The following is a 55,300-nucleotide window of genomic DNA, read 5'->3' as shown; positions in this document are numbered from 1 at the left end:
CCCGCCAACCGGGAAGCCGGACACCATCGCCGCTGGACTCCTGGAGACATCGCCGTCCTGGAGGCGATGTGCCGCCTGACGGCACGCGGAGTACCGCCGGGGGAGGCCGCGCACGCCGCCCTGGCCGGGCGAGACGTCACCCGGGACAGCCCGCAGACTGCCCGACCCGGGCCGCAGACGAGCTCCCGGGGGAACGCACGCTCCGGCTACGGCCCAGGCGGTGGCCGGGCCCTGCAGGTCGGAACGGTGCGCCCTGAATGCCGGGGTCTGGCGCGGGCCGCGGTACGGCTGGACGCGGCGGAGGTCGCCAGGATTCTGCGGGAAGCGGTCGACTCGCTCGGAGTGATCGACGCGTGGACCGAGGTGATGATGCCTGCGCTGCGTGCTGCCGGCCGCAAGTGGGCAGCGGACGGCGAGCAGTACGTCGAGGTCGAGCACCTGCTGTCCTGGCACGTCTCCAGCGCTCTGAGGGGCGTGGCTGTCGGTGCGTTCACCGCTCGTCAGGTGAGCCCGGTCCTCCTGACCGCCACGCCCTTGGACCTGCACGCCCTTCCGCTGGAGGCCACGGCTGCGGCGCTGGCGGAGCGCTCGGTGCCTTTCCGGATGCTGGGGGCGGCCGTCCCGGCCAGGGCCCTCATGGACGCCGTCCACCGGATCGGCCCGGGGGCTGTGATGATCTGGTCCCAGGACCAGCGCACCGCGGACCGCGAGCTGGTGCGCCGGATCGGCGACAGCACGTGGGGTCCGCGCGGCTCCCGGAGGAGGGCTGTGGTGGTGGCTGCCGGTCCCGGGTGGGCCCGGTTCCAGCTTCCGGCGGGCGCCGCCCGCCCTGCCACTCTTGCCGGCGCCGTCGACCTCCTCGAACGGGCCGTCATGGCCTGACACCGCCATCGCGGCCCGGACCGACGCGTCGTCGGCCGCGAGGGCTGCCGTGCGCCCCACGACCGCCATGGGAACGCCTTCATGGACGCTGGTGCGCTGGCCGGGTTCGCCGTACGGCCCGGGGCACAGTGACGTCGCGGACCGCAGACATCGCCATGGCTCCCGGTGTACGCCATCTGCTGATCCTCCGCTTCTCCCAGGAAGCGGATCCGGGCCAATCCGAGCAGGACTCGGTTCCGAATACCTGGTGCAACAACAGTGCGGGCCGCTTCGGGTCCTGTCGGGAGGGGCTCTCGTGACCACGTTCCACACCATTTCCACAGTACGGGCCACAGCCGATGCGGGCGGCGCGCCGCGTCCGCGCACGGTCGCTGTGGTGGGAGCAGGCGTTGCCGGGCTCACGGCGGCCTACGAACTCTCCCGCGCCGGGGTCGAGGTCGACCTGTTCGAAGCCGACGGGCGGCTCGGCGGCCACGCCCACACCCAGGACACTACTGCTGGGGACGGGCAGGCACTGGCGCTGGACACGGGGTTCCTGGTTCACAACGAGCGGACCTACCCGCACCTGGTACGGCTCTTCTCGGAGCTCGGCATCCGAACCCGGGACAGCGAGATGAGCATGTCCGTGCGTTGCGACGGCTGCGGCCTGGAGTACGCGGGCGCAAGAGGACCGGTCGGCCTGCTCGCCGCGCCCGACGTCCTTGTCCGCGGACGGTACCTACGCATGCTCGCCGAGGTCCCGCGCTTCCACCGGCTCGCGCGCCGTCTGCTCGCCGACCCGGGGGCGGGTGACCCGAGCCTGCGCGACTTCCTCGCCGCGGAGGGCTTCTCGCCGTACTTCGTGAACCACTTCATGACCCCGGTGGTCTCCGCCGTGTGGTCCTGCGCCCCCGACCTGGCGGGTGACTACCCGGCCCGCTACCTGTTCGCGTTCCTCGACAACCACGGCATGCTCTCGGTGACCGGATCGCCGACCTGGCGGACCGTCGTCGGCGGCTCTCGTACCTACGTCGACAAGATCGCCGAGCGGCTCACCGCCGTCCACCGGTCCACTCCGGTCCGCGCGGTCGACCGGCACCCTGCCGGCGTCACCGTGGTCTCCGAGGACGGACGCCGCACCGAGGCCGACGCCGTCGTGATCGCCACTCACGCCGACCAGGCTCTGCGCCTGCTCGCCGACCCGACCGACGCCGAGCGCGAGGTCCTCGGCGCCTTCACCTACTCGCGCAACCCCACTGTGCTGCACCGTGACCCGACGGTCCTGCCCTCCGCCCGGGGAGCGCGCGGGTCGTGGAACTACCGGATGCCGCACTGCACCGCCCCCTCCGACCGGGTGCGGGTCAACTACCACCTCAACCGGCTGCTGCGCCTGGACACCGCCGAGGACTACGTGGTCACCCTCAACGAGGACCGGCAGCAGCCGGTCCCCGACCACCTGGTGGTCTCCCGCACCGTGTACGACCACCCCGTGTACACCGCGCGGTCGGTCGCTGCCCAGCGCCGGCTGCCCGAACTCACCACCACCCGGACCGTGTTCGCCGGCGCGTACCACGGCTGGGGCTTCCACGAGGACGGCTGCCGCTCCGGCGTCGAGGCGGCCCGCGCCCTGCTGGGGGTGAGCGCGCCGTGACCGCCCTGCCCGGACCGTGGGGCGCGCTCCTCTACGACACCGTCACCACGCACGTGCGCACGACACCCGGGCTTCGGTCGTTCCGCCACCGCGGGTACCTGTGGCTGGTGGACCTGGACCGCCTCCCCGCGGTACCACGGATTCTTCGGCCGCTGGCCCGGTTCCTGCCCCGCGATCACTCCCTGGACACGAGCGGCGATCCGCTGACACTGCGCCAGGACCTGGAACGCTATCTCACCGGCCACGGAGTGCGTCTCGGAGACGGCCGGGTGCTGATGCTGACCCAGGCCCGCTCGCTCGGGCACGTGTTCAACCCACTGACCGTCTACTGGTGCCGCGACGGGGCGGGCCGTCCGCTGTGCACGGTCGCCGAGGTCCACAACACCTACGGCGGCCGGCACCGCTACCTGCTGCCGCCCGATCCCGAAGGCCGCGCCGAGAGCGCCAAGGAGTTCTACGTCTCACCGTTCTTCCCCGTCGACGGCCGCTACACGATGGTGCTGCCCGAGCCCGGGAAGCGGCTGCGACTAACCGTCCACTTGCACCGCAAGGGCGGTCGCGCCTTCACGGCCACCGTCCACGGCACCGCCCGGCAGGCCGGGCCCGCCGTCCTGCTGCGGGCGGCGCTCCGGCACCCTTTCGCCACCTGGGCCGTCAGCCTGCACATCCGCTACCAGGGCATCCGCCTGTGGTTCAGCGGACTGCCCGTCCACCCCCGCCCGGTCCACAGCCCGTCCCGAGCCGCCGACAAGCCCGCTCCTACCGAAGAGGTGCCCGCCCCATGACGACCACGGTCCCCCCGGCAGCGACGCCGACACCCATCGTCGACCCGGCCCGCTGGCCGGACGTCGCCCGGGTACCGGGCGTACCGCTGCGCGCGGCCGCCGCCGAACGCCTGTTGCGCAGGGTCGCCTCGCGTCGCGGCCTGCGCGTCGAACTTCCCGACGGCCGCGATCTGCTGCCCGCGCCGTCCGGGGCGCCGGTGCTTCGCCTGCACCGCCCGCAGGCCTTCTTCCACCGGGTCGGCGAGAGCGGCCTGATCGGATTCGGCGAGGCCTACCAGGCCGGTGACTGGAACAGCCCCGACCTCGTCGCGCTGCTGACCGAGCTCGCGACCGCCCCCGAGACCCTCGTACCGACCGGCGCCCAGTGGCTTCGCCGCCTCTACGTCCAGCGGCCTCCCGACGAGGAACTGTCCACCGCGGCCAACGCGAGGCGCAACATCCACCGGCACTACGACCTGTCGAACGACCTGTTCGCACTCTTCCTCGACCCGACGATGACCTACTCCTCGGCGCTCTTCCCGACCGGCCCCGGCCGGGCGCCGCTCGCGACCTGGGACGGTCTGCCCGCCGCCCAGCACCGCAAGATCGACCGGCTGCTCGACCTGGCCGCCGTCGGCCCCGGCACGCGCCTCCTGGAGATCGGCACCGGCTGGGGCGAACTCGCCCTGCGAGCCGCCGCACGCGGCGCCCACGTCGTCAGCCTCACCCTCTCCGAGGAGCAGCTCGTCCTCGCCCGGCGCCGCATCGCCGACGCCGGGCAGTCGGACCGGGCCGAGGTCCGGCTCTGCGACTACCGCGCCGCCGAAGGCCTGTACGACGCCGTGGTCAGCGTCGAGATGATCGAAGCAGTCGGACGGCCCTTCTGGCCCGACTACTTCCGCACGCTCGACCGGGTCCTGGCGCCCGGCGGACGCGCCGCCCTCCAGGCGATCACCATGCCGCACGATCGGATGATCGCCAGCAGTCGCACCTACACCTGGATCCTCAAGTACATCTTCCCCGGCGGCCTCATTCCCTCCGTACGGGCCATGGAGGAGACTGCCGCACGCCACACCCGCCTGCGGCTCAATCGCGCCGACGCCTTCGGGCCGCACTACGCCGAGACCCTGCGCCTGTGGCGCGAACGCTTCACCGAACGTTCTCCTCAGATCGCTTCCCTCGGCTTCGACGACGTCTTCCAGCGCATGTGGGAGCTGTACCTCGCCTACTCCGAGGCCGGATTCCGCACCGGCTACCTCGACGTCCACCAGATCCTTCTCACCCGCGACGAGGTGACGCCATGAAAGCGGCGGCCCTGATCGACACGGCCCTCGGCCAGCTGCTGCCCGGCCCCCTGCCGTTCCGTCTCAAAGCCTGGGACGGCTCCGCCACCGGCCCCGAGGACGCCCCCGTCGTAGTGCTGCGCCATCCCAGGGCGGTGCGCCGGCTGCTGTGGCAGCCCGGTGAGCTCGGTCTGGCCGAGGCCTACGCGTTCGGTGAACTCGACGTCGAGGGCGACCTCAAGTCCGGGCTGACGCAGGTCCGCAGGGCCATGGCTGGGCGGCGCCCCGTCGTACCCGCGCCGAGGGCCTGGCCCGCCCTGCTGGCCACGGCGGCCCGGCTCGGCGCACTCGGCGTGCCGCCGGCACGACCGGCCGGACGCGCGGTGGTCGGCGGAGCGCTGCACAGCCGCGACCGCGACCGCGCCGTGATCAGCCACCACTACGACCTGTCCAACGACTTCTACGCTCTCCTCCTGGGCCCGGCCATGGCGTACTCGTGTGCTTACTACACCCGCGACCAGCAGGATCTCCAGTCCGCGCAGGACGCCAAGTTCGACCTGATCTGCCGCAAGCTCGCCCTCGAACCCGGGTCCCGCCTCCTCGACGTCGGCTGCGGCTGGGGCGCGCTCGCACGGCACGCCGCTCGTCGGTTCGGGGCCCGCGTCACCGCCGTCACCCTCTCCGAACGCCAGCACCGCTGGGCGAGCGACAGCATCGCCCGGGCCGGGGTGGCGGACCTGGTCGACGTCCAGCTGCGCGACTACCGGGACATCGAGCCCGCCGCCTACGACGCGATCAGCTGCGTCGAGATGGGCGAGCACGTCGGCAAGGACCAGTACCCGGCCTTCGCCGACCGGCTGCACGCCCTCCTGCGCCCGGGTGGGCGCCTGCTCGTCCAGCAGATGTCACGCGGCTCCACCGCACCGGGCGGCGGCGCGTTCATCGAGACCTACATCGCCCCCGACATGCACATGTGCCCTGTCGGGCAGACCACCGGCCTCATCGAGGACGCCGGCCTGGAAGTCGTGCACGTGGAAGCGATGCGCGAGCACTACGCCCGCACCATCGACGCCTGGCACGACACCCTGCGCGACCACCGGGCGGAGTTCCTCCGCCTGGTCGGGCGTCCCACCGTGCGGCTGTGGGAGCTCTACACGGCCGGCAGCTCGTTGGCGTTCGCCGAGGGGCGGATGGGCGTGGACCAGATCCTCGCCCGCCGTCCTGGCGGTCAGTCGTCCACCGTTCGGCCAGCCGACTGGTACGAGGACCTGCCGTGAACGCCACGGCCTTCGCCCTCAACCTCGCCGTCACTGCCGCGGTCTCCCTCGCCGTCCTTCTCGCCGCGTTCGCGGCGGGAGTGCTCGCCGGACGCCACCGCGGCGTCGACATCGCCTGGGGGCTCGCGTTCACCGCCGTGGCACTGAGCGGCTACATCATGTCCGACGGCCACGGCGACTCCGGGCGCCGACTGCTGGCCTCCGTGCTCGTCACCGTCTGGGGCCTTCGCCTGTCCGGGCACATCTGGTGGCGCTCCCGCGGTGCGCCCGAAGACCCCCGCTACGCCCGGATGCTCTCCCGCTCCCCCGAAGGCCCCGCCCGCACCCGGTACGCCCTGAGAATGGTCTACCTTCTCCAAGCCGCCCTCGTCTGGTTCGTCTCCCTGCCCGTCCAGGCCGCCCAGTACATGCCGTTCCCGCCCGGTGCGCTCGCCTGGGCGGGCACCGCGCTGTGGACGGTAGGACTGTTCTTCGAATCGGTCGGCGACTGGCAGCTCGCCCGCTTCAAGGCCGACACCTCCAACCGGGGCCGGATCATGGATCGCGGCCTGTGGCGCTACACCCGCCACCCCAACTATTTCGGCGACGCCTGCGTCTGGTGGGGCCTGTTCCTGCTCGCCGCCGACGCCCCCGTCGGCTGGGCCTTCGTCCTCAGCCCGCTGCTGATGACCTACCTGCTCGCCTTCGGCAGCGGCAAGCCGATGCTCGAACGCCGGCTCGGCGCGCAACGGTCAGGCTGGGCCGAATACGCCGCCCGAACCAGCGGCTTCATCCCCCTGCCACCACGCCGGCACCCGAACGTCCCGGCCGCACCACCTTCGAGGCCCCGGCCGTGATCGTCCCGATCGCCCTGTTCACCCAGAACCTGCGCCTGCACGACAACCCCGTGCCCGCACGCCGCCCGCACCGCCGCCGATCAGGTGGTGCCGGTGTCCGGTGACCGGAACACCGGGACCGGGATCACAGCTGTCCTTCGGAGCCCGCAGCCTCCTGGAGCTGCTGTCGGACGTTGCGAAGCTCGGCGGTCGCCCGCTTCAGGTAGTCGCGCAGCTTCTCTTCAGCCGCCATGGTCGTGCTCCTTCTACGGAATCGCCACAGCCGGACGGCGGCCTCGGACCGCCGTCCGGACCTCGTTCACGCCTGTCTGGTCGCCTGCGTCGCTTCCGGCGTGGCGGAGCCCGGAAGGAGCATGAGGCGACTGGCGGTCCGGTTGATGTCGATGGGCAGGGCGGCGCCCCGCAGGCAGTCGGCCAGGGGTCCGTCGGCGACGAGGTAGAACTTCGCGTCCCGGTCGCACAGGACGTCGACCAGGTTGGCGAAGCGCTGCGCCGAGTCCCTGCTGCCGGACGTCAGCTCCGGCAGCCCGGAGAGCACCCAGGTGCCGAACCGGTCGGCCAGGCCCAGGTAGTCGATGGTCGAGGTGCGTTCGTCGCACAGCTCGTGGAAGTCGAACCAGACGAGGTCGTCGCGCACGGCACGGGCCACCAGGTCCCGGCCGCCGATGTCGATCCGCTGCCGCTCGCCGTCGGTCGGCGGTTCGAGTCCGGCCTCGCGCAGCTGCTGCTCGGTGCCGGGCCAGATGTAGGCCCCGCGCTGGAACTGCGAACGGGCCTCTCCGGCGGTGCTCTCCGCGCGGTAGTCCTGCGGGCCCGCGACCTCCAGGACGTCCAGGTTGTCTTCGAGCAGTTTGATGGTCGGCTCGAACATGTGGTGGTAGACCGGGTTCGGCAGCAGGCCGTCGGGCGGGTAGTTCGAGGTGGTCACCAGGGTGACCTTCTGGTCGAACAGCGAGGCCAGGACGCGGCGCATCATCATGGCGTCGCCCGGGTCGTGCACGTGGAACTCGTCGAAGAACAGCAGCCGGCAGTCGCTCAGCAGCTCGGCGACGGCCAGGTCGCACGCGTTCCGCTCCTTGCGGTGCCGGGCGTAGACGGCGTGGAACTCGCGGAAGAACTCGTGGAAGTGCACCCGGCGCTTGTTCCGCACCGGCAACGCCTCGTAGAAGACTCCGGTCAGCCAGCTCTTGCCGCGCCCGACCGGCCCCCATACGTAGATGCCGCGCGGCTGCTTTCCGCCGAAGAAACGGCGGCGGCCGGACAACTCGGCGGCCAGTGCGGAAAGCCGCTCGGCCGCGGCGATCTGCGAGGCGTCGAGAACGAAACCAGCTTCCTCGGCTGCGCGCTCGAACTTCTCGATCAACTGACGCCCCCCCGGTTCCAGTCTGAGACAACGCCGACACCGGTGACGGTCACTCATCGGCGAGCGGTCGTGATCCTGCCAGAGTTCACGGCCCGCGACAATGCCCTAACGGGGAGTGATGATCATCACTCACGTCGGAAACCTCGCAGGTGGGACACTGTGCGCCATGAAAGAGCCCGATGGGCGACAGGTGGGTGTCGACGAGATCACTTCACTCGCACTGGTCGGTTACGGCCATTTCACGACCATGCGCGTCGAGGGCGGCTCAATACGCGGACCCGCACTGCAATTTCGCGCGGCTGGCCCGGGACTGCCGGGCCGTTTTCGGCACCGAACTGGACTTGGAGCACGTCCGTCAAGAACTGCTCCACGCACTCGATCTGACGGATAATGCGAACGCGGTCGTCGCCCGGATCACCGTTTTCGATCCGGATCCGATTCTCACTCACCCGGCCGGGCCGGCCGCCCCGCGGGTCCTCGTCACCACGCGCCCCGCCCCGGAACTTCCGCAGGGACCGCTGCGCGTCCGGCCCGTCAGGCACCTGCGCCAGGTGGCCGGGGTGAAGCACACCGGGCTCTTCGACAGCCTTCACCTGCGCCGCGCGGCCCAACTCGACGGCTTCGACGACGCGTTGTTCCACGGTGACGAGCTGGGGATCTCCGAGGGAGCCACCTGGAACGTGGGCTTCGTCGGAGGCAGCCGTCACAGGCCGAGGATCCGGACCGCCATCTCGCGCATCTCGACCTTGCGGATCTTGCCGGTGACGGTCATCGGGAACTCCTCGACCACGTGCACGTAGCGCGGGACCTTGAAGTGGGCCAGCCGCCCGGCGCAGTAGGCGGCCACGGCCTCGGCGGTGAGCGGCTCGGCGCCTTCGCGCATCCGGATCCAGGCCATCAGCTCCTCGCCGTACTTGGTGTCCGGGACGCCGATCACCTGCACGTCGAGGACGTCCGGATGGGTGTACAGGAACTCCTCGATCTCGCGCGGGTAGAGGTTCTCCCCGCCGCGGATCACCATGTCCTTGATCCGACCGGTGATCGCGAGGTAGCCGTCCTCGTCCATCACGGCGAGGTCTCCGGTGTGCATCCAGCGGGCCGCGTCGACGGCCTCGGCGGTGCGCTCGGGCTCCTCCCAGTAGCCGAGCATCACGGAGTAGCCGCGGGTGCACAGCTCGCCGGGTTCGCCGCGCGGGACGGTACGGCCGGTGGCCGGGTCGACGACCTTGACCTCCAGATGGGGGCCGACCCGGCCGACGGTGGCGACCCGGCGCTCCACCGGGTCGTCGGTGCGGGTCTGGGTGGAGACCGGCGAGGTCTCGGTCATGCCGTAGCAGATGGACACCTCGGCCATGCCCATCCGCTCGATGACCTCCTTCATCACCTCGGTCGGGCAGGGCGAGCCGGCCATGATGCCGGTGCGCAGGGCGGTGAGGTCGTAGCGGGCGAAGTCCGGGTCGGCGAGTTCGGCGATGAACATCGTCGGCACGCCGTACAGCGAGGTGCAGCGCTCGGCGGCGACCGCGGCCAGGGTGGCACCGGGCTCGAAGGAGGGCGCCGGGATGACCACGCAGGCGCCGTGCGAGGTGGCCGCGAGGTTGCCCATGACCATGCCGAAGCAGTGGTAGAAGGGCACCGGGACACAGATCCGGTCCTGCTCGGTGTAGTCCAGCAGCTCGCCCACGAAGTACCCGTTGTTGAGGATGTTGTGGTGCGAGAGAGTGGCGCCCTTGGGGAAGCCGGTGGTGCCCGAGGTGTACTGGATGTTGATCGGGTCGTCCGGGTCCAACTCGCCCTGGCGGGCGGCCAGCAGGGCGGGGTCGGCGGACCGGCCGGCCGCCAGGGCGTCCTCCCAGGCGGGGCTGCCGAGCAGCAGGACCCGCTCCAACTGAGGGCAGCGCGGCCGGACTTCCCCGATCATCCCGGCGTAGTCGGAGGTCTTGAAGCGCTCGGCGGCGACCAGCAGCCGGATCCCGGCCTGGTTCAGCACGTACTCCAGCTCGTGCGCCCGGTAGGCCGGGTTGACGGTGACCAGGATGGCGCCGAGCTTGGCGGTGGCGTACTGGGTGAGCGTCCACTCGGCGCAGTTGGGGGCCCAGATGCCGACCCGGTCGCCCTTGGCGATCCCCAGCCCCAGCAGGCCGAGGGCCAGCGCGTCGACGTCGGCGGCGAGTTGGGCGTACGTCCAGCGGCGGGCGGTGGGACGGTCGACCAGGGCGTCGCGGTCGGGGAAGGCGCGCACCGCGCGGTCCAGGTTCTCCCCGATGGTGTCGCCCAGCAGCGGGACGTCCGCGGTTCCGGAGGCGTAGCTGCGCTGGGCGGGCGGTGTCGGCACGGGCTGGCTCCTGGGTGCGGCGGTGCGGGACAGGGGTCCATGGTCGCGGCCCCGGGCCCGCGCCGCCACCCCCGAACGGGGGTACGGACACGGCGCCGGGGCCGCCCGTCGGGTTCGACGGACGGCCCCGGCGCGCGGGTCAGGCGTTGATGCAGGTGTTGCCGAAGGCCGGGTTCGCGATGCCGATCAGGTCGATCGAGTTCCCGCAGATGTTGATCGGGATGTGGATCGGGACCTGGATCACGTTGCCGGAGAGCACACCGGGCGAACCGATGGCGGCACCGTTGGCGGTCGCGTCGGCCGCCGCGGTACCTGCACCGGCGAGCACGGCCACCGCGGCGAGCGCGGTGGCGGCGAGGGTGGTGCGAATACGCATTGCGTCACTCCTTGAGAGGGAGGCGGAACTCCGTGTGACGATCACACTCGCACCGATGGAACGCGACGGCAGGCCGGGAGCGGCCGAATTGGTCATTCGGAGGGCGTGTCGCCCTCCCCCGCCCCGGGCGCCGCCCCGGGCCCGGCTCCGGCGACCCCGGCCACGCTCAGTGATTCCAGCAGCTCCCGGGCCGGTTCCAGCCCCGGCTCGGCCGCCACCGCGCGGTGCAGCAGCCCCAGCGCGAGCGGCCCGTCCCCGGCCGCCAGGGCGTCCAGCGCCCGGTTGTAGTCGATCCGAGCGGCGTAACGCAGCCGGAACAGCACGCTCAGGTCCTCGCGGCAGGACGGGCAGCCCAGCGACTGCCGGTCCGCCGGCACCTTGCAGAGCGGGCACTGCACCTCGGGCAGGGCCCCGGGCAGGCCCCCGGGCAGGGTCTCGGTGGTCATCGCGGACCGGCCTCCTCCGGACGGACCGGGCCGAGCGACTCGGCGGCCGGCTCGCTGCCCAGCTCCCGCTGCGCCTGCGCGTACAGGGCCAGCAGGTTCGACATGTGGGTGTTGACCGCCTCCATGTTGGGCGCCTCCACCGCCTCGTCCAGCCCGCGCAGCTCCGCCATGATCCGCTGGGCCAGGGCCGGCGAGATCATGTTCTGGCTGACGTAGACGTTGCACATGGTGAGCATCCGGAAGGTGTGGCCGAGCGCGTCGCACAGCTCGTCCGCCTTCTGGGCCGCGCGCATCGCGCCCTCCCAGTCGGCCGCCTCCCGGCGCAGCCGCAGCTCGGCGGCCACCGAGCGCAGCCGGTCGAGGTCGCTCGGGTCCAGGTGCTTCTCGCAGTAGTGGATGAACAGGCTCAGGTACGCCTCCGAGCCGCGCACCCAGCGCTGGGCCTTGAGCTGGCGCTGCGCCCTCTCCAGCGCCTCGTCCACCGACTGGCCGCGGGTCTGGCCGGCCGCCAGGTCGTCCAGGGCGTCCATCAGCCGCTGGGCCTCGCGCATCTCGGCCTCGGTCAGCTCACCGCCCCAGCGGTCGGTGAAGGACTCGATCTGCCGCTGCTGCTCCTCGACCTGCACCTTCAGCTCGGGGTCGAGGCTGACCCGCTCCAGCTTGACGGTCTTCTCGCCGCCGCCCTGGATCCGGACCGACAGCGTGATGGTGCGGTCCCGGTCCAGGCCGAAGGCGACCTCCACCCCGGTGCGGCCACCGAGGCCCTCGGGCAGGCGCAGGGTGAGGTGGCCGATCAGCTCGTTCTGCTGGGCGATCTCGTGCTCGCCCTCGTAGACCGCGATCTCCAGCCGCTGGCGGCCGCTGCCGGAGACCACGAACTCCCGGCTGACCGGCGAACTGGTCGGGTAGCTGGTGTTCTTGGGGATGATGACGGCCAGCCGGCCGTCGTTGAGCTCGATCCCCAGGTTCTTCGGGGTGATGTCGAAGGGGTTGGTGACCTGCATCAACTCCCCGCAGCCCGCGCAGACCTCACTGCCCGGCGGGTTGACCACCGAGCAGGAGCCGCAGCGCAGGCCGACGTCCTCGGCGGCGGTGGAGGCCACCCTGGTGTTGCCCGGGGCGGCCGAGTTGAGCGGCTCGCCGCACAACTCGCAGGCGGTGACGCCGGGGGCGGCCGGGGTGCCGCACTGCGGGCAGTTGTCGCTGCGCAGCGCGGTGGTGGTCTGCGACTGCCGGGGGATGGCCGCCCCCGACCCCCCAGCGCCCGAACCATCCATCGACTGACCGCACTTGGCGCACTCGGTGGCCGCGGCGTCCACCGGGACGTGGCAGGTCGGGCAGGACACCCGGTCGCCGCCGAGCAGGGAGGTCGCGCAGTTGGCGCAGTTGGAGGCCGAGAGGTCCCCGGGGGCCCGGCACTCGGGGCACTCCACCTCGCCGACCAGGGCGGACTGCACGGCCGCGCCGAGCGCGACGCACTGCATCGGGTTGACGCCGCGCTTGATCCGACGGGTGCCGAACACCTCGCCGAGCCGCCGCTCCACCAGCGGGATCGCGGTCGAGCCGCCGACCAGCACCACCTCGTCGATGTCCCCGACGGTCAGGTTGGCCTGCATGATCGCCTTGTGGGTCAGCTCGATCGTCCGCTCGATCTGGGCCTCGATCAGCTCCTCGAAGCGCGCCCGGTCGAACTCCGTCTCCAGCACCAGCTGTCCGGCGCCCAGACCGGGCAGGATGACCTCGGAGGCCTGCTGGTTGGAGAGCTCGATCTTCACCGTCTCGGCGGTGGAGGCGATCTTCGGACGGTCCCGCAGGTCCGGCTGGTAGTCGGAGCCGTACTCCTCGCGGATGTCCTCCAGGAGGGCGCTGGTGATCGCCCGGTCGAAGTCGTCGCCGCCGAGCAGGTTGTCGCCCTCGATGCCGAGCACCGAGACCGAACCGGGCACCAGCAGCAGGATGGAGATGTCGAAGGTGCCGCCGCCGAGGTCGTACACCAGGACGGTGCGGCCCTCATCGCCGGCGTCGGTGGTGAGCCCGTACGCCAGCGAGGCGGCGGTCGGCTCGTTGATGATCCGCAGCACGTGCAGGCCGGCCATCCGGCCCGCCTCCTGGGTAGCCGCGACCTGCCGCTCGCCGAAGTACGCGGGGACGGTGATGACGGCCCGGTGGAAGGGCTCGCCGATGCGCTGCTCGGCGTCCTCCTTGAGCCGGTGCAGGATGATCGCGGAGATCTCGATCGGGGTGTAGGAGCGACCGTTGAACCAGACGTTGACGTCGCCGTCGGTGCCCGCGGTGACCTTGTAGTCGATGTCCTTGAGCGCCGCCTGCACCTGCGGGTCCTTGAACTTGCGGCCCATGAAGCGCTTGACCGAGCGGATCACGTTGGCGCCGTCGATGGCGATCCGGCTGCGCGCGGTGGAGCCGACCAGCAGCTCGCCCTTGCGGCCGCTGCCGACCACGGAGGGTGTGGCCTCCTGGTTCTGCCGGTTGAAGATGATCTCCGGCGCGCCCCGGCGCAGGTGGGCCACCACGGAGTTGGTGGTGCCCAGGTCGATGCCGAGTGTGCGGTACATGTCGTTCCCCTCTTGCCCCTCGTGGTCCTGGCTACTTCTTGCGCTTGGCCCGCTTGGCCGGTCGGCCCGACGCCGCCGCCTTGGCCGCCCGCCGGGCCCGGGGCGGGACCGGCCTGGCCGGGGCCTCGCCCGCGATGGCCTCCGGCTCCTCCGCCTCCGCGGGCCCCGCAGCCTCCTCGGGCTGCTCCGCTTCGTCCGCCTTCGCCGCTTCCTCGGCCTCCGCCGGCTCCTCGGCCTCCGCCGACTCCTCGACCGACCCCTCAGCCGGCTCCGAGACCGGTTCCCAGGCGGGTTCCTCGACCCGCTCCGGTCCGGCGCCTTCCGGATGCCCGAGCACCGCGAGCCGCGGGTCCTCGGTCGGCGGCAGCGCGGACTCCGGTGCGGCGACCACCACTTGGGCCCGGCGCAGCACCTCCTGCTCCCAGAAGAAGCCGGTCACCACCGTCTGCACCACCGTCTCCGGCGCCACCCCCGGCCGCACCTCGGTGCCGACGATCTCGGTGAGCGCCGGGTCCGCCGCCAGCCCCTCCAGCCGCATCGGCCGCACCCCGGCCTTGGCAAGCCGGCCGAGCAGCCGCCGGCGGGTGGCCTCCAGCCCGGCGCCGCGGCCGTGGGCGACCAGCTCCCGGTCCAGCCCGAGGGCGGCCAGCGCGTCGTCCACCTCGACCAGGACGCCCAGCAGTTCACGCTGCGCGGCCCGGGCCTGCTGCTTCTGCTCGGTCAGCTTGTTGCCCAACAGTGATGCCCGGAAGAGCAGTTGGGTGAACTTGGCCTCCAGGTCGACGGACTCGACGCCCGGCGGGACCTCCAGCCGCCGGTGGCCGGTGAGAGGGGATGCGGTCGGTGCGTCGGTCATTCCGGGACCTCGATCTGCGGCAGCACGGACAGGTCGGCCGCGTAGCGGGCGGGGACGGGCGGTTCGGGATCGGCGCCACCGGGCGCGGGTTCGGCGAAGTCGGCGGCGGCCTCGGCCCGGTGGAGGGCGAGCAGGTCGGCGGCGGACGGCGGGCCTGGGCGCTCGACCACCAGCAGCGGTTCGGCCAGCGCGGGGGCCAGCAGTTCGGCGGCCTGGTCGACCGGCTCTGGCGGCAGCGGCTGCTGGAGGTCGACCTCCAGCCGCCGGTCCGGGTTGCGCAGCAGTGCGGCGGCGTCCTGGATCTGCTGGCGGCTGTAGCGGCCCGCCTTCAGCGCCTTCCCGACCGAGAGGTTGATCTCGCGCACCCCGGCCGTGAGCGGGATGCCCAGGACCTCGTACGGCGACGGTTCGTGCAGTGGCATGACGGGCGGTCTCTCTCCTCACGACTCGGACGGGGCAGTGGGATCGGCGCGGGCGGCACGCGGGCCCGGCGGGCGGCACGCGCACCGACTACGACGAGGACGGCGGCCCGGCGGTTGCCGGGCCGGCCGGTCAGCGGCGGCGGCCGAGGTTGTTGATGCGGCCCGCCAGGGCGCGCAGCTCGCGGTCGTGGGGATTGTGCTGGAGGGCCAGCTCGATCGCCCCCTGGGCCTCCAGGTAGTTGCCGGCGTTGGCCCGGGCGACGGCGAAGGAGCTGAGCACGATGCCGAGTTCGCTCTTGAGCTTGGCGGTGTCCTCCGGCGTGGCGGCCAGGTCGAGCGCCTCCCGCAGCAGGGTGATCGCCTCGGCGTAGAGGCGCTCCTCGTAGAACGAGATCGCCCGGCTGCGCCAGACGCTGACCATCAGACCGCGGATCTCGGGCGAGTTGTCGTAGGACTTGGCCTTCTGGAGCATGGCGGCCTGGGCCTGGAAGGTGCTGTTCTGCATGTGGTCGATGACGTGGTTGGCGAGCATCACCGAGATCCGGCGCATCGCCTCGGTGCCGGCCCGGGTGTAGTCGCCCTCCCAGTCCGGGTCGACGTCCAGGGCGCTGGCCATCCGCCGGATGGCGAGGTTGCTGTCGTCGGCGAAGGCGGCCGAGCGGGAGAGCTGGCGCAGGACGAAGGCCAGGCCGCGGCGGTTCTCCGGGTCGTCGTCGAGCTCGATCAGCTGCTGCCACAGCTCGACGGACTCCAGCAGTTCCTCGTCGGAGGCGTCGACGCGGCTGAGCTGGCCGGCCCGGTTGCCGAGGGCGGCGCACAGGAAGTGCCGGGCGGTCGGGTCGCCCGGGTTGAGGTCGAGGCTCTTGTCCAGCAGGGCGATGGCCCGCGGGTAGTCCTTCTCCTCGTTGTTGATCTTGCGGGCCCACTGGGCGTAGGTCGCGCCGAGGTCGCCCCGCACCTCCGGGTCGTCCGGGGCCAACTCGAAGGCCTGCTCCAGCAGATCGGCCGCACCCTGCTGATCGTCCACCGTGCTCTTCAGCAGCGCGCGGGCCGCCCGGACGCCGGACTCGGCGGCGATCCGGGCCACGTCGGCGGGCAGCACCACCCCGGGGACGGTCCGGGCCCGGGTGAGGCACGCCAGCGCCTCGGGCCAGTCCTGGTTGCGGTGGTGCTCGCGGGCCTGGCTGACCAGCGACGCGCCGAGCAGCGACTGCCAGGCCGCGCCCCGGGCGCTCTCGGCAACCGCGTCCAGCGCGGCGACGGCGGCCGCCTGCCGGCCCTGGAGGTGCAGGTACTGCTGCGGGCCGAGCGCGCCGAAGAGGCCGAGGGCCCGGCCGAGGGCGGGTGTGCCGGGGCCCGCCGCCCGCCGCCAGGCCCCGACGGCCTGCTGGTAGGCCTCGCCCCAGCCGGGGGTCTCCGGCGCGGCGCGCAGCAGCCCGTCCAGGGTGGGGCCGACCACCAGGCGGCGCGCGGGGCGGCCGGGCAAGGTGATCCGGACGTCCTCCTGGGCGAAGGCGTCCGCGGCGTGGGCCTCCATGCCCAGACGCAGCGTCCAGGCGGTGGTCTCGTCGCCGGTGCGCCCGGCGGCGCGGTCGACGGCGCGCAGGTCCTCGCGCAGCCGGTCGATGACCGCGGTGCGGGCGGCGGCCGTCCGCTGGGGTTCGGCCTCGCGGCCGGTGATCCGGGCGGTCTCGGCCCACAGCTCCTCGCCGTGCAGGGCGGCGACCAGACAGCCGAGCGTCCAGGCCCAGACCTGCTCGTCGGGGCCGTCCTGACCGTCCGGGCCAGCCGGGCCGGCCTTGCCGCCCTGGCCGTTCTGGCCGTCCGGACTGGTCTGGCCGTCCTGGCCGTCGGCGGCCGGTTCGGCGGAGGCCGAGGCGGCGAAGCGGTAGCCGGCCAGGCCGACGGCGTGCAGCAGCCGGGGGTGGGCCGGGTCCTTGAGCAGCAGTTCGCGGTAGCCCCGGAAGGCCTCGCCGGGCCGGCCCTCGACGGCGTGCTGGTGGGCCTCGTGCTCGCCGAGCAGCACCAGCGCGGCGGCCGCCTGGGGGTGGTCGGGGACGAGGCCGAGGGCCTGGCGCAGGTCGCCGGCCGCCCGTCCGGGCTGGTCTGCGGCGAGGGCGGCGCCGGCCCGGCGGACCAGGACGGCGGACCGGGCGGTGACGGCGTCGGCCGGCAGCTCGGCCAGGGCCTCGTCGAGGCGGCCGAGTTCGGCGCGCAGCAGGGCGAGGTCGAGCCGTACGGGGGCGGCGGCGGGGCTGCCGCCCAGCGCCTCGGCCCAGGCCGCCAGGACGGGTTCGGCCTGTTCGGGGGTGCCGGCCCGGCGGGCGCAGTCCAGGACGGCGCTCAGCGCGGGGCCGGCGCAGCGCATGCAGCGCGGGGAGCCGGCGTCCGCGGGGGCGTGCAGGTGCTCGGCGCAGGCCTCGCGACCGCAGCCGCCGCAGGCGCCGGCGGCGGGTCGGGCGCAGGCGGTGCAGTCCCCGACCGGGTCGGCGGCGGGAGCGGGGGCGGTGAGGAAGTGGCCGTACCACTCCAGCGCGGTGGCCCAGTTGCCGGCCCGTTCGGCGAGCAGGGCGCGCAGCCGGGCGAGCGCCGGGTCGCCGGTCGGGTCGGGGTCGAGCGGGCCGAGCAGGGCTATGGTCTGGACCGGACGGCCCGCCAGCAGGGCGACGGCGGCCAGGTGGTAGCGGTCGCGGAGCCCGGCGGCGGGGTCGAGCAGCGTGGTGAGCCGGTCGGTGGCGCCCTCGGCCAGGGCGAGAGCGGCGCGCAGCCGGGACTGCCGGTGGGTGAGCGCGCCGGGCAGGGTGTCGGCCAGGGCGAGCGCGGCGGTGGCCCGCTCGCGCGCATCGGCGCGGTCGCGTCCGGTGACCAGCAGGTGGGCGGCCTCGCGCAGCGCGGCCTCGCGCAGCGCGGCGCGGTAGCCGGCGGCGGTGGGGTGCTCGGCGGCGGCGCGCTGCCACAGTTCGCGGGCGGCGACCGGGTCGGTGGCCAGCCGGGTGCGGGCGAGCCGGTCGCGGACGAGGGCCTGGCGATCGTGGAGTTCGGGGTCGTCCAGGGGTTCCCAGCGCGCCAGGGCGCCGGCCGGGTCGTCGGTGCGGGCGAGGGCGAGGCCGTGGTGGTAGGCGGCGATCCGGCTCCAGCGGGAGCCGGGTTCGGTGTCGGCCTCGGCGCGCAGGACCGGCTCGGCCTCGGCGGCCTGGCCGGCGGCGGTGAGGGCGGCGCCGAGCCGGACCCGGGCGGGGCGCCAGTCGGGGGCCTGGCCGAGGCCGGCGCGGTAGTCGGCGGCGGCCTCGGCGTGCCGCTCGGCCCGCTCGTGGACCAGCGCGAGACCGAACCGGGCCGGGGCGTACGAGGGTTGGGCGGTGAGCGCGGCGGTGAACTGCTCCCGGGCCTGGTCGTCCGCGCCGAGCAGCAGGGCGAGCCGGCCGAGGGCGTAGCGCGGGCGCGGGTCGCCGGGGGTCTCGGTGGCGGCGGCCGCGAGGTCGGCCCAGGCGGCGTCGGTGGCGCCGAGCCGCTGCCGGGCGAGGCCGCGGAAGAGCAGGCTGTCGGTGCGCAGCGCCGGGCCGCGCCCCCAGAGTCCGGGGTCCCCGGGGCTGCGGCGCAGCGCCTCGTCGAAGGCGGCGACGGCCGGTTCGTCCCGGTGCAGGGTGAACAGCTGGGCGCCCCAGCGGAACCAGAGTTCGCCGCCGCCGTCGGGGGCCGCGGCGGCGAGCAGCGGCTCGGTCTCCTCGGCCCGGCCGGTGGCACGCAGCAGGGCGGCCCGGGCGAGCACCGGCCAGTCCTGGCCGGGCAGGGCGGCGAGGGCACCGGCGGTGGCTTGGTCGCGCCGTTCGGGGCTGCCGTCGCGGCACAGCTGCTGCAGCCACTGCCGGGCGCGGTCGGCGGTGTCGGCCTCCTCGCCGGGTTCGGCGCCGCCGGCGGTGGCCTGGAGCAGGGCGAGCAGCGGCCCGAGGTCGCCGTCCGGGGCCTGGAGGCGCTCCTCGGCGAGGCGGCGCAGGCTCCATCGGGGCAGTTGCCGGGCCGGGTCGGTGAGCAGCGGGAAGGCCTCGCGGTACAGGGCGAGGGTGGCCTGCTGGTCACCGGTGGGGATGGTGGCCTCGGCCTGGCCGAGCAGGGCGAGGCCGCGCTGGGCGCTCAGTTCCTCAGGCCCGGTGGCGAGTTGGCGGGCCAGTCGGGCGTAGCGGCGGCGGGCCTGGGGGGCCTTGCCGGCCGCGAGCCGCTCGGCGGCGGCGCCGAGGGCCTTGGCGACTCCGGCGGCGTCCAGGGTCGTTCGCCTGCGCACCAGGACGACGGCGGCCCCTCCGGCCAGTGCCACTATGACCAGCAGCACCGCGATCAGCAGCATGCACCGTCCCCCTGTTGCTCCACAGTCGTCCACCTCATGATCAACAGCCCCCGTGTGATCATGAGTTGACGTCGTTTCGTGATGTTGCTCGGGCGCCCAACAGAATAGGCCCTCCCCGGGGCGGCGGAACAGGAACCCGGACTATCCTGACTGCGCATCAGCAGCGGTCAGAAGCGTCGGGGGTCGTGTGTCCGAGTCACGTTGGGTGCCCGGGCTCCGCTTCGGGCCCGAGTTCGACCCCGAACAGTACGAACTCCTGGAGTTCCACCACCGGGGCGGCGAGGCCGAGGTGTGGCGGGCGGTGCGCACCGGACACAACGGGATCAAGGAGCTCGTCGCCGCCAAGATCATGCTGGAGCGGGACCCGTCCGAGGTGCGGCGCTGGCTCGGCCGCTGGGACGACGTCTCGCACAACGCCCACCGACTCGGCGTCACCGACCTGGTGGTGCCCAGCTTCCTGCTCGGCCCCTCCCCGCACCGGCCCGGCACGGCGCCCTCCGGCGGGCTGCTCGGCTACCAGATCTCACCCTGGGTCGACGGCGTGCCGCTGCACACCTGGGCCCGCGGGCAGCGCGGCGGTCCGGCCGCGCTCGCCGAGGTGCTGGCCCGGCTCTGCCGGATCGTCGACGAGCTGCACCGCAAGCGCTGGGTGCACCGCGACATCTCCCCCGCCAACGTGCTGGTCGACGCCCAGGGCCTGGTCAAACTGATCGACCTGACCTTCCTCGCCCCGCTCGACCACACCCTGACCGTCGCGGTGTTCACCCCCGGGCACGTACCGCCGGAGGCCGAGCAGGTCGGCGGCTTCCCGACCACCGCCAAGGACCTCTTCGCGGTCGGCACCCTCGCCCGCATCCTGCTGCTGCCCGACCACGGCCGGCTCGACCACCGGCTCGCCGCCGAACAGGCCCGCGCCGAACTGCTCGCGGCCGGCTACGGCGAGGAACTCGCCCGCTGGGCCTGCGAACCGCTCGCCCGCGACCCCGAGCGCCGCCCCGCCCCGCTCGGCCCCTGGGCCGCCCGCGGCCGCGAACTCCTGCGCTCCCACCGCCCGGTGGCGCGCACCGCGGGCCTGGCCGTGCTGCCCGACCGGGCCGGCCGGCCGCTGGTGGTCACCGGAGGCGCCGACGGCACCGCGCTGACCGGCCCCGGCCGCACCGGCCACCGGCTGCCCACCGGCCAGGGCCCCGGCCCCGTACGGGAGTTGGCCGCGGGCTGGGCCGGGCGCCAGGGCGAGCTGGTGGTCTGCGCCGAGGACCGCTCCGGAACCCTGTGGGTCGGTACCGGGGCCGGTTGGTGGGAGGCGGCCCGCGGGGTCAGCGGCCTGGCCGGGGCGGTCGGCGCGGCCGGCGAGCTGATCGTGTGGACGGCCGCCGCGGGCGCCCTCCGCTCCTACCGCTGGGCCCCCGGCCTCACCCTCACCGGCCAGGAGCACCCCGGCTGCCCCGCCGACCGGGTGCTCGCCGCCACCGAGGAACGGCCCGGCGCCTGGCTGCTGCTGGTCGAGCACCGCGAACGGGTGCTCAGCTGGCGGCCCGGCTCCGGCGAACCGCCCGTCCCGCTCGGCCCGCCCGGCACCCTGCGCGCCGGGGCCCTGGCCCGCGCCTCCGCCGGACCACAGGCCGCCACGCTGCGCGCGGACGGCTCCGCCCAGCTGCACACCCTCGGCCCCGCGAACCCCGGACCCGGTACCCAGATCGACGACGGGGAGCCCTCGCTCGGCATCGCCATGGTCGGCCACCGCGGCGGGCCCACCGTCGCCCTGGCCGGCGCGGGCGGCGTCCGGCTCCGACTGCCGCCCGGCGGGGCCTCCCGTCGCCCGCGCTGGTGGCGCCCCACCCTGCGCCCGGCCACCCGGGTCGCCCTCGCCATGGGGGACGACTGGCGGCTGTGCCTGGCGGCGGTGGTGGAGGGCGAGCTGCAGGTGTGGCAGGAGGACGCGGCCTACCGTTGGCAGGCGGTGGAGCTCCCGGAGGAGAGCTGAGGTCCTGTCCGGCCTAGCGCGTGGGTTCCGGGCACCCGTGGAGGAGTTCGGCGAAGGCCGCTGCTGCGGCGTCCTGCGGGAGGATGCGCTGCGCCCGGTCGCCCTCCGGGGTGCTGATCACATAGTGCTCGGCGAGGTACGAGAAGTCGTCCCAGGGCTCCCAGCGGTGGGCGCGCAGCAGGGTCCGGCCGCAGCGGGTGCAGCCGATCCACGGCACCAGCACCAGCTCGGCCAGCTCCGGCTCGCTCCAGCCCGTCACCACCTCGGCCTCGTCGCGCTCGCCGTCCAGCAGCCGCACCGGGGCGGGCGCGTCGTCGCCCGGGCAGCGCAGCAGGCCGGGGGTGAGCTTCTCGCGCTCGCCCCACTCCTCGGCGAGTACGGAGATCCGCGCCCGGTCCGCACCGCTGATCGGGATCTGGCGGGCGAGCAGGCCCTCGACCAGCAGACCCAGCCCGCACTCCTGCTCGCCGATTTCCCAGCAGTCCTTGACGCCCTGGGCGGCGTCCTCCGGCAGGAGGTCGGCGGTCCGGTACCAGAGGGCGGTGTTCTCGTCCATGGGTCGGACTCTACGTCCTCCCTGACGCCTCCCCGCAGGCCAGGGGCCTGCCGGCAGCAGGCGCCCCGGGCCATCGGCACGTACGTCTCAGCGAGCCGTACCAGACGAACGTACGTCTCACACGTTTGTGCAAGGCGGCGCGAGCTCGCCCGCCGGCGGGCTCACTCCCCCGGCAGCAGGTGCACCGGCCCGACCGCGCTGACGAACGTCTCGCCGCCGACCGGCCACGGGCGGTCCGCCGACACGACCAGGAGCTCCGGCAACTCGGCCGCCTCGGGGCGGAGTTCGACGCGGTGGTCGTGGCCCCGGAAGTCACTGCCGATGACCTTCGCCGGGACGGCTCCCGCCACCGGCGAGGCGGTGAGCCGGAGTTGGCCGGGGCGGAGCAGAGCGACGCCGTTGCGGACGGCCGGGTCCGGGCCCGCCAGCGGCAGGGCGCCGAACGGCGTCCGGGCCTCGACTCCCTCGATGTCGGCGGGAATCAGGTTCGCCTCGCCCAGGACACCGGCGACGGCGGCGTCGGCCGGGCGGTGGTACAGCTCGTCGGGGCTGCCGGCCTGGGCGATCCGGCCGTCGCGCAGTACGGCGATGGTGTCGGCGAACGACAGCGCCTCGTCCTGGTCGTGGGTGACCAGCACCGCGGTGGTGCCCGACTGCCGCAGGGTGGCGGCGACTTCGCGGCGCAGTTCGGCCCGCAGGGCGGCGTCCAGGGCGGCGAAGGGCTCGTCCAGGAGCAGGAGCCGGGGCCGGGGCGCCAACGCCCTCGCCAGGGCGACGCGTTGCTGCTGGCCGCCGGAGAGCTGGTGCGGGCGGCGCTCCCCCAGGCCCGGCAGGCCGACCAGGTCGAGAAGTTCCTCGACCCGGGCGCGCCGTTGGGCTCGCGGCAGCCCGAAGCCGATGTTGCCGGCGACGCTCAGGTGCGGGAACAGCGCGCCGTCCTGCGGGACGAGGCCGATGCCCCGGTGTTCGGCGGCGAGCCGGCTGCGGCCGTCGTCCAGGACGCGGTCGTGCAGCACGACCCGCCCGGCGGCGGCCGGGTGGAAGCCGGCCAGCACCCGCAGCAGGGTGGACTTGCCGCAGCCGGAGGGGCCGAGTACGCAGACGAGAGCGCCGTCCGGCACGGTCAGGTCGATGCCGTGCAGGACCGGGCTGCGCCCGTGCGCGGCGTGCAGGTCAACGACGGACAGACCGGTCATGAGGCACTCCCGAGGCTACGGCGGGTCAGCAGGAGGACGGACGGCACGGACAGCGCCACCATCAGCGCGGCGTACGGCGCCGCCGCCCCGTAGGCGAGGCCGCTGGTGTAGGTCCAGAACTGGGTGGCCAGCGTCTGGGTGCCGGTGGGGCGCAACAGCAGGGTGGCGGTCAGTTCGGTGGAGGCGGTGAGGCCGACCATGGCGACGGCGGCGCCGAGGCCGGGCAGCACCAGCGGCAGTGTGACCCGGCCGAGGACGGCGAGCGGCCGGGTACCGAGCGAGCGGGCCGCCTCCTCGACGCCGGGCGGCACCTGGGCGAGGGCCGCGCGTACGGCCGTCAGCGCCAGCGGGAAGAACAGCAGGACGTAGCCGAGGATCAGCATCGGCGGCTGCTGGTACAGGGGTCTGGCCCAGCGGACGGCGAAGAAGACCACCGCGAGGGCGACCGCGATGCCGGGCAGCGCCCGGGTGAGGTAGGCGATCCGCTCGACGGCGCGGGCCGGCCGGGTGCCGCGCCGCCAGCCGTACAGGGCGACCGGGACGGCGGCGGCGGTGGCGGCCAGGGCCGCGCCGAGCGCGTACCCGAGGGTGGCCAGGGTGGCGCCGAGCACGGAGGCGGAGGGCAGGGTGGTGGAGCTGCCCTTGATCAGCCAGTACGCCAGCGCGTACAGCGGCACCCCGAGGGAGACGCCGACCAGCGCGGCGAGGGCGCCGAGCGCCGGGACGGTCCAGCCGCGGAGCCGTACCGGCTGGGCGGGGCGGGCGAGCGCGCCGTGCCGGGTGACCCTGGCCCGGCGGCCGGCCCAGGCCTCCAGCGCGACCAGCAGCAGGGCGAGGCCGACCAGCACCAGGGTGAGCAGCGAGGCCGAGGCGGCGTCGAAGCCCAGCTTGTACTGGGTGAACACGGCGGTGGCGAAGGTGGTGTAGCGCAGCATCGCGAAGGCGCCGTACTCGCCGAGCAGGTAGAGCGAGACCAGCAGCACGCCGCCGGCCAGGGCGGGCCGGGTGAGCGGGAGGGTGACCCGCCACAGGGTGGCGAGGCGGCCGCGGCCCAGCGAGCGGGAGACCTCCTCGGCGGCGGCGTCGCCGTGCCGCAGGGCGGCCGCGACCGGGAGGAACACCAGCGGGTAGAGCGAGCAGGTCATCACCAGCGCGGCGCCCCAGTAGCCGTGGACGGAGCGGAACAGCGAGACCCAGGAGTAGCCGCGGACGAACTCCGGTACGGCGAGCGGCAGGGCGAGCGCTACGGTCCAGGCCCGGCGGCCGGGCAGGGTGGTGCGCTCGACCAGGTAGGCGGCGCCGAAGCCGAGGACGGCGGTGGCGAGGGTGACGGCGGCGGCCAGCGAGAGGGTGTGCCAGAGCAGGGTGGCGATCAGCGGGCGGCCGAGCAGGCGCCGGGTCTGGTCCCAACCGGCCTGGGCGGCTTGGGCGGTGACGAAGCCGAGCGGGGAGGCGACCACCGCGACGACGGCGACGGCGAGCGGGGCGAGCAGGCCGGTGGCCCGCCACCGCCGACGCGGTGACGGGCCCTCGAAACGCCGGGGGAAGGTCACTGGAGCAGTCCGGCGTCCTGGAGCAGGCCCAGCGCCTGCTTGCCGTCGCCGAGCGCGGCCGGGTCGGCGACGGTGCCGAGGCCGTCCAGGGCGGGCAGTTCGGGCTTCCCCTGCACGCCCGCGACGAGCGGGTACTCGTAGCTGGCCGAGTCGGCGATGACCGTCTGGGCGGGGGCGGAGGCGAGGTAGCCGAGGAAGGCCTGGGCGGCGGCCTGGTGCTTGCCGTGCTTGAGGACGCCGGCGCCGGAGACGTCGATCAGCGAGCCCGGGTCGCCCTTGGGGAAGTAGTGCAGGATCGCGTGGGTTCCGGCGGCCCCCTTCTCGTCGCGCATCCGGTAGAAGTAGTAGTGGTCGATGACGCCACCCTCGACCTCGCCGCTGTTGATCGCGGCGGAGAGGGTCTCGTTGCTGTCGTAGACCTTGGCGTTGCCCTTGAGGCCCTTGAGCCACTGCTTGGCGGCGTCCTCGCCCTTGGCCTTGAGGACCTGGGTGACGACCGGGGCGAAGTCGGTCTCGCTGGGGGCGATGCCCAGGCGGCCCTTCCACTCGGGCTTGGCCAGGTCGAGCACGGAGGCGGGCGGCGCGGTGTCGGCGGCCTTGCCGGTGCCGGCCAGGAAGGCGGAGCTGCGGGCGGAGACGCCGACCCAGTCGCCGTTGCCGGAACTGTCGGCGGCGGGGACGGACTTGAGGGTGTCGGGGGCGACCTTGGCGAGCAGTCCCTTGTCACCGAGGACGGTGAGCGCGGGCGGGTTCTCGGCGTAGAAGACGTCGGCCGGGGAGGCGTCGCCCTCCTGGAGGATCTGGTTGGCGAGCTCTGCCTCGTCGCCGGAGCGCAGTTCGACCTTGATGCCGGTGCGCTTGGTGAAGTCCTCGGTCAGCGCCTTGACGGTCTGCTCGTGCTGGCCGCTGTAGACGGTGATGGTCTGGCCGGCCAGGGCGGTGCCGGTGGCTTCGGGCGAGGCGGTGCCGCCGCCGGAGCTGCCGCAGGCGGTGAGCGCGAGGGCGCAGGCCGCGACGAGGGACAGGCCGGCGAGGGGGCGCACGGTACCGGGCATGGCGAGGGTCCTCCGGAAGGGCAGGGAGCGGCCGCCGTAACCCTCGGAAAGCGAGGACCGGCGGCCCGACGGCACGAGAACCTAAGGCAGGAAAGGCTTGCCTAACAAGTGTCGGAGCGTCACATCTCGATCCGGTCGCGGCAGGGTAGGGCTACGGTGAGCGAACCCCCAAGTAACCGCAAAACCGCCACCAAGCATCGGTCATGGCCGGCCAGGACGGACGAATCAGCGTTCGAACCGCGCCGCGCCAGCCATCACGGTGGGTAGCGGCCGCCGGTGGTGCGCGAGGGCCCCGGACATGCCGGAGCCCGCCCATGCCGGGGCCCCGGAACCGTTGTCGGTTCCGGGGCCCCGGCGCTCGCGATGGGTGGTGCTCAGCGGAAGCGGCGCAGCCGGAGGCTGTTGCCGACCACGAAGACCGAGGAGAAGGCCATCGCCGCCCCCGCGATCATCGGGTTGAGCAGCCCGGCCGCCGCCAGCGGCAGGGCGGCGACGTTGTAGCCGAACGCCCAGAACAGGTTGCTCTTGATGGTGCCGAGGGTCTTGCGGGAGAGCCGGATGGCGTCCGCCGCGGCCAGCAGGTCGCCGCGCACCAGGGTGAGGTCGCCGGCCTCGATCGCGGCGTCCGTCCCGGTGCCCATGGCCAAACCGAGGTCGGCCTGGGCGAGAGCGGCCGCGTCGTTGACGCCGTCGCCGACCATCGCCACGACCTTGCCCTCGGCCTGCAGCCGCTTGACGGTGTCGACCTTGTCCTGCGGCATGACCTCGGCGATCACGTGCTCCGGTGCGATGCCGACCTCGGCCGCGACCGCCTCGGCGACCAGCGTGTTGTCACCGGTCAGCAGCACCGGGGTCAGGCCCAGGGCGCGGAGCTTGGCGATGGCCTCGGCGCTGGTCGGCTTGACCGCGTCCGCCACCTCCAGCACCGCCCGCGCCTCGCCGTCCCAGCCGACCGCGATCGCGGTGCGGCCCGCCGACTCGGCCTTGCGCTTGGCTTCCGCCAGTACCTCCGGCAGGTACTGCGACCACTCGTTGAGCAGCGCCTCCCGGCCGGCCACCACCGCGTGGCCGTCCACCACGCCCTGGACGCCCAGGCCGGGCACGTTCTCGAAGCCCTCGACGGCGGGCAGTTCGCCCGCCTTGGCGGCGGCGTTGGCGATCGCCCGGGCGATCGGGTGCTCGGAGGCGTGCTCCACGGCGCCGGCCAGGCGCAGCACCTCGGCCTCGGTGGTCGTGTCGGTGGTGTGGACGGCGAGCAGGGTCATCTGGCCGGTGGTGACGGTGCCGGTCTTGTCCAGCACGATGGTGTCGACCTTGCGGGTGGACTCCAGCACCTCCGGGCCCTTGATCAGCACGCCCAGCTGGGCGCCGCGGCCGGTGCCGACCAGCAGGGCGGTCGGGGTGGCCAGGCCCAGGGCGCACGGGCAGGCGATGATCAGCACGGCCACGGCGGCGGTGAAGGCGGCCGTCCAGCCCTCGCCGGTGCCCAGCCAGTAGCCCAGGGTGGCCACCGCGAGGGTGATCACGATCGGGACGAAGACCGCGGAGATCCGGTCGGCGAGCCGCTGGGCGGCGGCCTTGCCGTTCTGGGCGTCCTCGACCAGCTTGGCCATCCGGGCGAGCTGGGTGTCCGCGCCGACCCGGGTGGCCTCGACCACCAGCCGACCGCCCGCGTTGACGGTCGCACCGGTGACGCCGTCGCCGACGCCGACCTCCACCGGCACCGACTCGCCGGTCAGCATCGAGGCGTCCACAGCGGAGGCGCCCTCGACCACCGTGCCGTCGGTGGCGATCTTCTCGCCGGGGCGGACCACGAAGCGGTCGCCCACCGCCAGTTCGGCGATCGGTATCCGCACCTCGGCTCCGCCGCGCACCACCGTCACGTCCTTGGCACCCAGCTCCAGTAGCGCCTTGAGGGCGGCTCCGGCGGTGCGCTTGGAGCGGGCCTCGAAGTAGCGCCCGGCCAGGATGAAGGCGGTGACCCCGGCCGCCGCCTCCAGGTAGATGTTGGAGGCACCGTCACTGCGGGCGATGGTGAACTCGAAGCCGTGCCGCATGCCCGGCATCCCGGCGTCGCCGAAGAACAGCGCCCACAGCGACCACAGGAACGCGGCGCCCGTACCGAGCGAGACCAGGGTGTCCATCGTCGCGGCGCCGTGCCGGGCGTTGGTCCAAGCCGCCCGGTGGAACGGCCAGGCGGCGTAGGTGACGACCGGAGCGGCGAGGGTCAGCGAGAGCCACTGCCAGTTGTCGAACTGCAGGGCCGGCACCATCGCCATCGCGATCACCGGGACGGCCAGGGCCACCGCGGTGAACAGGCGCTGGCGCAGCGGGGCCAGTTCGTCGGCCGGCTCGCCCGGTTCGGCGCCCTCGCCGACGGCGGCGGCCGGGGGCTTGGGCAGGGCGGCGGTGTAGCCGGTGGCCTCGACCGTGGCGATCAGGTCGGCAACCCCGACCTCGCCCTCGAAGGCGACCTTCGCCTTCTCGGTGGCGTAGTTGACGCTGGCCGAGACACCGTCCATCCGGTTGAGCTTCTTCTCGATGCGGGCGGCGCACGAGGCGCACGTCATTCCGCCGATCGAGAGTTCCACCTCCGTGGAGGCGGGTGCCTGCGTGGTCATCGTTGCTCCTCGTGACAGTTGTTCCGCCTGGTCTGCCCGGCCGGGCCGTCATACCCTGTAGGGGTATCGGGCGGTGCCAGGTCCATTTATACCCCCAGGGGGTACGAGAGACAAGCCCTGATAGATACCCCTGATGGGTATTTTTCCGCGACGGTGACCCGCTTGACTTGATACCCCTATGGGGTATTCACTCGTGGCACTCCCCGCCGGAACCCAGAGGAGGGCCGCATGGCCGGCTACCACAACGAGAAGGACCAGCTCCTGCGCAGACTGCGCCGCGTCGAGGGCCAGATCCGCGGCCTCCAGCGGATGGTCGACACCGACACCTACTGCATCGACACGCTGACCCAGGTCTCGGCCGCCACCAAGGCCCTCCAGTCCGTCGCCCTGAACCTGCTCGACTCCCACCTCGCCCACTGCGTCCAGGACGCCATCGCGGACGGCGGCGCCGAGGCCGACGCCAAGGTCGCCGAGGCCTCCCAGGCCATCGCCCGGCTCATGCGGGCCTGAACCCGCCCCCCCTTGATCGAGGAGAACCCCGCCATGAACACCGCCCTGCGCATCACCGCCTTCACCGCCGGCCTCGCCGCCGCCTTCGGCCTCGCCCTCGGCGTCGGCCACGCCACCGGCAGTGGCCCCGCGCCCGAGCCCGCCGCCCACGCCGCCCACGCCGGGCACACGGAGCACTCAGAGCACGACTCCGGCGGCGGGGCAACCGCCGAACACCTCCCCGGCGGCCTCCAGATCTCCGAGCGCGGCTACACCCTCAGCGTCGACACCCCCTTCGTCACCGCCGGCTCCCCCACCGACCTGCGGTTCCGCATCCTGGGCGCCGACGGCAAGCCCGTCACCGCCTACCAGCAGCAGCACGAGAAGGAACTCCACCTGATCGTCGCCCCGCGCGACCTCTCCACCTTCCAGCACCTGCACCCGACTCTCGCCGCCGACGGCACCTGGAGCGCGACCACCGCCGTCCCCGCCGCCGGCGAGTACCGGATCCTCGCTGACTTCACCCCGGCCGGCGCCGACGAGGGCCTCACCCTCGGCGCCGACCTCCACGCCGCCGGCGACCTGCGCCCGGCCCCGCTGCCCGACACCGGACGGACCGTCACCGTCGACGGCTACACCGTCACCCTCGGCGGCGACCTCACCCCCGGCCGCAGCAGCCACCTCACCCTGACCGTGGGCAAGGACGGCGCCCCTGTCACCGACCTCCAGCCCTACCTCGGCGCCTACGGCCACCTGGTCGCCCTGCGCGCCGGCGACCTCGCCTACCTCCACGTCCACCCGGACACCACCACCCCGGGCCCCGAGATCGGCTTCACCACCACCGCCCCCAGCGGCGGCAGTTACCGGCTCTTCCTCGACTTCCAGCACCAGGGCACCGTCCACACCGCCGCCTTCACCGTGTCGACGGACGCACTGGTCGACCACCGGCACTGAGCCTCAGCCGTACGGGCCGGGCGATCCCCCGCGGATCGCCCGGCCCGCCGCCGCCGCACCCGAAACCCGCTGGCCAGAGCGGGAGTTCCGCACCCCCTGGTGTCATGCAGAGGAGATCACCGACTTCCTCCGGGCCCGCCTCGACGAGGACGCCGCCCTCGCCCGCCGCTGCGACGACGGCGGTGCCCGGACGGAACTGGACGGCGGACTCGACGAGAGCGGCATCGCCGGTCTCTGGTCGTGCATCGCCGGCCTCGACAAGGTCGTGCCGCTGATCGATTCGAAGTACTGCGCGTCCTACTTCGCCAACCTCCGTACGCTGGCCGGGTTCACGGCGGCGCGCCACCTCCCGAGCGCCACCTGACCTCACTGCGACCGGCTGGCCAGCCAGCCGGTCGGGGGCTCGGCGCGGATCTCGGCAGCGCGGAAGGACATGTGCTTGCCCCGGCCGCCGAGCAGGACCCGCTTTCCCGCGAGGGTGGCCGTGGTCGTGGGCCAACCGGACCACGCGTCCACCTCGAAGTCCGTCACCCCCAGGCACACCAGCACGAACCCCACCGCGTTGTGGCCCCGCTCCTCCCACAGGCCCACGGCCCCGGCCGGGACGCCGAAGGCGAAGAATCTCAGAGTGACCGAGGTCTCGCGCTCGTCGATCAGAACGGAGGTCAGCTCATACGCACTCAGCGGTGGCGGCGGGCAGCCGAGTACGGCCCGGACCGTCTCGGGGCTGGTCAGCTCGGCGGACCAGTCCTGGTCACCACTCATAGAAGGCCTTCGCGGTCGTGGGAGGCAGTACCCGGTCCGGGTTCAGGCGCTGGTCGAGCCGGCTCTCGAACCACCTTCGGGCCGTGTAGGGATCCGCCGCACCGGACGACCGGTAGGCGTTGAGGTGCCCGGCCTTGAGAGCCGCGTGCGCGGTGAACTCCAGCGAGAACGCCGAGCCGCTCACCGCGACCGCGATCCGCCGCTCCCGGCCCTCGACGAACGGGGCGAGCTGCACATCGACCACGGTCCCGTCGGGAGTACCCCGCATCCGGAGGTCCTCCCCCACACCCGTGAACTCGATCTGCACCTCGAAGCGGTCGCACCCGGCCTCCACCCAACCCGCAGGCGCCAGGTCCGGAAAGCGCGGGAACTCGACCCGCAGCCTCACCCCGGCCCCGTACGGACTCAACTGCACCGATCTGAGCACCAGGTGCTCCAGGGGCGGCAGCTCGGAACGGCCGGAGTAGAGCGCGGTCAGCCGCTCGGAGCCGGTCAGGAGCTCCGACCACGTGCCGGCTGACATGACTGGCTCCCTCCGCTCCTGGTGCTTCGCCGGGACGATACACCAGTACTGCACGATGACCGTGTCACACCAGGGGTTGACCGCAGCAGGGGGAACCGTGCGGGCGGGGGAGCCGCTTTTCAGCGGATCCGGCTTCCTCGTGCGGACCCCTCAGTGGTGGCCGTCGTGGCCCGCGTGTTCGCTCGCGTCCGGAGAGCCGCCCATCATGCGGAGCATCGCGGCGCCGCCCGTACGGAAGAAGCGCAGCAGGAGGGCCGCCGCCAGGAGGAGGAAGGCGATGTTGAGCCAGGTGGTGTAGTTCCACTCGACGCCCGACATCGGGATCTCGGCGTCGCGTTGGTCCGGGATCAGGCCGAGGCCTCCGAAGAGGAACTCGACGACGTAGCCGGCGGCCACCATCGCCGTGTAGAAGGTGCCCAGGAGGAAGAGGGCCATCCGGCGGCCGTAGTACTTCCGGTAGATGTTGAGGATCGGCAGGATCAGCAGGTCCGCGAAGATGAACGCGACCACGCCGCCGAAACTGATGCCGCCGTTCCAGAGCACCACCGCCAGCGGCACGTTGCCGATCGAGCAGACGAAGGACGCCATCGCGACCAACGGCCCGACCAGCGGGCCCCACAGCTTTCCGGCCAGCGGGTGGTCGGCGAAGAAGAAGGCCTGCCAGAAGGAGTCGGGGACCCAGGCGGCGATGGCGCCGGCGATCAGCAGCCCGATCACCAGGTCCTTGAGGATGGCCGCCCACTCCATCACGAAGACGTGCGAGACCGAGGTGAGGCCGCGCGGGGAGAGCAGGCGGCGGGCGAACGGCCCGGATCCCGCCACCGACATGTCCATCGCCGCGTGGCCCTCCATCGAGCCCGCCCGCCCGTACGACGCCTGTTCGCGGGCTTCGGCCAGCAGCCGGTCCCGCAGGAACAGCCGGAACAGCAGCGCGAGCAGCAGGATCATCACCGGACCGCCCACGAACTCCGCCGCCGTGAACTGCCAGCCCAGCAACAGCGCCAGGATCACGCCGAGTTCGACCACCAGGTTGGTGGAGGCGATCTCGAAGGCCATCGCCGCCGTGAAGTTCGCGCCCTTGCGGAACAGCGAGCGGGCGAGCGCGACCGCCGCGTAGGAGCAGGACGAGGAGGCCGCTCCCAGCCCCGAGGCGACGGCGAGGGTGCGCGGCCGATCGTCGCCGAGCAGCCGGACGACGGTGGACTTGTGGACCACCGCCTGCACGACGGCGGAGAGCAGGAAGCCGAGGATCAGCGCCCAGGTGATCTCCCAGGTCATCGACCCGGCGACGGACAGCGCGTGCAGGATCGCGCGCATGGCAACCCACCTTCTCTCGGTCCCGGTCCGCGACAATGTACCCGTACGGGGTATTAGGGAACCGTGACGCACCGCCATCCGCCGCCGCGGCGCTGACGAGTCCCACCCTTCATGACGGGCCGTGCGCACTTGCCACGACGGGCCGTGGCCGCTCCACCGGCGGGGAGATTCCCACCCGGGGGCGCGCATCCGTCACACTCCCCCACCGTCCGCCCTGGCCGCACGTACGCCGGCCGGCGAGGAGCCCGACACCGCTCCACTTACCCTAGGGGGGTATGGTATCTTCATCATCGAAGCGGCCCCCGGGCCACTCCGGAAGGCGTCGCTCGCACGACCGACACCCGCACGACCGACACCCGTACCGACGACAGGAGCACACCATGAGCGAGACCACCGTCACCGTCGAGCCGGCCGCCACCGAGGGCTCCTGCTGCGGCTCGTGCGGCACCGGCGCCGCCGAGGCCCCCGCCACGGCCGCCGCCGAGCGCGCCGTGTTCCAGGTGAAGGGCATGACCTGCGGCCACTGCGTCAGCTCGGTGACCGCCGAGCTGAAGAAGGTCGCCGGCGTCACCGAGGTCGCGGTCGACCTCGCCACCGGGCAGGTCACCGTCGACAGCACCGCGCCGCTGACCGACGCCGACGTGGCCGCCGCCGTCGATGAGGCCGGCTACGACCTGATCGGCCGCCTCGGCGCCTGACCCACCGTCAGCCCGGACGGCGACTCCGGTACGGCGACTCCGGTACGGCGACTCCGGTGCGTCAACTCCCGTCCGCCGACGCCCGTCCGGGCCGACTCCCCTCCCACCGCGCCCCGGTAGAGTGAGAGGCCTCCTCACCGCACAGGAACCGGAGACGGCCATGGCCAGCTACAGCCCCCACAAGGACGACTTCCTCAAGCGGCTCCGTCGCATCGAGGGCCAGATCCGCGGCCTGCAGCGCATGGTCGAGCAGGACACCTACTGCATCGACGTCCTCACCCAGGTCTCCGCCGCCAGCCGCGCCCTCCAGTCCTTCGCCCTGCAACTCCTGGACGAGCACATCGAATGCTGCGTCCGCGACGCCATCGCCGAGGGCGGCCAGGACGCCAACGCCAAGGTCCGCGAGGCCAATCAGGCCATCGCCCGCCTGGTCCGCTCATAGGGTCAGGGCCACCGACGCACCCCGCAGCACCCCGCACCCCCGACGGCATCCGCCCGCCGGGGGTGCGGCGCGTTACGGGGTAGGGGTGTCCACCCCGCCCGCGCCCGCCACCGGCGCCCGCAGCAGCGGCAGGACCACCTCGTCCAGCACCTCGGCGACCACCCGGTCCGAGGGCACCTCTCCCGCGATCATGAAGGCGTCGCGCAGCAGGTCGAGCGGCAGCGCCACGACCCGCGGGGTGAGCCGGGCCGGGTCGACCTCGCCCCGGTCGACGGCCCGGCGCATCATCACCCCCAGGGTCTCCACCGGTCCTTCGTGGGTGAGCCCGGCGCGGAAGACGCAGCGCAGTTCGGGGTCGCGCATCAGGTCGACCAGGAATCCGTGGACGCCCTCGACCGGCAGATCGTCGAAGCGGTGCAGCAGGCTGCCGAGGAACTGCGACAGGTCGGTGCGCAGGTCGCCGGTGTCCGGCGGCTCCCGGTAGTCGGGGGCGTTGCGGCCGAGGGCGGCCATCACCAGTTCGACCCGGTTCGGCCAGCGGCGGTAGAGCACCGGCTTGCTGGTGCGGGCGCGGGCGGCGACGCCGTCCATGGTGAGCCGGGCGTAGCCGTGTTCGGTGAGTTCGGCCCAGACGGCGTCCAGGATCGCCTGTTCCAGTTCGCCCCCGCGCCGCCGCCGCGGGGAGCCCGTTCTGCCGCTCGTCACCGGTTTCCGCACCCGACTCTCGTAGATACGTTGCGTTTCTTAGTGGGGGAAGTCTACAGTCCAAGACAGGAAACGCGCCGTATCTTATGGCCGACTGGACAGGGGGCGTCCACCATGCGCACTGCACTCACCGACGACTTCACCGCCACCACCGCGCCCGCCACCGACGTCCTGGTGGTCGGCGCCGGCCCGGTGGGCCTCACGCTCGCCATCGGGCTGGCCCGCGCCGGGGTCGACTGCCGGATCATCGAACGGGACGGGGAGTTCCGCACCGCCGGCGTCCGCGGCAAGGGCGTCAACCCGCGCACCCTGGAGGTGTTCGACGACCTCGGCGTGGTCGAGCCGATCCTCGACCGCGGGGCGCTCAACCTCGGGGTCCGCGCCTACCGGGGCACCCGACTGATCGAGGAGGTCGACCCCGCGGCGACCAACCCGCCCTCCCCGGACCGCCCGTACGCCGGGATGCTGCTGATCGCCCAGCACCAGACCGAGGCCGTGCTGCGCGACCGGCTCGCCGAGTACGGCCTCGCGGTGGAGACCGGCACCGAGCTGGTCGACCACGCCGCGGACGCCGACGGCGTGCTCGCCGCCCTCCGCCGGGACGGCCGGACGACGACGCTGCGCGCCCGCTACCTGATCGGCTGCGACGGCGGCCGCAGCAGCGTCCGCAAGCTGGCCGGCATCCCCTTCCTCGGCGAGACCTGGGAGGAGGAACGTTTCATCATGGCGTCGATGGACCTGGACGGCCTGGACCCGGAGCACCTGCACATCTGGAACCACCCGAAGTTCGGCGCCGGCGCCATGACCCTCGTCCCGATGCGCCAGGACGGCACGTGGGCCGTGCACACCGCCGTCGAACCGGACGAGCACGGTGAACTGCCCGCCCCCACCCTGGACACCTTCCGCCGGCTCTTCGCCGAACGGGCCGGCCTGCCCGGGGTCCGGATGCACGAACCGATCTGGTCCACCGTCTGGCGCCCCACCGTCCGGCTGGTCGAGCGCTACCGCGACGGCCGGGTGCTGCTCGCCGGGGACGCCGCCCACTGCCAGTCCGCGGCGGGCGGCCAGGGGATGAACACCGGCATCCAGGACGCCCACAACCTCGCCTGGAAGCTGGCCGCCGTGCTGCGCGGCGCGCCCGACGCCCTGCTCGACAGCTACCAGGAGGAGCGGATGCCGGTCGCCCGGGCGAGCCTCGCGGCCACCGCCGCCCACCACAAGGCGGCCTTCGGCGGAGCGGACGGCGGCGGCGCCGGCGTGCTGACCGCCCAGTTCCGCACCATGGCCGTCCAGGGCGCCGACCTCACCGGACTCGCCATCACCTACCGCGGCGGACCGCTCGGCCGCGACCTGGACGTGGCCACCGGCATCCGGGCCGGCGACCGGGCCCCGGACGCGCCGTGCACCACTGCGGACGGCACCCCCACCCGACTGTTCGACCTGTTCCGCGGCCCGCACTTCACCCTGCTGGCCTTCGGCGACCACCCGACCCTGACCGGTCTCCCGGGCCCGTCCGGCCGACCGGGCCCGACCGAGCTCCCGAGCCCGACCGGGCTCCCCGACCTCCCCGGCCTCCGGGTGGCCACCGTCCGCGACCCCTACGGCCACGCCGCCCGGGCCTACGGCCTGCGCGGCGGCGCCGTGGTGCTGGTCCGCCCGGACGGCCACGTCTCGCTCACCGGCGCCACCGCCGACCGGGCCACCGTCACCGAGCACCTGCGGGCGCTCACCGGGTGACCCGGGCCGAACCCGCCCGGAGCCCACCTCCGGGCGTTGAGACACCGTACGGAGGGTTCGGGGGCGTACCATCGGGCCGAAACGGGAAAACCTCCCGAAGGGTCCAATTCCCTCGGAAAATATGACAGTTGGATGCCCGTGCCCAGCAGCGCCGCCGACCCCGAAGGATTCCATGGACTCCGCCGCAGCCGACACCGGCACCGACGCCCCGCCCGCCGCACTCCCCCCGCTCCACCGCCTCCCCGTCACCCCCGCCCAGCCGCCGCACCCGACCACCCTCCCGGACGGCACCCCCGCCTGGCTCGTCACCCGCTACCACGACGTCCGGCAGGTCCTCGGCGACCCCCGCCTCACCCGGAGCGACCTGCACGAGGTCGGCACCGCGGGCGCCACCGCCGACGTCGCCGCCAACCCGGCCTCGCTGTTCAACCAGGACGGCCCCGCCCACCGCAGGCTGCGCGCCACCGTCCAGAAGGCGTTCACCCCGCGCGCCATCGCCGGCTGGCAGCCCTGGGTCGCCTCCGCCGTGCAGCAGGCGGTGGACGCGCTGCTCGCCGCCGGACCCCCCGCCGACCTGGTCACCGCCTTCACCCGGCCGGTGCCCTTCGCGGTCACCGCCCGGCTGATGGGCCTGGACGGCGACGGCCCCGACCGCCTGGACGAGCGGCGACTTCGGCGCTGGACCGTCGCCCTGCTCGCCCAGGGCAGCGGTCCGGACCCGGAACAAGCCGAGACGCTCGCCGAATTCCGCTCCTTCACCGAGGAGTTGATCGAGCGCCGGCGCCGGGCGCCCGGCCCCGACCTGGTCAGCCGACTGGTCCGGGCCGCCGACCAGGACGGCGGCATCCCCGCGGACGCCCTCGCCTTCCTCGTCCTCGGCCTCACCGCCAGCGGCAACGAGAGCGTCACCGGCGCCCTCGGCAACGCCCTGGTCTACCTCCTCGGCGAGCGCCCCGACCACTGGCCCCGGCTGGCCGACCCGGGCATCACCGAGCACACCGCCGAACGGCTGCTGCACTTCATCCCGTTGGGCGACGACGAGGCCACCGTCCGCCGCGCCACCGCCCCGGTCGAGGTCGGCGGGGTCACCATCCCGGCCGGCGCCGTCGTCGCCGCCAGCCTCGGCAGCGCCAACCGCGACCCCGCCGTCTACCCCGCCGGGATCTCGGCCGACCTCGCCGCCCCGCTCGACGCCCCCACCCTGGCCTTCAGCGCCGGCCCGCACTACTGCATCGGCGCCTGGCGGGTCCGCCTCGAACTGCGCGAATCGCTCCGACGGCTGGCCACCGCCCTGCCCGGCCTCCGCCTCACCACCCCGGTGGAGCAGCTGAGTTGGCAACTGGGCGGCACCACCCGCAGCCCGGCCGCGCTCCCGGTCGACTGGTGACGTCGGCCGGTGAGGCCCGCCGACGGGGTCGGCCGTCCGACCGCTCAACCGTCCAACAGGGCGCGCTCCCAGTGCGCTTCGCGCTCCTCGATGTACTCGGCATCGCGACGCCAGGCGTCGCCGTGCCCCTCCGCCCACAGCCGCGCCCAGGGCTGGACGCTCCGGCTCGCCCGGTCGCGCAGGAAGTCGTGCATGGAGCGGGTGCGCCGCCCCAGCAGCGGCACCAGACGGCGCCGCTCGGCCTCGTCGAGCCGGTACGCGTCGGCGAAGACCCGCAGCCGTTCCCCGGCCTCGGCGTCGGACCGCCGCCAGTCCGGGTGCGCCAGCAGCGGGACGAAGCCGTGCACCGCGTAGGCGACGTCCCACAGCCGGGAGCCTGGGCCGGCGGTGTCCCAGTCGATGAAGGCGAACCGCCCGCCCTCATCGGCCACCAGGTTCCACGGGGCGAGGTCGTGGTGGACGATGATCCCGTCCTCGTCCGCCGGGATCAGCACCTGCCACCGGGCGTCCGGCGGAGGCGTGAAGTCCTCTACGGCGTCATGGAGTTCCCGGACCAGCCGGGCCAGACCGGCCAGCCGCTCGCGCGGCGCCAGCAGCTCGAAGCCGTACGGCCAGACCACTTCGCCGGGCACGAAGGTCAGTACCTCGCGCCCTCGCTCGTCCAGCCCGAGGGGCCGGGGCGCGGCCCGGAAACCCACCGCGTGCAGGTGCCCGAGCAGCGCGTGCACGGCCGGAGTCCACGGCCCGGCCGGGCGCCGTACGGTGTCGCCGACGCGCACCACCCCGACGCTGACGTTCCCGCCCGTCAGCGGCTGTTCCTCTTCGCGACTCACCCGCACTACCCCCACAATCCATCGCCCAGTACCCCGCCCTCCCGTGCTCCCGGCAGTACGTAGGCCACCGCCGAAGCCGTGTGCACCAGGAAGGGGTTGAGCGCGTCCTTGGCGGCCAGCCGGTTCTGCACCCGGGTGAACTGCTCCGGGTCCCGGACGAAGGCGCAGAACAGCAGGCCCCGGTCGTCGGGGGCGTCGTCGTAACTGTAGCCGCGCCGCAGCATCCGGGCGCCGGAGTCCAGCCGGGGGCTGCTGAGACGCACATGGGCGCTGTTGGGGATGACGTACGAGCCGTCCGGGTTCTTGGCGTAGATGTCCGGGTCGTCGTGCTCGGCCGTGCCGGTGAGCGGGGTGCCGTCGGTGAGGCGGCGGCCCATGGCCAGGTCACGGCGGTCCTCGGGCAGGGCGGCGAAGCCTGCGGTGTCCATCCGGATGCGGCGGTAGACCAGGACGGTGCCGTTCCGGTGGGGGCCCGGCGGGCCCCAGACCCACTGGTCGGCCTCCGTCGGGTTCGGGTTGGCGGTGCCGTCCTTGTAGCCGAACAGGTTGCGCGGGGTGGTGCCCGGAGGCGTGCGCGGCAGGAAGCCGGGCTGGGTCCAGCGCACGCTCGCGCCGGCCGATCGCGCGACCGCGCCGAGGAGTTCGGCGACCACGGTGAGCGGCCAGCGGTCGGCGGCGCACAGCTGCACCAGCAGGTCGCCGCCGCCGCGCGCCGGGTCGAGCCGGTCCCCCGGGAAGGCCGGGAGGTCCGCCAGCGCGGGCGGGACGTTCAGGCCGAGCCGGGTGGCCAGCCCCGGTCCGACCCCGACCAGGGTGCTGAGCCGGGCCGGCTCCCCACCCTGGAGGCGCGGGTCGGCCGAGCCGCCGTCCGCCGCCTCGGCGAGCACCCGGGTCAACTCCCCCAGCAGGGAGCGCAGGCCGGCCCGCCCGTCCGAGGTCGCGGCGGGCGCCAGGTCGAGGGCCAGCAGCAGGGTGGCCGGCTGCTGCGGGGCCGTCACCCCGGACTGCCGCTCGCCGTGGAACGGCACCACGGGGGCCTCCGGGGGCGGTGGCTGGGAGCCGGAGGGCCCCCGCCCGAGGGCCACGACCCCCGCGCCGACCCCGGCGGCCAGCACCGCACCCCCGCCCGCGATCAGTGCCCTCCGGTCCACACCGCCCCTGACGGCATCCGGCTGTTTCCGCGCCTTTCCGGTTTCGGCATGCATGACCGACATTGGAGACGATAGAACACCCCGTATGCAACTTTTGACTCCCCGTCAATCCGCCTCCGAACCACCGCTCCGCCCCGGGGCGCGCCGGGTCCGTACGCTCCCCGCCCTGCTGGTCGCCGCCCTCGCCCTGGCCGGCTGCTCCACCGCCGGCGGTTCCTCCTCCGACGCCCGGCACCCGGAGGGCACCGTGGTCCGCGTCCCGCAGGACTTCCCGTCGGTCCAGAAGGCGGTGGACGTCGCCCGCGAGGGAGACACCGTCCTGGTCTCCCCCGGGACGTACCAGGAGAGCGTGCGGATCACCAAGCCCCGGATCGTGCTGCGCGGCACCGACCGCAACACCGTGGTGCTGGACGGCGGCGTCCGGCTGGTCAACGGCGTCACCGTGACCGGGCCCGGCTCGGTGGTGGAGAACCTCACCGTGCACGGCTACCTCGCCAACGGCGTGCTGTTCACCGGCGTCACCGACGAGAAGCTCCAGCAGCGCGGCGCCGGCGGTTCCGCCTACAACCCGCTGGACACCACCCGCTTCCCGCCCGTCCAGGGCTTCCGGGCGACCAGCGTGACCGCCTACAACAACGGCCTGTACGGCATCTACGCCTTCGACGCCCGGGCCGGGATCATCGAGGACTCCTACGCCTCCGGCGGCGCCGACTCCGGCATCTACGTCGGCCAGTGCAAGCCCTGCGACACCCTGGTCCGCCGCAACACCGTGGAGCGCAACGCGGTCGGCATCGAGATCACCAACGCCTCGGACAACCTCTGGTTCCTCGGCAACCGGGTGGTCGGCAACCGGGTCGGCGTCACCGTCAACTCCAATGACCTGGAGGCCCTCGCCCCCCAGCACGGCGCGGTGATCGCCGGCAATGCCGTCACCGACAACAACGCCTCCGACACCCCCGAGCAGGCCGACGGCGGCTTCGGCATCGGCATCGGGATCGGCGGCGGCACCGCGAACCGGGTCGAACGCAACCTGGTCAAGGGCAACCGCGCGGCCGGCGTCATCGTCACCGACCCGCCCGGCCACCCGGCCGGCGGCAACCGGATCCAGGGCAACCGCGCCGAGGGCAACGGCGCGGACCTCGTCCTCGCCTCCGCCGACCCGGGCAACTGCTTCGCCGGCAACTTCGCCCCGGGTCAGCCCGGCACCCAGAGCCCGGACGGCCTGGAAACCCTGGCCGCCTGCGACGCCAAGAGCCGCAGCCCGCTCACCGCCGGCCGCGCGGCCCCGGTCCAGGCCCCGCCCGGCGTGCCCTTCAACCAGGTCCCGGCCCCGCCCGCCCAGCCGTCACTGCCGGACCCGAACGCCCCGGGCCGCCCGGCCACCGACCTGCCGGGCCCGGTCGACCCGGACTCCTATCCGCTGCCGGCGACCGCCGACGCCGTCCTCACCCACTGATCCGCCCGATCCGCCGGCCCGGGTGGGCCCCGCGGCCGGAACCCCGAACCGGCTCCCAGGCTTCGCTCACGGCCGCCGGAGCAACGCCGGCGGCTTCACCGCCTCCACCGCCGCGACCAGCGGGGCCAGTTCGGGGTTCCGGCCCGCCTCGTCGAGCGCCTCGCGCAGCGCGGCGTCATTGGTCGGCCGGGCCTCGGCCAGCAGCCTCAGCCCCTCAGCGCTGACGTCGGTGTAGATGCCCCGGCGGTCGGTGGGGCACAGGTAGCGGGCGAGCAGACCGCGGTCCTCCAGCCGGGAGACCAGCCGGGTGGTGGCGCTCTGGCTGAGCACGACCGCGTCGGCGACCTGCTTCATCTGGAGGTGGCCGCCCTCGCCGTCGTGCTGGCGGCCCAGCACCTCCAGCAGCGAGTACTCGCGCACGCTGAGTTCGTGCTTCGACTGGAGGGCCCGCTCGATGTGCGCCTCGATCCTGCCGTACAGGACGTAGAGGGCGGCCCATCCGTTGGCGAGGGCGGTCAGTGCGGGATCCGTGGCGGTCATCGGCCCGGTCTCCTTCCGAGTACGTGCAGGATTCCAGGGTAGGCCTGGGCAGGAAATATTGCCCTTGCCACATATAGTGCTTGTGCAACTACTTTCGCCACACGGCCCAGTCCGCGACTCCTCCCGTCGGCCCCGCCCGCCACTGGCCACCGCCCGCACCCAGTCCTTGCCCGTTCCTTTGCCCAAGCACAACTCGGCCGTACGGCATGATCGGTACGGATCGACCGCCGACCGAGGAGCCCGGATGAACCGCCCCGCGCGCACCGCCGCCCTGGCCGCCCTGGCCGCGCTGGCCCTGCTCGCCACCGCCGGCTGCTCGGCCGCCCCCGCCCGGGCCCGCGACCGGACGGCCACCAGCTCCACATCCGCCGCCACCACCGCCGCATCGCCCGCCGCCGCACCGAGCGGAGCCGTCGCCTGGAGCGCCGGATTCCGCGGCTACGGCACCCCGCAGTGGCAGCACACCTGGGGCGTGGCCGGCCAGGGCGCCTGGGGCGCCGCCGACTTCAGCGCCGCCGACGACCCGGCCGCCCCCGGGGGCGGCCCGGCGCTGCGGGTGACGTACGGCGCGGGCTCCTCCGCCAACACCTGCACCGACTGCCCCAACCCCGGCGGCGGCCAGTTCTACACCGACCTCAACGCCCTCGGCCTGTCCGCCCTCGCCCAGGGCCCCACCCTGGACCTCAAGTACTCCGTCCGGTTCCCCGCAGGCCGCGACTGGGGCAAGGCCGGCAAGCTTCCGGGCCTGTACGGCGGGACGATCGGCCAGGAGTCCGGCGGCAACCACGGCGCCGGCTGGTCCACCCGCTACATGTGGCGCACCGCCAAGGGCAGCCCCGACAACGGCGAGGTCTACCTGTACACCCCGAGCAACTCCGGCCCCACCGGTTACGGCGTGGACGAGGGCCTGGGCGACTGGCACTTCCAGGCGGACGACCACTGGCACACCGTCGAGCAGCTGGTGAACCGCCGCACCGGCGACATCACCGTCTGGTACGACGGCCGCCAGGTGCACGCCGCCACCGGCACCGCCTCCGGCATCGGCTCGATCCCCTTCGGCGGGGTGCTGTTCTCCACCTTCTACGGCGGCCACGACACCAGCTGGGGCCCGGCGAGCACCCAGCAGGCGTACTTCGCCGACTTCTCGCTCTCCGCCGGCGTCCAGCACTGATGAGCGGCTGGGCCGGTGAACTGCTGCTGGGCCTGGTGGTACTGCTCGGCGCGTCCGTCCAACGGCTGGCCGGCATCGGCTTCGCCCTGGTCGCGGCGCCGGTCCTGGTGCTGCTGCTCGGCCCGAACGGCGGGGTGACGCTGGCGAACTGCGCCTCGCTGGCGATCAGCGCCATCGGCCTGGCCGGGAGTTGGCGGCAGGTCCGGCCGGGGGCGATGCTGCCGCTGCTGGCCGCCGCCGCCTGCACCGTCCCGGCCGGGGCGTGGGTGGCGGCGTCCGTCCCGACTCCGGGACTCCTGGTCGGCATCGGGCTGCTGACCAGCGCGGCGGCTCTGCTGGTGATCCGGGGGGTGCGGGCCCCGGCGCTGCGCGGGGTCGGCGGGGCGGTGGTGGCGGGGGCGACCAGCGGGCTGATGAACTCGGCGGCCGGGGTGGGCGGTCCGGCGGTATCGCTGTACGCGGTGAACTCCGGCTGGACGGCCCGGGAGTTCGTGCCGAACGCCCAGTTGTACGGTGTGGTGGTGAACGCCGTCTCGATGGCGGCCAAGGGACTGCCCGAACTGACGGCGCCCGCCTGGGGTTTGGTGATCGCGGCGGTGGCGGGCGGGGCGGTGGTCGGCCGGCTGCTGGCCGCCCGGGTACCGGAGCGGCGGGCCCGCACGGTGGTGCTGGGACTGGCCCTCGCGGGCGGTCTGACCACCCTCGTCAAGGGGGTTTCCGGACTCTGAGACTTCCGGCTGGGAATGCTCTGTGAAGGGTCGACCAAAGCTGTAGCGGTCATGCCATACTGCGTCGGTGACCTCAGCCAGCCCCACGACATCCGCGCACCGCAGCAGGCCCCAACTGGGCCGGAAATTCGCCATGCTGTGGTCGGCATCGTCGATCTCAGCAGTCGGCGACGGCATGCGGGACTCGTCGCTGCCGCTGCTCGCCCTGGCCATCTCGGACTCCCCGTCCTCGGTGTCCGTCGTCGCGGTGGCCGGATCACTGCCCTGGCTGCTGATGGCCCTGTTCGGCGGCGTCATCGCCGACCGCTTCGACCGCCGCCGACTGATGTGGACGATCGACCTCGGCCGGGCCGCCATCGTGCTGGGCTTCGCCGCCTGGGTCTTCTCCACCACCCCGCCGCTGGCCCTGCTCGCCGCCCTGGCCTTCATCCTCGGCTGCGGCGAGACGGTGTTCGTCAACGCCGCCACCTCCGCCATCCCGGACGTGGTCCGCTCCGACCGACTGGACGTCGCCAACGGCCGGCTCCAGGGCGGCCTGCTGGTCGGCCGGATGATCGGCCCGCTGGTCGGCACCACCCTGTTCGCCGTCGCCGCCGGCTACCCGTTCACGGTGGACGGCCTGTCCTTCGCGCTCGCCGCCGCCCTGGTCGCCGCGACCGGCCGCTCCGGCGCCCCCCGGGCGAAGTCCGAGCGCCGGGTGATGACCGAGGTCCGCGACGGCGTCCGCTGGCTGTACCAGCACAAGCAACTGCGCCTGGTCGCCTCGCTCTCCGCCCTGGCGGCCGGCGCCTCCTCGCTCGGCATCACCATGATGGCCCTGCTGGTCACCCGGACCCTGGGCGAGCCCACCTGGGCGTACGGCGCCGTCCTGGCCACCGGTGTGGCCGGCGGCACGGCGGCCAGCATGCTGGCCGGCCGGATCAGCGAGCGGCTGGGCCGGCGGGCCCGGATCACCCTCTCCTTCGTGCTGATGGGCTCGGCGCTGCTGCTGATGGGCCTGAGCCCCTCGGTGTTCGTGGTGGCGCCGCTGTTCGCCGTCGGCAACTTCGGGGTGGTCATCTGGAACGTCCAGGCGATCTCGCTGCGCCAGCAGACCGTGCCGAAGGAACTGCTCGGCCGGGTCAACAGCTGCTACCTGATGCTGATGCGGATCGGAATGCTGATCGGCGCGTCCCTCAGCGGCGTGATCGGCTCCACCATCGGCATCCGCGTCCCGGTCGTCATGGCGGGCGCGCTGATCCTGGCCGCGCTGTTCGCGATCCCGCGACTGGGCGACCTCGAACCCGCCCCGGCGCCCGCCGACGCCGAGCAGCCGGTCGAGCAGCCGACCCGCTGACCCCACCGCGGGCGCCGCCACCCGACCCGTCCTCATGAACGCACCTGCGCACCCGCCCTACGATGGCGCCATGAGCTCCAGCACCCCGATGGCAGATGCACACCGCTCGCAACGGCGGGCCGAGGCGCGGCTGGACGTCGCCGCGTCCGTGCTCTCGCTGCTCGCCGACCGCACCCGACTGGCACTGCTGGAACGCCTCGGCCGGGGCGAGGCGGACGTGACCACGCTGACCGAGGCGACCGGCGCCGCCCGACCCTCGGTCAGCCAGCACCTGGCCAAGCTGCGACTGGCCGGACTGGTCGCCACCCGCAAGGACGGCCGGCGGGTGGTCTACTCACTGCAGCACGGACACCTGCGCCGCCTGGTGGACGAGGCACTGAACGTCGCCGACCACCAGATCGGCCACCTGCCGCCGCACGACTGAGCCCGGCGCCCCACCGGCGTCGGGCCGGTTCCCGGCAAACAGGTGCACAGGTACGCACACATTGCCTATCATGGGTCCGTCACCCCCATCACCCCCCTTCACCGCCCCGGGACGGGCCATGCCGACCGTGCTGCGCAACCGCGCCTACCGCCACCTGTTCACCGCCCAGGTCGTCGCCCTGGTCGGCACCGGCCTGGCCACCGTGGCGCTCTCGCTGCTGGCGTACTCGATCGCCGGCGCCGACGCCTCGGCGGTGCTCGGCACCGCACTGGCGATCAAGATGGTCGCCTACGTGACCGTCGCACCGCTCGCCGGAGCAGTCGCCGGGCGGATCCCCCGCCGCACCCTGATGGTCGCGATGGACCTCACCCGGGCCACCGTCGCCCTCACCCTGCCGTTCGTCGACCGGGTGTGGCAGGTCTACGTCCTGATCTTCCTGCTCCAGGCCGCCTCCGCCGCCTTCACCCCGACCTTCCAGGCCACCATCCCGGACGTACTGCCCGCCGAGCACGACTACACCCGGGCGCTGTCGATGTCCCGGCTTGCCTACGACCTCGAATCACTGTTCAGCCCGGCACTCGCCGCACTGCTGCTGTCCGTGGTCACCTACAACTGGCTGTTCATCGGGACGACGGCGGGCTTCCTCGGCTCCGCCGCCCTGGTCCTCTCCGCCGTCCTGCCCAAGCCCGCGACCTCGCCCGCGCCCGGTCCGGTCGGGCGCACCGACGGGATCTACCGCAAGGCCACCTTCGGCACCCGGCTGTTCCGGGCCACCCCGCGACTCCGGGCGCTGCTCGCGCTCGACCTCGCGGTGGCGGCGGCCGGCGCGATCGTCTTCGTCGACACCGTCAACGTGGTCCGCGACCACTTCCACCGCCCCGCCGGAGCCGTCTCGCTGGCCCTCGGCGCGTACGGCGTCGGCTCGATGCTCGCCGCACTGCTGATCCCCCGGCTGCTGGCCCGGATCGGTGACCGGTCCGTGATGCTGCCCGCCGCCTACGCCCTGCCCTGCGTCCTGGCCACCGCCACCGCGATCACCGCCGCACCGGCCGGCCCGGGCAGCTGGTACGCCCTGCTGGCCGCCTGGGCCCTGATCGGCACCGGCAGCTCGGCCGTGCTGACGCCGGCCGGCCGGGTCGTCCGCCGCTCCGCCGCCGACCCGGACCTGCCCGCCGCCTTCGCCGCCCAGTTCTCCCTCTCGCACGGCTGCTGGCTGCTCACCTACCCGCTGGCCGGCTGGCTCGCCGCCGGCGCCGGCCTCCCGGTCACCGCCCTCGTCCTGGGCACGGTCGCCCTCGCCGCCGCACTGGCCGCCACCACCCTGTGGCCCGCCCGGGACCCGGACGCCCTCCCCCACCTCCACACCGACCTGCCCGCCGACCACCCCCACCTCACCGGCGCCCGCCCCGCCGCCGACGGCGGCTGGCAGCACGGCCACCATTACGTCATCGACCAGAACCACCCCGACTGGCCCCGCCCACCCCGCGCCGCCCTGGGCTAACCCCGGGTCACCTCGATCCGGTGCGCGGCCATCGCCGCCACCAGCCGCTCCGGCTCGTCGGGGGTGATCACCGGCTTGACCCGCCCGCCGAGGTCGAGGACGAAGGCCACGCTCTTGTCCACCCGCCCCAGGTCGAGGTTGAAGTAGTGCACGAAGTCCCCGGAGCCCCAGATCCGCCAGCGCCCGCCGAGCCGGGTCAGCGGCACCTGCTGCAGCCCGCGGATCCGCGAGTACGGAATGCGCTTGGCGGACGCCAGCGGGAAGTAGTACCGGCGAATCACGAGCTCACGCGCGGTGCACGTCACCAGACCGTCGTTGTACATGCGGGCCAGGCTAACCCCGCGCCCCGCCGCACCCCCTTCCATCGGAAGCCGTTCCGGGCAGGTCCGCCCGAACGCCGCACTGGCGGGAGCACCCGGCCACGGCACGGGGCGAGGGTCTGCACACGCGCGTGGCTCCGCTCCCCTGATCGGGGCCGGACCGTCGTGCCCCGGACGCGGGGCAGCCGTGCCGGTCCAGCCGATTCCGCCGGGCGGCGACCGGCTCGCCCCTGCGCCGGCCGTCGTCAACTCAACCCAACCGGGTCACACCGTTCGTTGGGCTCCTCCCAGGAGACGAGCCACTCCCGCGCCGAGGGCGGGCGTGTGCTTCACGAGCCGGGACGCTCAGGGCTCCTGGGCGCCGCCCGCGGCTGGTACACCGCCAGCCTCGGGCAGTACGAGAGCCACAGGAGCCTCCGCGACGCCGAGCGCCTCCGGAGCCGAATCACCGCCCTGGCGGAGGCGTGAACGCCCACCTCCCGCCGAGCGTGGCGCGATTGTCAGTCCCCCGTGGCACACTGCCCCGGTCGACCAGCAACCGCCTTCTCAGTATAACGAGTTGGGGCTGTTCACCGGATCGTGTGGCTTCTGCCGCGACACGCCGACGCGGCCCCGCCGAGACGCCTACGGTGGGACACCTGCCTGCGCACTCATGTACGACGAACGATCACCAGTTTGAGGCGCAGCTTCGCCATGCCCTGAACCGGCCGCGCTCCCCGCACCGGTTCCCTCACCCCTGGGAAGGAGACCGTCCCGTGCCGCACAACACGGGTGTCGGAGTGCACCTGGTCCTGATCGAGAACGGCCGGGTGCTGCTCGGACAGCGCGCCAACACCACCTTCGCCGACCAGCACTGGCACGCTCCGGCGGGCCACCTCGAAGCGGGAGAGTCCGTCCTGGCCGGTATGGCCCGCGAGGCCGACGAGGAACTCGGCATCACCATCCGGGAGGAGGACCTCGACCTGGTGCACACCCTCCACCACCTCGACGCCGACGACGGTGCCGGACGCCTCCAGCTGTTCTTCACTCCCCGCGCGTACACAGGCACGATCACCAACCGCGAACCGGACAAGTGCACCGCCCTCCGCTTCTTGCCACTGGAGAGGCTTCCGGAGCCGATCGTCGGCTACACCGCCGACGCGCTCGCGCAGATCACCGCCGGCCGCCCGCTGTCCGCCGTCGGATGGCCGGCATGAGCACCACGAGCCACCCGAGGCTCCCGGCCGCCGAGGCGCCTGCGGGGAGCGCGGAGACCCGGCTCGTTGTCGTCCGGGGAAACTCGGCGTCGGGCAAATCGTCGGTGGCGGCGGGCATCCGGGACCGGTTCGGTCGGGGCCTGGCCATCGTCGCGCAGGACAACCTGCGCCGCACCGTGCTGCGCGAACGGGACCGGCCCGGCGGCGCGAACATCGGCTTGATCGACACGGTGGCACGGTACGCCCTGGGCGCCGGCTACCACGTCGTCCTCGAAGGCATCCTGTACGCCGATCACTACGGCGAGATGCTCCAACGCCTGGTGGACGAACACCGCGGCATCACCCGCTGCTACTACCTCGACATCCCGATCGACGAAACACTGGTCCGGCACGCCTCGAAAACCGATCCCGAGTACCTGGCGGCGGCCGTCACCGAGCGGGAACTGCGCGACTGGTACCGCGAACACGACGTCCTTCCCGGCGGAATCGAGACCGTCATCGGCAGCGACAGCACCCTCCACGACACGGTCGACCGCATCATGCGTGAGACCGCGCTCTCCCAGTTGCCCCCGCGCGACACGTAGAAGCGCGGTTACTCGACCGTCGCCTCCCCTCCATCGCCCCCTCAACCTTCAACCAGGAGCACCTGATGCACGAGACGAGCAGGCTGTCGGTCGGCGTCATCGCCCACGACCTGAACACCGACCGGATCGCCACCCTCCTGTACGGGCAGCGCAGTTGGACCCCAGGGCCCGCGTGGACGATCCCGGGTGGAAAGGTCGACCCCGGGGAAGAGATCCCCGATGCTGCCGCCCGGGAGCTACGCGAGGAAGCCGGGCTCATCGCCAAGCCGTCCGACCTCCGCCTGGTGCACACCGTTCAGGCCAAGGATGGCTGGGACGGGCGCGGCGGGTTCCTGCTGTTCGTCTTCGCCACCAGCGAGTTCACGGGCGAGCTGGTCAACGTCGAACCGGACAAGCACCTGGAGGTGCGCTGGCGCCCCGCCGCAGGCGTCCTGCCCAGCCCGATGTTCCCGACCTCCAAAACCGCGATGGAGGCGTATCTGGCCGGTGGGCCCGCATTCTCCACCCACGGATTCGACGCCGCCTCCGGAAGGCAGCAGCTCGTCGAGTCGTGACCGGTGCCGGATCGAAGACCTGCCCCCGCAGCTGGGACACCCTTGCCGGGGGGCAGGGTATATCAGTACGACACGGAAGGCATTGTGATGAATCCAGGCGGAAGGACATGGGATGTCGTCGGCACGCCACGCAACGGGTGATCCGGAGGAGTACGCCTATCTCTGGGATGGTTCGGAGCCCGGTTGGATCCTCTACTCGGGCAAAATCGTTGATATCCCGACGATCTTCAACAGGATCACCCGCGAGATGCTCCTGGTGGAGGAGAATGACGAATGGCGGGCCCTCACAGAGGTGATGCTAAGTCACGGCGCCCCATTGCTTGACGGGTTCCCGCCCGAGGAGTAACTGCACGGTCAGGTCGCGTCGCGATGCCAACTCGACCTGGCCCCGGGCGGAGCGTCCGCCCGGGGCTCGAAGCGAGACGGTGCTGCTCGGCGGCCTCGACGTACCGGCGGGCGCCCAACTCGTGAGGCCGAAGAGATCCCAAACGCGTCGGATGTCGCCGTCAGTGGCAAGGATCCCGTCGAGGATTCGGTCCTCCCGGATGGCCTGTGCCGAGATGCAAATGAGGCGCGTCGCCCAGCTGTTGCCGGTCCGGCCAGTGCAGTAGGCGGTCTCAGGCTCGCCCACAACATTGGCGGCCACTTCGGCACCACGGCCGACGAGCGCCGCGAGACCGTGTACTTCCGGCTTCACGCCGACCGTCACCGCGCGCGGTGGCGCGAGGCCGTCACCAACCCACTGCTGGAATTCACCCAGGACGTAACGGTACTTGGCAGCCCGATTACACCCTGCCACGCGTGTACGACCTCCTCACCGGATCGGCAGATGAAGTTCCACCACATACCACCGCACTGCCGTTTCCTCCTAGCTCAGGGGCTTGATCGACCATCCGGGGTCAGCAAAAGGTCAGCAAGGCACCCGGGAGTCGACAACCATGGCCACCATCAACCTCGTCCGCGGCATGGGCAGCTTCTTCAAGGAGTGCGAGCACCCCGAGAGCCGGTGGTCGAGGTGCTCGCACGAGTACAAGATCCGGTACCGCAACGCGGCTGGACGGCAGACCGAGGAGTCGGGCTTCGCCACGCAGGACAAGGCGAAGGCCCGGCTCATCGAGGTGTACCAGGCCCGGAAGAACGCTCCGCAGAGCCAGCGCAAGGCGGAGCGGATCCAGAAGTACGGCCCGATGCAGTTCGAGCCCTACGTCGAGGAGTGGAAGGCCGGCCAGCGCCACCTCGGCGCCGCCTCCCTCCGCCACCTCGACTCGCTGCTTGAGCACCACCTGTACCCCGCCTTCCGCAGTCGCCGGATGGGCACCTTCGACCACAAGGTCGTCGAGGTCTTCATCCAGACCATGGAGCGCAACGGCGTCGGCCTCGCCACCCAGTCCAACGCCTTCGACAAGCTCAAGGCGATCCTCCTCGACGCCCACCGCCTCGGCCTCTACGACGAGAACCCGTTCGACGGCGTCAAGCCGCCCCAGTACGACCCGAAGCGCGCCGTCATCCCCTCCCCGGCCGAGCTCCAGGCGATACGCACCGCCGGCGACGACACCTTCCGCCTGGTGGTCGATCTGATGAGCGGCTGCGGTCTGCGCAACGGCGAGGCCTTCGCCGTGAACCTCGCCAACATCGTCGCCGACGACGTCTACCGCGTCACCGAGCAGGTCAACCAGACCACCAAGGACTACTCGCCCCTCAAGCACCGCAAAGCGGGTGAGTACCGCGACGTCCCGCTGCCCGCCCGGGTGAAGCAGACGATCGAGTGGTACGCCGACAAGTACGGGACCGTCGACGGCTACCTCCTCCGTCACCCCCAGGACCTCCGCAAGCCATTCCCGTACTACTACATCCAGAACCAGTGGCAGCGGATCAAGCAGGCCGGGCTGGTTCACATCCCCGATGACATGACGATGTACGGCAACCGCCACTTCTTCGCCTCGAACTGCCTCACCCACAACATCCCGATCACCGACGTCGCCGAGTGGATGGGCCACAAGAGCATCGACGTCACCTTCAAGATCTACCGCCACCTGATGCCCGGCTCCATCGGCCGCGCCGCCCAGCTCCTCGACCTCAGACTCGCTGCCTGACCAAACGGGGTGGGCCTGCCGCAGCCGGGCAGGCCCACCCCGTCTTCCCGGCAGCAGCGGCGTCAAGCGGCCGACATGCGCTGCTGCTTCACCCACGCTTGAACGTCCGCCACCTTGAACTGCAGCTTCGCGTTCCTCCCGGTCCCGAACCTGTACGGCACGAGACCCACGCGGGGCGCCTCCCGGTACACCCACGGAACGGACATGTTCAGGTACTCCGCGGTCTCCCTGACGTTCATGAACTGCCGAGCCACGGGGGCCTCCTCTGCGCGACGACCTAGTGCCGAGAGGTTCACACGGTTAGGCGTTTTGGCCGACCCGAGGTCATCTGCTAAGAGCTCGTAACACGATCACGCCGTCAGCTTGTTGAGCCGTCGCCAGCAGGTCGCCGTGATCGGTGCGGACATGGCCGACGCGCTAGCGCACGCTTCAAGATCAGCCAGGAAGCGGAATTCCTCGTCGGTGCAGGCCCGCCGCCGTCACGGTGAGCGCAAGGTCCTTAACGACGGCGTCGTGATGGTGGCACGCCAGCGCCTGCACGTCGGCCGGACGCATGCGGGCCGGATCGTCACCATCATCGTGCGGGGCCTGACGCCCCATCCGCTGCCCGCCCAACCGGCGGGGCTGCAGGTGACGGCGCAAATGGCGACCGGGTCCGGGAAGAGCTACGTCGGCGCTGCGGCCGCGCAGAAGCTGGCGCCGCGCGGCACGGTCCTGGTGGTGGTCCCCACGCTGGATCTGCTGGTGCAGATGGTCGCTTCCTGGCAGCAGGCGGGCCGGTCGGGGCGGATCCACGCGGTCTGCTCCCTCACCCCTGGCGCGCTGCCGCGCGGGGTGCGCGGGAGCGAACCCGCTGCAGATCGCCCTGTGGCTCCCGGACGCCGCCCGTAGGCGGCGGCCGGTGGCGTTGTTCGCGACCTACGCCTCGGTGGGTGCGGTCGCGGACGCCTACCAGGTGTCCGCGCACTTCTTCTGACACCCGGCGGCCGCCGACCTGGCCGTTGTTGGCCAGCCACCACTGCAGAAACGGTTCCCGCACCCTGGTCGACCTCACCGTGGCGGAGATCCGGCGACTCCTGGCAAACGGCCGGCCCCACGGCTCGCGTCCGCCGCAGCACGCGTTTCGCGCTCATGCCTTGAACCGGTCCATCTGGCGCCGGACGCGCCAGGCAGTCGCCCGTCGTTGCCACTATCAACGCCGCCTGCACACGATCGAGGGGCGGTCTCATGAAGACCGCCCCTGACAGCTCGTCCGACCGTTACACTCCCCACTCCCAGGCCGTTGACCAGCGGGAACGGAGAAGTCCGGCTGGAGTACTAAGCGGTCTTGGCGAAGTTCGCTGCGGCCCCCGTCAGGTCCTCATCCGGCGGGGACCGTCTCGTCAGCCGCAAGTGAGTTGCCTTCGGCGATGCTGCCGCAGGAGGATGGGGCCTCCTTGTCGGCGAACCGGGCGCGCAGCCAGGCGAGCGCGGTGGGCACCGTGGCCATGGGCGCGGTCAAGTGGCTGAGGGCGTCGTACTGCTGGTACCAGACCACGGCGCCCTCGGCGCAGTACTTCCGCGCCAGCGCCCGTGTGTCCCCGGCGACCGTGATGCCGTCGCCCGAGCCGATGCCCGCGATGTTGCTCGTGGTTCCCTCGAGGAAGCCGGCGTTACCCTGGCCGATGTAGCCGGGGACAGTCGGGGTCGGTGCCAGGCCGAGGTTGGCCTTGTTGACCGCCTCGACGAGCTCGGGCACGGAGTTCGGGTTCGCATACTCCGGCTTCGCCATCTTCTTCCACGTCAGACCGGGGTAGTGGCCCAGTACGTCGGCGATCGAGGAGTGCTGGTGCTCGTCGACCAGCTGCTTGCCGTAGTCGTTCAGGTACTTCTTGAGGTCGAAGTCGTACGAACGCGCTTGCCCGATGAGCAACTCCGGGATGAGCCCGGACCACACCTGACTGCCTTCGATGTACCTGAGGATGTGCGAGGGCTTCACGAGCACCCCGCCCTCGGCATATCCCACCAGGCGCTTGTTGACGTCAGGGGCGTACTCGGGCGCGAGGGAGGCGGCCCAGTTGGTCGCGACGGCGCCGCCCGAGTAGCCCATGAGGCCGACGCGCGCGTCGGGGCTGATGCCGGTCCTCGACGCCGCGCTGGAAGCGGCACGCAGGGAGTCCAGCGTGTTGTACCCGTACTCGCGGGCGGCCGCGAGGTGGGCGGCCTGCCCCTCGGTGTCAGGGAGGACGACGTCGTAGCCGGACAGCAGGAGCGACGCCACGAGCGTGGACTCGCCGTTTGCGATCAAGCCGCCGGGCAGCTTGACGTTGCCCGCGACCGCCCGGGACGGACCGTCTTCGGGGTCGAGCGAGTCGTAGAACGACTGGTACGACACGACCTTGCGGCCGTCGCCGCCAGGGCTGCGCAGCACGGAGGTCACGCCTGCGGACGGGTGGCCCTGCGCGTCGGTGGTGCGGTAGAGCAGCTGCGTCGCCTGGAGGGGGGTCGCGATACCCAGGACGTGGTACGGCAGCGTCCGGACCTTGAGCACGTCCCCGGGACTGTACGAGGACAGCGGCTTGCTGCCGTTGTAGGTGTAGAACGCGTCGCTCCCGGCAGTCGTCGACGAGGGCTGCTCCTGAACGCCGGCCGCGACAGCGGGCACAGCGGCGACGGCGAGGGCGACGACGCCCGTGATCGCGGCGTGCCACACTCTGAATTTGCGCATGACTCTCCCAAACGGTGTAAGCGGATCAGAGAGATGACCGTTACGGCCCGAAGAGGGAAGTGGCCGAATGTCGGTTCCGGCGCAACCTAACAAAGGCACGCGGCAGTTGACCAGGGGCGCCAGAAGTCTTCGCGGGACGAACGGCGGCTGAGTCAGTGACCCAGCTCCGCCAACGACCTGACGCACAGCCAGCTCGTAGCCGTCTCCGCCGCCTCCAACCGCAGCAAGGGCGACCAGGGCCCGGACCAGTGGAAGCCCCCGCTCGCCTCCTACTGGTGTGAGTACGCCCGCGCCTGGGTTATCTTCCGTAGAGCTCGTAACACGATTGCGCCGTCGGCTTGTTGAGCCGTCGCCAGCAGATCAGCGCGCACGCGAGCGAGACGAGTGAGTCGTGCAGTTCGAGGCGGCGTTCCCACCGGACGGCGAGGCGCTTGAACTGGTGGAGCAGGGCGAAGGTCTGCTCCACCACGTAGCGGAGCTTCCCAAGACCCTGGATGTCCGGTTCCCCGCGTCGGGAGATGACGGGCAGGATGCGGCGTCTGGCCAGCTCCCGCCTGACGTGCCTGCTGTCGTAGCCTTTGTCTCCGAGCAGGGCCTGGGGCCGCTTTCGCGGGCGTCCGGGTTGGCCGGCCACGGGCGGGACCGCGTCGACCAGTGCGAGGGTCTGGGTGACGTCGGGGACGTTGCCGCCGGTCGTGATGACCTTCAGTGGCGTTCCGCTGCCGTCGCAGATCAGGTGGTGCTTGCTGCCCGACTTGCCGCGATCGACCGGCGACGGGCCAACCCCGGCGCCCCCCTTTTCGCGCGTACGTGGGAGGCGTCCACGCAGGCGCGTGTCCAGTCGATCCGCCGGGCGGCGTTCAGTTCGGCGAGCAGTATCCGGTGGACCTGGTCGAAGACCCCGGCCTCCGTCCACCGGCACAGGCGCCGCCAGCACGTCTGCCCGGAGCCGAAGCCCAGCTCCGGTGGGAGCTGCTGCCAGGTGATGCCGGTGAACAGCACGAACAGCACTCCCTGCAGGCACAGCCGGTCGTCCACCGGCCGGGGCCCCGGCGAGCGTTCCGGCCATGGCGGCAGCACCGGCTCGATCAGCGCCCACAACTCGTCATCGACCATCCAGGGAGCACTCACGCCCCACCAACGGACGAATCGTCACACCGGACACGGCCCACCAGCCCGTATCCACGAGATCGTGTTACGAGCTCTAAGAAGTCATCTCATTTGGACAGTCGGCGGTGACAGACGAGTGCTGCGGCGATGCTGGCGAAGGCGGCGAAGTGTTCGCCCTTGCGTTCGTACCGACGGTGGAGCCGGCGGAAGCCGCCGAGCCATGCCATGG

At 72.9% G+C, this 55,300-nt stretch carries 51 protein-coding genes and 2 pseudogenes (1 of these 53 cut by a window edge); 28 read left to right on the top strand and 25 right to left on the bottom strand.

All coding sequences use genetic code 11. From position 1 onward, the window contains the following. The 7 genes and pseudogenes from ACZ7BZ_RS31460 to ACZ7BZ_RS31430 all read left to right on the top strand — a co-directional run. Nucleotides 1-54 (top strand): annotated as a pseudogene (locus tag ACZ7BZ_RS31460) (MerR family DNA-binding transcriptional regulator) (its annotated part extends 213 nt beyond the left edge of the window); the annotation flags it as partial. 192 nt (nt 55-246) lie between these two features. Beyond that, nucleotides 247-882: a B12-binding domain-containing protein gene (locus tag ACZ7BZ_RS31455; protein WP_470361316.1), complete on the top strand. Its 636-nt coding sequence runs from the start codon at nt 247-249 to the stop codon at nt 880-882. A gap of 373 nt (nt 883-1,255) precedes the next feature. Beyond that, on the top strand, nt 1,256-2,512 hold the full coding sequence (locus tag ACZ7BZ_RS31450) for an NAD(P)/FAD-dependent oxidoreductase (RefSeq protein WP_470361286.1): 1,257 nt from the start codon (nt 1,256-1,258) through the stop codon (nt 2,510-2,512). 5 nt (nt 2,513-2,517) lie between these two features. Continuing rightward, nucleotides 2,518-3,297, top strand: coding sequence for a DUF1365 domain-containing protein (locus tag ACZ7BZ_RS31445; RefSeq protein ID WP_470361315.1), 780 nt, complete (start codon nt 2,518-2,520; stop codon nt 3,295-3,297). Continuing rightward, nucleotides 3,294-4,580 carry a class I SAM-dependent methyltransferase gene (locus ACZ7BZ_RS31440; RefSeq protein WP_470361285.1) on the top strand — a complete coding sequence of 429 codons (1,287 nt, stop codon included), beginning with the start codon at nt 3,294-3,296 and terminating at the stop codon, nt 4,578-4,580. The genes ACZ7BZ_RS31445 and ACZ7BZ_RS31440 overlap by 4 nt, the downstream gene beginning before the upstream one ends. Further along, nucleotides 4,577-5,836 carry a class I SAM-dependent methyltransferase gene (locus tag ACZ7BZ_RS31435; protein WP_470361284.1) on the top strand — a complete coding sequence of 420 codons (1,260 nt, stop codon included), beginning with the start codon at nt 4,577-4,579 and terminating at the stop codon, nt 5,834-5,836. The genes ACZ7BZ_RS31440 and ACZ7BZ_RS31435 overlap by 4 nt, the downstream gene beginning before the upstream one ends. Further along, the gene (locus ACZ7BZ_RS31430) at nt 5,833-6,672 is read left to right on the top strand and encodes a DUF1295 domain-containing protein (RefSeq protein WP_470361283.1); all 840 of its coding nucleotides are present in this window, start codon (nt 5,833-5,835) and stop codon (nt 6,670-6,672) included. The genes ACZ7BZ_RS31435 and ACZ7BZ_RS31430 overlap by 4 nt, the downstream gene beginning before the upstream one ends. 124 nt (nt 6,673-6,796) lie before the next feature. Here the strand turns inward: ACZ7BZ_RS31430 and ACZ7BZ_RS31425 are convergent, their stop codons facing one another. Both ACZ7BZ_RS31425 and zapE read right to left on the bottom strand, forming a co-directional pair. Beyond that, nucleotides 6,797-6,904 carry a polyketide synthase docking domain-containing protein gene (locus ACZ7BZ_RS31425; protein ID WP_470361282.1) on the bottom strand — a complete coding sequence of 36 codons (108 nt, stop codon included), beginning with the start codon at nt 6,902-6,904 and terminating at the stop codon, nt 6,797-6,799. A gap of 66 nt (nt 6,905-6,970) precedes the next feature. Continuing rightward, a complete protein-coding gene (gene zapE, locus ACZ7BZ_RS31420) occupies nt 6,971-8,035 on the bottom strand; it encodes a cell division protein ZapE (RefSeq protein WP_470361281.1) in 1,065 nt (354 codons plus the stop codon). A gap of 179 nt (nt 8,036-8,214) precedes the next feature. Between zapE and ACZ7BZ_RS31415 the strand changes: the two genes are divergently transcribed. Beyond that, nucleotides 8,215-8,835 carry an aminotransferase class IV gene (locus tag ACZ7BZ_RS31415; protein WP_470361280.1) on the top strand — a complete coding sequence of 207 codons (621 nt, stop codon included), beginning with the start codon at nt 8,215-8,217 and terminating at the stop codon, nt 8,833-8,835. Here ACZ7BZ_RS31415 and ACZ7BZ_RS31410 read toward each other — a convergent pair. The 7 genes from ACZ7BZ_RS31410 to ACZ7BZ_RS31380 form a co-directional block, all read right to left on the bottom strand. Then, nucleotides 8,739-10,370 carry an AMP-binding protein gene (locus tag ACZ7BZ_RS31410; protein ID WP_470361279.1) on the bottom strand — a complete coding sequence of 544 codons (1,632 nt, stop codon included), beginning with the start codon at nt 10,368-10,370 and terminating at the stop codon, nt 8,739-8,741. The genes ACZ7BZ_RS31415 and ACZ7BZ_RS31410 overlap by 97 nt on opposite strands. Before the next feature lie 139 nt (nt 10,371-10,509). After that, nucleotides 10,510-10,746, bottom strand: coding sequence for a chaplin (locus ACZ7BZ_RS31405; protein WP_380462829.1), 237 nt, complete (start codon nt 10,744-10,746; stop codon nt 10,510-10,512). Nucleotides 10,747-10,838: 92 nt separating this feature from the next. Beyond that, a complete protein-coding gene (locus tag ACZ7BZ_RS31400) occupies nt 10,839-11,192 on the bottom strand; it encodes a hypothetical protein (RefSeq protein WP_470361278.1) in 354 nt (117 codons plus the stop codon). After that, the gene (locus ACZ7BZ_RS31395; protein WP_470361277.1) at nt 11,189-13,765 is read right to left on the bottom strand and encodes an Hsp70 family protein; all 2,577 of its coding nucleotides are present in this window, start codon (nt 13,763-13,765) and stop codon (nt 11,189-11,191) included. The genes ACZ7BZ_RS31400 and ACZ7BZ_RS31395 overlap by 4 nt, the downstream gene beginning before the upstream one ends. Before the next feature lie 31 nt (nt 13,766-13,796). After that, nucleotides 13,797-14,621, bottom strand: coding sequence for a nucleotide exchange factor GrpE (locus ACZ7BZ_RS31390; protein WP_470361276.1), 825 nt, complete (start codon nt 14,619-14,621; stop codon nt 13,797-13,799). Further along, the gene (locus tag ACZ7BZ_RS31385) at nt 14,618-15,043 is read right to left on the bottom strand and encodes a hypothetical protein (protein ID WP_380462837.1); all 426 of its coding nucleotides are present in this window, start codon (nt 15,041-15,043) and stop codon (nt 14,618-14,620) included. Before ACZ7BZ_RS31385 ends, ACZ7BZ_RS31390 begins: the two co-directional genes overlap by 4 nt. 130 nt (nt 15,044-15,173) lie before the next feature. After that, nucleotides 15,174-19,385: a hypothetical protein gene (locus ACZ7BZ_RS31380; protein ID WP_470361275.1), complete on the bottom strand. Its 4,212-nt coding sequence runs from the start codon at nt 19,383-19,385 to the stop codon at nt 15,174-15,176. Between the two features lie 187 nt (nt 19,386-19,572). On the opposite strand from ACZ7BZ_RS31380, the gene ACZ7BZ_RS31375 reads away from it, so the two are divergent. Continuing rightward, nucleotides 19,573-21,369, top strand: coding sequence for a serine/threonine protein kinase (locus ACZ7BZ_RS31375; RefSeq protein ID WP_470361274.1), 1,797 nt, complete (start codon nt 19,573-19,575; stop codon nt 21,367-21,369). 13 nt (nt 21,370-21,382) lie between these two features. Here ACZ7BZ_RS31375 and ACZ7BZ_RS31370 read toward each other — a convergent pair whose 3' ends face one another. The 5 genes from ACZ7BZ_RS31370 to ACZ7BZ_RS31350 all read right to left on the bottom strand — a co-directional run bounded on the left by ACZ7BZ_RS31370 (nt 21,383) and on the right by ACZ7BZ_RS31350 (nt 28,350). Beyond that, the gene (locus ACZ7BZ_RS31370) at nt 21,383-21,925 is read right to left on the bottom strand and encodes a hypothetical protein (protein WP_380462843.1); all 543 of its coding nucleotides are present in this window, start codon (nt 21,923-21,925) and stop codon (nt 21,383-21,385) included. 161 nt (nt 21,926-22,086) lie between these two features. Next, a complete protein-coding gene (locus tag ACZ7BZ_RS31365; RefSeq protein ID WP_470361273.1) occupies nt 22,087-23,121 on the bottom strand; it encodes an ABC transporter ATP-binding protein in 1,035 nt (344 codons plus the stop codon). Then, nucleotides 23,118-24,674: an ABC transporter permease gene (locus tag ACZ7BZ_RS31360; protein WP_470361272.1), complete on the bottom strand. Its 1,557-nt coding sequence runs from the start codon at nt 24,672-24,674 to the stop codon at nt 23,118-23,120. The genes ACZ7BZ_RS31365 and ACZ7BZ_RS31360 overlap by 4 nt, the downstream gene beginning before the upstream one ends. Further along, nucleotides 24,671-25,729 (bottom strand): iron ABC transporter substrate-binding protein, encoded by a 1,059-nt coding sequence (locus tag ACZ7BZ_RS31355; protein ID WP_470361271.1) that lies wholly within the window; start codon nt 25,727-25,729, stop codon nt 24,671-24,673. The genes ACZ7BZ_RS31360 and ACZ7BZ_RS31355 overlap by 4 nt, the downstream gene beginning before the upstream one ends. Nucleotides 25,730-26,103: 374 nt before the next feature. Beyond that, nucleotides 26,104-28,350, bottom strand: coding sequence for a heavy metal translocating P-type ATPase (locus ACZ7BZ_RS31350; protein WP_470361270.1), 2,247 nt, complete (start codon nt 28,348-28,350; stop codon nt 26,104-26,106). 228 nt (nt 28,351-28,578) lie between these two features. Here ACZ7BZ_RS31350 and ACZ7BZ_RS31345 point away from each other — a divergent pair, with 228 nt between their 5' ends. Then, nucleotides 28,579-28,860, top strand: a complete 282-nt coding sequence (locus ACZ7BZ_RS31345) for a metal-sensitive transcriptional regulator (protein ID WP_470361269.1) — start codon at nt 28,579-28,581, stop codon at nt 28,858-28,860. A 33-nt stretch (nt 28,861-28,893) separates the two neighbouring features. Further along, nucleotides 28,894-29,793, top strand: coding sequence for a hypothetical protein (locus ACZ7BZ_RS31340; protein WP_470361268.1), 900 nt, complete (start codon nt 28,894-28,896; stop codon nt 29,791-29,793). Nucleotides 29,794-30,159: 366 nt separating this feature from the next. Here the strand turns inward: ACZ7BZ_RS31340 and ACZ7BZ_RS31335 are convergent, their stop codons facing one another. From ACZ7BZ_RS31335 to ACZ7BZ_RS31325, 3 genes are all read right to left on the bottom strand, one after another. Next, entirely contained in the window at nt 30,160-30,558 is a 399-nt protein-coding gene (locus tag ACZ7BZ_RS31335) for a hypothetical protein (protein WP_470361267.1), read from the bottom strand. Then, complete coding sequence (locus tag ACZ7BZ_RS31330; protein WP_470361266.1) at nt 30,548-31,081, bottom strand: Imm50 family immunity protein; 534 nt, start codon at nt 31,079-31,081, stop codon at nt 30,548-30,550. The genes ACZ7BZ_RS31335 and ACZ7BZ_RS31330 overlap by 11 nt, the downstream gene beginning before the upstream one ends. Before the next feature lie 150 nt (nt 31,082-31,231). Beyond that, the gene (locus ACZ7BZ_RS31325) at nt 31,232-32,398 is read right to left on the bottom strand and encodes a permease (RefSeq protein ID WP_470361265.1); all 1,167 of its coding nucleotides are present in this window, start codon (nt 32,396-32,398) and stop codon (nt 31,232-31,234) included. Nucleotides 32,399-32,778: 380 nt separating this feature from the next. Here ACZ7BZ_RS31325 and ACZ7BZ_RS31320 point away from each other — a divergent pair, with 380 nt between their 5' ends. Together ACZ7BZ_RS31320 and ACZ7BZ_RS31315 are read left to right on the top strand one after the other, a co-directional pair. Continuing rightward, a complete protein-coding gene (locus ACZ7BZ_RS31320; protein ID WP_470361264.1) occupies nt 32,779-33,096 on the top strand; it encodes a heavy-metal-associated domain-containing protein in 318 nt (105 codons plus the stop codon). Between the two features lie 121 nt (nt 33,097-33,217). Beyond that, nucleotides 33,218-33,538 (top strand): metal-sensitive transcriptional regulator, encoded by a 321-nt coding sequence (locus tag ACZ7BZ_RS31315; protein ID WP_470361263.1) that lies wholly within the window; start codon nt 33,218-33,220, stop codon nt 33,536-33,538. 72 nt (nt 33,539-33,610) lie between these two features. Here ACZ7BZ_RS31315 and ACZ7BZ_RS31310 read toward each other — a convergent pair whose 3' ends face one another. After that, the gene (locus tag ACZ7BZ_RS31310) at nt 33,611-34,243 is read right to left on the bottom strand and encodes a TetR/AcrR family transcriptional regulator (protein WP_470361262.1); all 633 of its coding nucleotides are present in this window, start codon (nt 34,241-34,243) and stop codon (nt 33,611-33,613) included. 114 nt (nt 34,244-34,357) lie between these two features. On the opposite strand from ACZ7BZ_RS31310, the gene ACZ7BZ_RS31305 reads away from it, so the two are divergent. Further along, nucleotides 34,358-35,980 carry an FAD-dependent oxidoreductase gene (locus ACZ7BZ_RS31305; protein WP_470361261.1) on the top strand — a complete coding sequence of 541 codons (1,623 nt, stop codon included), beginning with the start codon at nt 34,358-34,360 and terminating at the stop codon, nt 35,978-35,980. 172 nt (nt 35,981-36,152) lie between these two features. Next, nucleotides 36,153-37,367, top strand: coding sequence for a cytochrome P450 (locus tag ACZ7BZ_RS31300; protein ID WP_470361260.1), 1,215 nt, complete (start codon nt 36,153-36,155; stop codon nt 37,365-37,367). Between the two features lie 44 nt (nt 37,368-37,411). On the opposite strand, the gene ACZ7BZ_RS31295 is transcribed toward ACZ7BZ_RS31300, so the two are convergent. Together ACZ7BZ_RS31295 and ACZ7BZ_RS31290 are read right to left on the bottom strand one after the other, a co-directional pair. Continuing rightward, entirely contained in the window at nt 37,412-38,200 is a 789-nt protein-coding gene (locus tag ACZ7BZ_RS31295; RefSeq protein ID WP_470361259.1) for a phosphotransferase enzyme family protein, read from the bottom strand. 5 nt (nt 38,201-38,205) lie between these two features. Further along, nucleotides 38,206-39,351, bottom strand: a complete 1,146-nt coding sequence (locus ACZ7BZ_RS31290; RefSeq protein ID WP_470361258.1) for a Dyp-type peroxidase — start codon at nt 39,349-39,351, stop codon at nt 38,206-38,208. Between the two features lie 85 nt (nt 39,352-39,436). On the opposite strand from ACZ7BZ_RS31290, the gene ACZ7BZ_RS31285 reads away from it, so the two are divergent. Beyond that, nucleotides 39,437-40,807: a right-handed parallel beta-helix repeat-containing protein gene (locus ACZ7BZ_RS31285; RefSeq protein WP_470361257.1), complete on the top strand. Its 1,371-nt coding sequence runs from the start codon at nt 39,437-39,439 to the stop codon at nt 40,805-40,807. Nucleotides 40,808-40,873: 66 nt separating this feature from the next. Here the strand turns inward: ACZ7BZ_RS31285 and ACZ7BZ_RS31280 are convergent, their stop codons facing one another. Further along, complete coding sequence (locus tag ACZ7BZ_RS31280; protein WP_470361256.1) at nt 40,874-41,347, bottom strand: MarR family winged helix-turn-helix transcriptional regulator; 474 nt, start codon at nt 41,345-41,347, stop codon at nt 40,874-40,876. Between the two features lie 244 nt (nt 41,348-41,591). Here ACZ7BZ_RS31280 and ACZ7BZ_RS31275 point away from each other — a divergent pair, with 244 nt between their 5' ends. The 5 genes from ACZ7BZ_RS31275 to ACZ7BZ_RS31255 all read left to right on the top strand — a co-directional run bounded on the left by ACZ7BZ_RS31275 (nt 41,592) and on the right by ACZ7BZ_RS31255 (nt 46,507). Continuing rightward, nucleotides 41,592-42,518, top strand: coding sequence for a polysaccharide lyase (locus tag ACZ7BZ_RS31275; RefSeq protein ID WP_470361255.1), 927 nt, complete (start codon nt 41,592-41,594; stop codon nt 42,516-42,518). After that, nucleotides 42,518-43,246: a TSUP family transporter gene (locus ACZ7BZ_RS31270; RefSeq protein ID WP_470361254.1), complete on the top strand. Its 729-nt coding sequence runs from the start codon at nt 42,518-42,520 to the stop codon at nt 43,244-43,246. Before ACZ7BZ_RS31275 ends, ACZ7BZ_RS31270 begins: the two co-directional genes overlap by 1 nt. 67 nt (nt 43,247-43,313) lie before the next feature. Beyond that, on the top strand, nt 43,314-44,582 hold the full coding sequence (locus ACZ7BZ_RS31265; protein ID WP_470361253.1) for an MFS transporter: 1,269 nt from the start codon (nt 43,314-43,316) through the stop codon (nt 44,580-44,582). Between the two features lie 88 nt (nt 44,583-44,670). Then, the gene (locus tag ACZ7BZ_RS31260) at nt 44,671-45,006 is read left to right on the top strand and encodes an ArsR/SmtB family transcription factor (RefSeq protein WP_470361314.1); all 336 of its coding nucleotides are present in this window, start codon (nt 44,671-44,673) and stop codon (nt 45,004-45,006) included. Nucleotides 45,007-45,124: 118 nt separating this feature from the next. Further along, nucleotides 45,125-46,507, top strand: coding sequence for an MFS transporter (locus ACZ7BZ_RS31255; protein WP_470361252.1), 1,383 nt, complete (start codon nt 45,125-45,127; stop codon nt 46,505-46,507). Here the strand turns inward: ACZ7BZ_RS31255 and ACZ7BZ_RS31250 are convergent. Further along, a complete protein-coding gene (locus tag ACZ7BZ_RS31250) occupies nt 46,504-46,830 on the bottom strand; it encodes a hypothetical protein (RefSeq protein ID WP_380454691.1) in 327 nt (108 codons plus the stop codon). The two genes, ACZ7BZ_RS31255 and ACZ7BZ_RS31250, sit on opposite strands and share 4 nt — an antisense overlap. A gap of 752 nt (nt 46,831-47,582) precedes the next feature. Here ACZ7BZ_RS31250 and ACZ7BZ_RS31245 point away from each other — a divergent pair. From ACZ7BZ_RS31245 to ACZ7BZ_RS31225, 5 genes are all read left to right on the top strand, one after another. Next, nucleotides 47,583-48,023, top strand: coding sequence for an NUDIX hydrolase (locus ACZ7BZ_RS31245; protein ID WP_470361251.1), 441 nt, complete (start codon nt 47,583-47,585; stop codon nt 48,021-48,023). Beyond that, the gene (locus ACZ7BZ_RS31240) at nt 48,020-48,607 is read left to right on the top strand and encodes an AAA family ATPase (protein ID WP_470361250.1); all 588 of its coding nucleotides are present in this window, start codon (nt 48,020-48,022) and stop codon (nt 48,605-48,607) included. Before ACZ7BZ_RS31245 ends, ACZ7BZ_RS31240 begins: the two co-directional genes overlap by 4 nt. A gap of 65 nt (nt 48,608-48,672) precedes the next feature. After that, nucleotides 48,673-49,161 (top strand): NUDIX domain-containing protein, encoded by a 489-nt coding sequence (locus ACZ7BZ_RS31235; RefSeq protein ID WP_470361249.1) that lies wholly within the window; start codon nt 48,673-48,675, stop codon nt 49,159-49,161. Between the two features lie 112 nt (nt 49,162-49,273). After that, nucleotides 49,274-49,507 (top strand): hypothetical protein, encoded by a 234-nt coding sequence (locus ACZ7BZ_RS31230; protein WP_470361248.1) that lies wholly within the window; start codon nt 49,274-49,276, stop codon nt 49,505-49,507. Nucleotides 49,508-50,099: 592 nt separating this feature from the next. Next, nucleotides 50,100-51,254: a tyrosine-type recombinase/integrase gene (locus ACZ7BZ_RS31225; RefSeq protein ID WP_470361247.1), complete on the top strand. Its 1,155-nt coding sequence runs from the start codon at nt 50,100-50,102 to the stop codon at nt 51,252-51,254. Nucleotides 51,255-51,316: 62 nt separating this feature from the next. Here ACZ7BZ_RS31225 and ACZ7BZ_RS31220 read toward each other — a convergent pair whose 3' ends face one another. Continuing rightward, nucleotides 51,317-51,508 carry a helix-turn-helix transcriptional regulator gene (locus ACZ7BZ_RS31220; RefSeq protein ID WP_470361246.1) on the bottom strand — a complete coding sequence of 64 codons (192 nt, stop codon included), beginning with the start codon at nt 51,506-51,508 and terminating at the stop codon, nt 51,317-51,319. A 112-nt stretch (nt 51,509-51,620) separates the two neighbouring features. Here ACZ7BZ_RS31220 and ACZ7BZ_RS31215 point away from each other — a divergent pair, with 112 nt between their 5' ends. Next, the gene (locus ACZ7BZ_RS31215) at nt 51,621-52,145 is read left to right on the top strand and encodes a DEAD/DEAH box helicase family protein (protein WP_470361245.1); all 525 of its coding nucleotides are present in this window, start codon (nt 51,621-51,623) and stop codon (nt 52,143-52,145) included. Between the two features lie 469 nt (nt 52,146-52,614). Here ACZ7BZ_RS31215 and ACZ7BZ_RS31210 read toward each other — a convergent pair whose 3' ends face one another. Next, entirely contained in the window at nt 52,615-53,961 is a 1,347-nt protein-coding gene (locus ACZ7BZ_RS31210; RefSeq protein ID WP_470361244.1) for a lipase family protein, read from the bottom strand. Between the two features lie 168 nt (nt 53,962-54,129). Between ACZ7BZ_RS31210 and ACZ7BZ_RS31205 the strand changes: the two are divergent. After that, nucleotides 54,130-54,261, top strand: a pseudogene (locus tag ACZ7BZ_RS31205) (HNH endonuclease); the annotation flags it as partial. Here the strand turns inward: ACZ7BZ_RS31205 and ACZ7BZ_RS31200 are convergent. Next, nucleotides 54,260-55,092, bottom strand: a protein-coding gene (locus tag ACZ7BZ_RS31200) for an IS5 family transposase (protein WP_470361243.1) whose coding sequence is annotated in 2 segments (ribosomal slippage) — nt 54,260-54,762 and nt 54,762-55,092 — 834 coding nt in all. Because the reading frame shifts where the segments join, the coding sequence is not laid out codon by codon here. The pseudogene ACZ7BZ_RS31205 and the gene ACZ7BZ_RS31200 sit on opposite strands and share 2 nt — an antisense overlap. Between the last annotated feature and the right edge of the window lie 208 nt (nt 55,093-55,300).

Source organism: Kitasatospora sp. NPDC036934, assembly GCF_055608425.1.
The sequence above is the reverse complement of the archived record's forward strand: the minus strand, read 5'-3'. Positions and strand labels throughout refer to the sequence as shown.

Excerpts from the sequence above, each read along its gene's own strand:
- ACZ7BZ_RS31370 (WP_380462843.1), bottom strand. The coding sequence starts at position 21,925 with ATGGACGAGAACACCGCCCTCTGGTACCGGACCGCCGACCTCCTGCCG.
- ACZ7BZ_RS31240 (WP_470361250.1), top strand. The coding sequence starts at position 48,020 with ATGAGCACCACGAGCCACCCGAGGCTCCCGGCCGCCGAGGCGCCTGCG.
- ACZ7BZ_RS31275 (WP_470361255.1), top strand. The coding sequence starts at position 41,592 with ATGAACCGCCCCGCGCGCACCGCCGCCCTGGCCGCCCTGGCCGCGCTG.
- ACZ7BZ_RS31345 (WP_470361269.1), top strand. The coding sequence starts at position 28,579 with ATGGCCGGCTACCACAACGAGAAGGACCAGCTCCTGCGCAGACTGCGC.
- ACZ7BZ_RS31350 (WP_470361270.1), bottom strand. The coding sequence starts at position 28,350 with ATGACCACGCAGGCACCCGCCTCCACGGAGGTGGAACTCTCGATCGGC.
- ACZ7BZ_RS31435 (WP_470361284.1), top strand. The coding sequence starts at position 4,577 with ATGAAAGCGGCGGCCCTGATCGACACGGCCCTCGGCCAGCTGCTGCCC.
- ACZ7BZ_RS31255 (WP_470361252.1), top strand. The coding sequence starts at position 45,125 with ATGCCGACCGTGCTGCGCAACCGCGCCTACCGCCACCTGTTCACCGCC.
- ACZ7BZ_RS31320 (WP_470361264.1), top strand. The coding sequence starts at position 32,779 with ATGAGCGAGACCACCGTCACCGTCGAGCCGGCCGCCACCGAGGGCTCC.
- ACZ7BZ_RS31440 (WP_470361285.1), top strand. The coding sequence starts at position 3,294 with ATGACGACCACGGTCCCCCCGGCAGCGACGCCGACACCCATCGTCGAC.
- ACZ7BZ_RS31285 (WP_470361257.1), top strand. The coding sequence starts at position 39,437 with ATGCAACTTTTGACTCCCCGTCAATCCGCCTCCGAACCACCGCTCCGC.
- ACZ7BZ_RS31425 (WP_470361282.1), bottom strand. The coding sequence starts at position 6,904 with ATGGCGGCTGAAGAGAAGCTGCGCGACTACCTGAAGCGGGCGACCGCC.
- ACZ7BZ_RS31210 (WP_470361244.1), bottom strand. The coding sequence starts at position 53,961 with ATGCGCAAATTCAGAGTGTGGCACGCCGCGATCACGGGCGTCGTCGCC.
- ACZ7BZ_RS31280 (WP_470361256.1), bottom strand. The coding sequence starts at position 41,347 with ATGACCGCCACGGATCCCGCACTGACCGCCCTCGCCAACGGATGGGCC.
- ACZ7BZ_RS31270 (WP_470361254.1), top strand. The coding sequence starts at position 42,518 with ATGAGCGGCTGGGCCGGTGAACTGCTGCTGGGCCTGGTGGTACTGCTC.
- ACZ7BZ_RS31300 (WP_470361260.1), top strand. The coding sequence starts at position 36,153 with ATGGACTCCGCCGCAGCCGACACCGGCACCGACGCCCCGCCCGCCGCA.
- ACZ7BZ_RS31355 (WP_470361271.1), bottom strand. The coding sequence starts at position 25,729 with ATGCCCGGTACCGTGCGCCCCCTCGCCGGCCTGTCCCTCGTCGCGGCC.
- ACZ7BZ_RS31250 (WP_380454691.1), bottom strand. The coding sequence starts at position 46,830 with ATGTACAACGACGGTCTGGTGACGTGCACCGCGCGTGAGCTCGTGATT.
- ACZ7BZ_RS31385 (WP_380462837.1), bottom strand. The coding sequence starts at position 15,043 with ATGCCACTGCACGAACCGTCGCCGTACGAGGTCCTGGGCATCCCGCTC.
- ACZ7BZ_RS31340 (WP_470361268.1), top strand. The coding sequence starts at position 28,894 with ATGAACACCGCCCTGCGCATCACCGCCTTCACCGCCGGCCTCGCCGCC.
- ACZ7BZ_RS31325 (WP_470361265.1), bottom strand. The coding sequence starts at position 32,398 with ATGCGCGCGATCCTGCACGCGCTGTCCGTCGCCGGGTCGATGACCTGG.
- ACZ7BZ_RS31395 (WP_470361277.1), bottom strand. The coding sequence starts at position 13,765 with ATGTACCGCACACTCGGCATCGACCTGGGCACCACCAACTCCGTGGTG.
- ACZ7BZ_RS31335 (WP_470361267.1), bottom strand. The coding sequence starts at position 30,558 with ATGAGTGGTGACCAGGACTGGTCCGCCGAGCTGACCAGCCCCGAGACG.
- ACZ7BZ_RS31235 (WP_470361249.1), top strand. The coding sequence starts at position 48,673 with ATGCACGAGACGAGCAGGCTGTCGGTCGGCGTCATCGCCCACGACCTG.
- ACZ7BZ_RS31400 (WP_470361278.1), bottom strand. The coding sequence starts at position 11,192 with ATGACCACCGAGACCCTGCCCGGGGGCCTGCCCGGGGCCCTGCCCGAG.
- ACZ7BZ_RS31405 (WP_380462829.1), bottom strand. The coding sequence starts at position 10,746 with ATGCGTATTCGCACCACCCTCGCCGCCACCGCGCTCGCCGCGGTGGCC.
- ACZ7BZ_RS31230 (WP_470361248.1), top strand. The coding sequence starts at position 49,274 with ATGTCGTCGGCACGCCACGCAACGGGTGATCCGGAGGAGTACGCCTAT.
- ACZ7BZ_RS31390 (WP_470361276.1), bottom strand. The coding sequence starts at position 14,621 with ATGACCGACGCACCGACCGCATCCCCTCTCACCGGCCACCGGCGGCTG.
- ACZ7BZ_RS31380 (WP_470361275.1), bottom strand. The coding sequence starts at position 19,385 with ATGCTGCTGATCGCGGTGCTGCTGGTCATAGTGGCACTGGCCGGAGGG.
- ACZ7BZ_RS31365 (WP_470361273.1), bottom strand. The coding sequence starts at position 23,121 with ATGACCGGTCTGTCCGTCGTTGACCTGCACGCCGCGCACGGGCGCAGC.
- ACZ7BZ_RS31305 (WP_470361261.1), top strand. The coding sequence starts at position 34,358 with ATGCGCACTGCACTCACCGACGACTTCACCGCCACCACCGCGCCCGCC.
- ACZ7BZ_RS31260 (WP_470361314.1), top strand. The coding sequence starts at position 44,671 with ATGGCAGATGCACACCGCTCGCAACGGCGGGCCGAGGCGCGGCTGGAC.
- ACZ7BZ_RS31415 (WP_470361280.1), top strand. The coding sequence starts at position 8,215 with ATGGGCGACAGGTGGGTGTCGACGAGATCACTTCACTCGCACTGGTCG.
- ACZ7BZ_RS31225 (WP_470361247.1), top strand. The coding sequence starts at position 50,100 with ATGGCCACCATCAACCTCGTCCGCGGCATGGGCAGCTTCTTCAAGGAG.
- ACZ7BZ_RS31330 (WP_470361266.1), bottom strand. The coding sequence starts at position 31,081 with ATGTCAGCCGGCACGTGGTCGGAGCTCCTGACCGGCTCCGAGCGGCTG.